Annotated in this window: 66 protein-coding genes, 5 pseudogenes and 1 riboswitch (1 of these 72 running past the window's edge); of the genes and pseudogenes, 28 read left to right on the forward strand and 43 right to left on the reverse strand. The window is 30.2% G+C overall.

All coding sequences use genetic code 11. From position 1 onward, the window contains the following. The 4 genes and pseudogenes from KPL54_RS21635 to KPL54_RS21650 all read left to right on the forward strand — a co-directional run. Positions 1–215 (forward strand): annotated as a pseudogene (locus tag KPL54_RS21635) (aldehyde dehydrogenase EutE); the annotation flags it as partial. Positions 216–286: 71 nt separating this feature from the next. Then, positions 287–940 carry a 3-oxoacid CoA-transferase subunit A gene (locus KPL54_RS21640; protein ID WP_216108587.1) on the forward strand — a complete coding sequence of 218 codons (654 nt, stop codon included), beginning with the start codon at positions 287–289 and terminating at the stop codon, positions 938–940. Then, positions 940–1605: a 3-oxoacid CoA-transferase subunit B gene (locus KPL54_RS21645; protein WP_216108588.1), complete on the forward strand. Its 666-nt coding sequence runs from the start codon at positions 940–942 to the stop codon at positions 1603–1605. The genes KPL54_RS21640 and KPL54_RS21645 overlap by 1 nt, the downstream gene beginning before the upstream one ends. A gap of 45 nt (positions 1606–1650) precedes the next feature. Then, the gene (locus tag KPL54_RS21650) at positions 1651–2397 is read left to right on the forward strand and encodes an acetoacetate decarboxylase (protein WP_216108589.1); all 747 of its coding nucleotides are present in this window, start codon (positions 1651–1653) and stop codon (positions 2395–2397) included. Positions 2398–2634: 237 nt separating this feature from the next. Here KPL54_RS21650 and KPL54_RS21655 read toward each other — a convergent pair whose 3' ends face one another. From KPL54_RS21655 to KPL54_RS21685, 7 genes are all read right to left on the reverse strand, one after another. Continuing rightward, a complete protein-coding gene (locus tag KPL54_RS21655) occupies positions 2635–3636 on the reverse strand; it encodes a right-handed parallel beta-helix repeat-containing protein (protein WP_216108590.1) in 1002 nt (333 codons plus the stop codon). A gap of 260 nt (positions 3637–3896) precedes the next feature. Continuing rightward, the gene (locus tag KPL54_RS21660) at positions 3897–4631 is read right to left on the reverse strand and encodes a hypothetical protein (protein ID WP_216108591.1); all 735 of its coding nucleotides are present in this window, start codon (positions 4629–4631) and stop codon (positions 3897–3899) included. 483 nt (positions 4632–5114) lie between these two features. Then, a complete protein-coding gene (locus tag KPL54_RS21665; RefSeq protein ID WP_216108592.1) occupies positions 5115–5513 on the reverse strand; it encodes a response regulator in 399 nt (132 codons plus the stop codon). Between the two features lie 96 nt (positions 5514–5609). Continuing rightward, a complete protein-coding gene (locus KPL54_RS21670; RefSeq protein ID WP_216108593.1) occupies positions 5610–6194 on the reverse strand; it encodes an accessory gene regulator B family protein in 585 nt (194 codons plus the stop codon). A 15-nt stretch (positions 6195–6209) separates the two neighbouring features. Then, positions 6210–7520, reverse strand: coding sequence for a sensor histidine kinase (locus KPL54_RS21675; RefSeq protein WP_253203674.1), 1311 nt, complete (start codon positions 7518–7520; stop codon positions 6210–6212). Positions 7521–7596: 76 nt separating this feature from the next. Further along, positions 7597–7731: a cyclic lactone autoinducer peptide gene (locus KPL54_RS21680; protein WP_216108594.1), complete on the reverse strand. Its 135-nt coding sequence runs from the start codon at positions 7729–7731 to the stop codon at positions 7597–7599. A gap of 863 nt (positions 7732–8594) precedes the next feature. Then, the gene (locus tag KPL54_RS21685) at positions 8595–9776 is read right to left on the reverse strand and encodes an endo-1,4-beta-xylanase (protein WP_253203676.1); all 1182 of its coding nucleotides are present in this window, start codon (positions 9774–9776) and stop codon (positions 8595–8597) included. A gap of 1494 nt (positions 9777–11270) precedes the next feature. Here KPL54_RS21685 and KPL54_RS21695 point away from each other — a divergent pair. From KPL54_RS21695 to KPL54_RS21705, 3 genes are all read left to right on the forward strand, one after another. Then, positions 11271–11726, forward strand: coding sequence for a LytTR family DNA-binding domain-containing protein (locus tag KPL54_RS21695; protein WP_216108595.1), 456 nt, complete (start codon positions 11271–11273; stop codon positions 11724–11726). Continuing rightward, positions 11716–12147, forward strand: a complete 432-nt coding sequence (locus tag KPL54_RS21700; RefSeq protein ID WP_216108596.1) for a hypothetical protein — start codon at positions 11716–11718, stop codon at positions 12145–12147. The genes KPL54_RS21695 and KPL54_RS21700 overlap by 11 nt, the downstream gene beginning before the upstream one ends. Positions 12148–12298: 151 nt before the next feature. Further along, positions 12299–13426 carry an alpha/beta fold hydrolase gene (locus KPL54_RS21705; protein ID WP_216108597.1) on the forward strand — a complete coding sequence of 376 codons (1128 nt, stop codon included), beginning with the start codon at positions 12299–12301 and terminating at the stop codon, positions 13424–13426. A 173-nt stretch (positions 13427–13599) separates the two neighbouring features. On the opposite strand, the gene KPL54_RS21710 is transcribed toward KPL54_RS21705, so the two are convergent. The 4 genes from KPL54_RS21710 to KPL54_RS21720 all read right to left on the reverse strand — a co-directional run bounded on the left by KPL54_RS21710 (position 13600) and on the right by KPL54_RS21720 (position 15047). Further along, a complete protein-coding gene (locus KPL54_RS21710) occupies positions 13600–13767 on the reverse strand; it encodes a hypothetical protein (RefSeq protein ID WP_216108598.1) in 168 nt (55 codons plus the stop codon). Between the two features lie 101 nt (positions 13768–13868). Continuing rightward, positions 13869–14018 (reverse strand): DUF6506 family protein, encoded by a 150-nt coding sequence (locus KPL54_RS26270; RefSeq protein ID WP_375373011.1) that lies wholly within the window; start codon positions 14016–14018, stop codon positions 13869–13871. Next, positions 14018–14701: a VanZ family protein gene (locus tag KPL54_RS21715; protein WP_216108599.1), complete on the reverse strand. Its 684-nt coding sequence runs from the start codon at positions 14699–14701 to the stop codon at positions 14018–14020. Before KPL54_RS21715 ends, KPL54_RS26270 begins: the two co-directional genes overlap by 1 nt. Before the next feature lie 19 nt (positions 14702–14720). Continuing rightward, positions 14721–15047, reverse strand: coding sequence for a PadR family transcriptional regulator (locus KPL54_RS21720; protein WP_216108600.1), 327 nt, complete (start codon positions 15045–15047; stop codon positions 14721–14723). A gap of 143 nt (positions 15048–15190) precedes the next feature. On the opposite strand from KPL54_RS21720, the gene KPL54_RS26885 reads away from it, so the two are divergent. Beyond that, positions 15191–15364, forward strand: coding sequence for a Tn3 family transposase (locus KPL54_RS26885; protein ID WP_216108601.1), 174 nt, complete (start codon positions 15191–15193; stop codon positions 15362–15364). Positions 15365–15585: 221 nt separating this feature from the next. Here the strand turns inward: KPL54_RS26885 and KPL54_RS21730 are convergent, their stop codons facing one another. Both KPL54_RS21730 and KPL54_RS21735 read right to left on the reverse strand, forming a co-directional pair. After that, the gene (locus KPL54_RS21730; protein WP_216108602.1) at positions 15586–16212 is read right to left on the reverse strand and encodes a type 1 glutamine amidotransferase family protein; all 627 of its coding nucleotides are present in this window, start codon (positions 16210–16212) and stop codon (positions 15586–15588) included. A 100-nt stretch (positions 16213–16312) separates the two neighbouring features. Further along, a complete protein-coding gene (locus KPL54_RS21735; protein WP_216108603.1) occupies positions 16313–17275 on the reverse strand; it encodes a helix-turn-helix transcriptional regulator in 963 nt (320 codons plus the stop codon). Positions 17276–17513: 238 nt separating this feature from the next. Here KPL54_RS21735 and KPL54_RS21740 point away from each other — a divergent pair, with 238 nt between their 5' ends. Continuing rightward, entirely contained in the window at positions 17514–17861 is a 348-nt protein-coding gene (locus tag KPL54_RS21740; RefSeq protein ID WP_216108604.1) for an ATP-binding cassette domain-containing protein, read from the forward strand. A gap of 149 nt (positions 17862–18010) precedes the next feature. On the opposite strand, the gene KPL54_RS21745 is transcribed toward KPL54_RS21740, so the two are convergent. The 5 genes and pseudogenes from KPL54_RS21745 to KPL54_RS21765 all read right to left on the reverse strand — a co-directional run. Next, positions 18011–18292 carry an NUDIX domain-containing protein gene (locus KPL54_RS21745; protein ID WP_216108650.1) on the reverse strand — a complete coding sequence of 94 codons (282 nt, stop codon included), beginning with the start codon at positions 18290–18292 and terminating at the stop codon, positions 18011–18013. Then, positions 18289–19032, reverse strand: a complete 744-nt coding sequence (locus KPL54_RS21750) for an ABC transporter permease (RefSeq protein WP_216108605.1) — start codon at positions 19030–19032, stop codon at positions 18289–18291. The genes KPL54_RS21745 and KPL54_RS21750 overlap by 4 nt, the downstream gene beginning before the upstream one ends. Positions 19033–19048: 16 nt before the next feature. After that, entirely contained in the window at positions 19049–19783 is a 735-nt protein-coding gene (locus KPL54_RS21755) for an ABC transporter permease (RefSeq protein ID WP_216108606.1), read from the reverse strand. Continuing rightward, positions 19784–20695: an ABC transporter ATP-binding protein gene (locus tag KPL54_RS21760; RefSeq protein ID WP_216108607.1), complete on the reverse strand. Its 912-nt coding sequence runs from the start codon at positions 20693–20695 to the stop codon at positions 19784–19786. A 1071-nt stretch (positions 20696–21766) separates the two neighbouring features. After that, positions 21767–21979 (reverse strand): annotated as a pseudogene (locus KPL54_RS21765) (Tn3 family transposase); the annotation flags it as partial. A gap of 114 nt (positions 21980–22093) precedes the next feature. On the opposite strand from KPL54_RS21765, the gene KPL54_RS21770 reads away from it, so the two are divergent. After that, positions 22094–22717, forward strand: coding sequence for a class I SAM-dependent methyltransferase (locus tag KPL54_RS21770; RefSeq protein WP_216108608.1), 624 nt, complete (start codon positions 22094–22096; stop codon positions 22715–22717). A 635-nt stretch (positions 22718–23352) separates the two neighbouring features. On the opposite strand, the gene KPL54_RS26615 is transcribed toward KPL54_RS21770, so the two are convergent. Continuing rightward, positions 23353–23478, reverse strand: a complete 126-nt coding sequence (locus KPL54_RS26615; RefSeq protein WP_268038944.1) for a hypothetical protein — start codon at positions 23476–23478, stop codon at positions 23353–23355. Between the two features lie 191 nt (positions 23479–23669). Beyond that, positions 23670–24071 (reverse strand): IS200/IS605 family transposase, encoded by a 402-nt coding sequence (gene tnpA / locus KPL54_RS21775; RefSeq protein WP_216108609.1) that lies wholly within the window; start codon positions 24069–24071, stop codon positions 23670–23672. Between the two features lie 293 nt (positions 24072–24364). Here tnpA and KPL54_RS21780 point away from each other — a divergent pair. Continuing rightward, positions 24365–24514: pseudogene (locus tag KPL54_RS21780) on the forward strand (Tn3 family transposase); the annotation flags it as partial. Between the two features lie 346 nt (positions 24515–24860). Here the strand turns inward: KPL54_RS21780 and KPL54_RS21785 are convergent. The 5 genes from KPL54_RS21785 to KPL54_RS21805 form a co-directional block, all read right to left on the reverse strand. Further along, a complete protein-coding gene (locus KPL54_RS21785) occupies positions 24861–25070 on the reverse strand; it encodes an HAAS signaling domain-containing protein (RefSeq protein ID WP_216108611.1) in 210 nt (69 codons plus the stop codon). A 125-nt stretch (positions 25071–25195) separates the two neighbouring features. Continuing rightward, positions 25196–26512: an alpha/beta fold hydrolase gene (locus KPL54_RS21790; RefSeq protein ID WP_253203679.1), complete on the reverse strand. Its 1317-nt coding sequence runs from the start codon at positions 26510–26512 to the stop codon at positions 25196–25198. Between the two features lie 148 nt (positions 26513–26660). Then, the gene (locus KPL54_RS21795) at positions 26661–27194 is read right to left on the reverse strand and encodes a hypothetical protein (RefSeq protein ID WP_216108613.1); all 534 of its coding nucleotides are present in this window, start codon (positions 27192–27194) and stop codon (positions 26661–26663) included. Between the two features lie 150 nt (positions 27195–27344). Then, a complete protein-coding gene (locus KPL54_RS21800) occupies positions 27345–27782 on the reverse strand; it encodes a DUF3021 family protein (protein WP_216108614.1) in 438 nt (145 codons plus the stop codon). A gap of 12 nt (positions 27783–27794) precedes the next feature. Then, positions 27795–28232: a LytTR family DNA-binding domain-containing protein gene (locus tag KPL54_RS21805; protein WP_216108615.1), complete on the reverse strand. Its 438-nt coding sequence runs from the start codon at positions 28230–28232 to the stop codon at positions 27795–27797. Between the two features lie 199 nt (positions 28233–28431). On the opposite strand from KPL54_RS21805, the gene KPL54_RS21810 reads away from it, so the two are divergent. The 3 genes from KPL54_RS21810 (at position 28432) to KPL54_RS21820 (ending at position 30685) form a co-directional block, all read left to right on the forward strand. Continuing rightward, positions 28432–28773: a PadR family transcriptional regulator gene (locus KPL54_RS21810; protein ID WP_216108616.1), complete on the forward strand. Its 342-nt coding sequence runs from the start codon at positions 28432–28434 to the stop codon at positions 28771–28773. Continuing rightward, the gene (locus tag KPL54_RS21815; protein WP_216108617.1) at positions 28766–29455 is read left to right on the forward strand and encodes a hypothetical protein; all 690 of its coding nucleotides are present in this window, start codon (positions 28766–28768) and stop codon (positions 29453–29455) included. Before KPL54_RS21810 ends, KPL54_RS21815 begins: the two co-directional genes overlap by 8 nt. Positions 29456–30082: 627 nt before the next feature. After that, positions 30083–30685 carry a polysaccharide deacetylase family protein gene (locus KPL54_RS21820; RefSeq protein ID WP_253203680.1) on the forward strand — a complete coding sequence of 201 codons (603 nt, stop codon included), beginning with the start codon at positions 30083–30085 and terminating at the stop codon, positions 30683–30685. A 53-nt stretch (positions 30686–30738) separates the two neighbouring features. Here KPL54_RS21820 and KPL54_RS21825 read toward each other — a convergent pair whose 3' ends face one another. The 9 genes from KPL54_RS21825 to ribB form a co-directional block, all read right to left on the reverse strand. Then, complete coding sequence (locus KPL54_RS21825) at positions 30739–31854, reverse strand: hypothetical protein (RefSeq protein ID WP_216108618.1); 1116 nt, start codon at positions 31852–31854, stop codon at positions 30739–30741. 4 nt (positions 31855–31858) lie between these two features. Continuing rightward, positions 31859–33076 (reverse strand): ABC transporter permease subunit, encoded by a 1218-nt coding sequence (locus tag KPL54_RS21830; protein ID WP_216108619.1) that lies wholly within the window; start codon positions 33074–33076, stop codon positions 31859–31861. Positions 33077–33078: 2 nt separating this feature from the next. Then, complete coding sequence (locus tag KPL54_RS21835; protein WP_216108620.1) at positions 33079–33942, reverse strand: ATP-binding cassette domain-containing protein; 864 nt, start codon at positions 33940–33942, stop codon at positions 33079–33081. 309 nt (positions 33943–34251) lie between these two features. Continuing rightward, positions 34252–35361, reverse strand: a complete 1110-nt coding sequence (locus tag KPL54_RS21840; RefSeq protein ID WP_216108621.1) for a sensor histidine kinase — start codon at positions 35359–35361, stop codon at positions 34252–34254. Continuing rightward, positions 35351–36040: a response regulator transcription factor gene (locus KPL54_RS21845; RefSeq protein ID WP_216108622.1), complete on the reverse strand. Its 690-nt coding sequence runs from the start codon at positions 36038–36040 to the stop codon at positions 35351–35353. The genes KPL54_RS21840 and KPL54_RS21845 overlap by 11 nt, the downstream gene beginning before the upstream one ends. Before the next feature lie 272 nt (positions 36041–36312). Continuing rightward, positions 36313–37641 (reverse strand): hypothetical protein, encoded by a 1329-nt coding sequence (locus KPL54_RS21850; RefSeq protein WP_216108623.1) that lies wholly within the window; start codon positions 37639–37641, stop codon positions 36313–36315. 272 nt (positions 37642–37913) lie between these two features. After that, on the reverse strand, positions 37914–38684 hold the full coding sequence (locus KPL54_RS21855) for a phosphotransferase enzyme family protein (protein WP_216108624.1): 771 nt from the start codon (positions 38682–38684) through the stop codon (positions 37914–37916). Between the two features lie 33 nt (positions 38685–38717). Further along, complete coding sequence (locus tag KPL54_RS21860) at positions 38718–39344, reverse strand: HAD family hydrolase (RefSeq protein WP_216108625.1); 627 nt, start codon at positions 39342–39344, stop codon at positions 38718–38720. A 165-nt stretch (positions 39345–39509) separates the two neighbouring features. After that, positions 39510–40148, reverse strand: a complete 639-nt coding sequence (gene ribB, locus KPL54_RS21865; RefSeq protein WP_216108626.1) for a 3,4-dihydroxy-2-butanone-4-phosphate synthase — start codon at positions 40146–40148, stop codon at positions 39510–39512. Positions 40149–40300: 152 nt separating this feature from the next. Beyond that, a riboswitch (FMN riboswitch) is annotated at positions 40301–40414 on the reverse strand. Between the two features lie 295 nt (positions 40415–40709). Between ribB and KPL54_RS21870 the strand changes: the two genes are divergently transcribed. Next, on the forward strand, positions 40710–43115 hold the full coding sequence (locus tag KPL54_RS21870) for a preprotein translocase subunit SecA (protein WP_216108627.1): 2406 nt from the start codon (positions 40710–40712) through the stop codon (positions 43113–43115). 124 nt (positions 43116–43239) lie between these two features. Here KPL54_RS21870 and KPL54_RS21875 read toward each other — a convergent pair whose 3' ends face one another. Both KPL54_RS21875 and KPL54_RS21880 read right to left on the reverse strand, forming a co-directional pair. Next, entirely contained in the window at positions 43240–43644 is a 405-nt protein-coding gene (locus KPL54_RS21875; RefSeq protein WP_253203682.1) for a hypothetical protein, read from the reverse strand. Further along, complete coding sequence (locus KPL54_RS21880; protein WP_216108628.1) at positions 43644–43844, reverse strand: helix-turn-helix transcriptional regulator; 201 nt, start codon at positions 43842–43844, stop codon at positions 43644–43646. Before KPL54_RS21880 ends, KPL54_RS21875 begins: the two co-directional genes overlap by 1 nt. Positions 43845–44568: 724 nt before the next feature. Here KPL54_RS21880 and KPL54_RS21885 point away from each other — a divergent pair. The 4 genes and pseudogenes from KPL54_RS21885 to KPL54_RS21900 form a co-directional block, all read left to right on the forward strand. After that, positions 44569–44991: a MarR family winged helix-turn-helix transcriptional regulator gene (locus tag KPL54_RS21885; RefSeq protein WP_216108629.1), complete on the forward strand. Its 423-nt coding sequence runs from the start codon at positions 44569–44571 to the stop codon at positions 44989–44991. A gap of 90 nt (positions 44992–45081) precedes the next feature. Next, positions 45082–45768 (forward strand): alpha/beta hydrolase, encoded by a 687-nt coding sequence (locus KPL54_RS21890; protein ID WP_216108630.1) that lies wholly within the window; start codon positions 45082–45084, stop codon positions 45766–45768. Then, positions 45758–46441 carry a YczE/YyaS/YitT family protein gene (locus tag KPL54_RS21895; RefSeq protein WP_253203684.1) on the forward strand — a complete coding sequence of 228 codons (684 nt, stop codon included), beginning with the start codon at positions 45758–45760 and terminating at the stop codon, positions 46439–46441. The genes KPL54_RS21890 and KPL54_RS21895 overlap by 11 nt, the downstream gene beginning before the upstream one ends. A 155-nt stretch (positions 46442–46596) precedes the next feature. Then, positions 46597–46983 (forward strand): annotated as a pseudogene (locus tag KPL54_RS21900) (recombinase family protein); the annotation flags it as partial. A gap of 129 nt (positions 46984–47112) precedes the next feature. Here KPL54_RS21900 and KPL54_RS21905 read toward each other — a convergent pair. The 6 genes from KPL54_RS21905 to KPL54_RS21930 all read right to left on the reverse strand — a co-directional run bounded on the left by KPL54_RS21905 (position 47113) and on the right by KPL54_RS21930 (position 49730). Beyond that, the gene (locus tag KPL54_RS21905; protein WP_216108632.1) at positions 47113–47307 is read right to left on the reverse strand and encodes a helix-turn-helix transcriptional regulator; all 195 of its coding nucleotides are present in this window, start codon (positions 47305–47307) and stop codon (positions 47113–47115) included. Further along, positions 47297–47512, reverse strand: a complete 216-nt coding sequence (locus tag KPL54_RS21910) for a hypothetical protein (protein WP_171298630.1) — start codon at positions 47510–47512, stop codon at positions 47297–47299. The genes KPL54_RS21905 and KPL54_RS21910 overlap by 11 nt, the downstream gene beginning before the upstream one ends. 498 nt (positions 47513–48010) lie before the next feature. Next, positions 48011–48682 carry a hypothetical protein gene (locus tag KPL54_RS21915; protein ID WP_216108633.1) on the reverse strand — a complete coding sequence of 224 codons (672 nt, stop codon included), beginning with the start codon at positions 48680–48682 and terminating at the stop codon, positions 48011–48013. Positions 48683–48701: 19 nt separating this feature from the next. Continuing rightward, complete coding sequence (locus KPL54_RS21920; protein WP_216108634.1) at positions 48702–49262, reverse strand: hypothetical protein; 561 nt, start codon at positions 49260–49262, stop codon at positions 48702–48704. A gap of 98 nt (positions 49263–49360) precedes the next feature. After that, positions 49361–49507: a hypothetical protein gene (locus KPL54_RS21925; RefSeq protein WP_216108635.1), complete on the reverse strand. Its 147-nt coding sequence runs from the start codon at positions 49505–49507 to the stop codon at positions 49361–49363. Beyond that, positions 49500–49730, reverse strand: coding sequence for a helix-turn-helix transcriptional regulator (locus KPL54_RS21930; protein ID WP_268038934.1), 231 nt, complete (start codon positions 49728–49730; stop codon positions 49500–49502). The genes KPL54_RS21925 and KPL54_RS21930 overlap by 8 nt, the downstream gene beginning before the upstream one ends. 223 nt (positions 49731–49953) lie before the next feature. Here KPL54_RS21930 and KPL54_RS21935 point away from each other — a divergent pair, with 223 nt between their 5' ends. The 3 genes from KPL54_RS21935 (at position 49954) to KPL54_RS21945 (ending at position 51511) form a co-directional block, all read left to right on the forward strand. Further along, positions 49954–50646 (forward strand): DUF6198 family protein, encoded by a 693-nt coding sequence (locus KPL54_RS21935; protein WP_216108636.1) that lies wholly within the window; start codon positions 49954–49956, stop codon positions 50644–50646. A gap of 128 nt (positions 50647–50774) precedes the next feature. Then, positions 50775–50933 (forward strand): hypothetical protein, encoded by a 159-nt coding sequence (locus tag KPL54_RS21940; RefSeq protein WP_216108637.1) that lies wholly within the window; start codon positions 50775–50777, stop codon positions 50931–50933. Positions 50934–50977: 44 nt separating this feature from the next. After that, positions 50978–51511: an HXXEE domain-containing protein gene (locus KPL54_RS21945; protein ID WP_216108638.1), complete on the forward strand. Its 534-nt coding sequence runs from the start codon at positions 50978–50980 to the stop codon at positions 51509–51511. A 189-nt stretch (positions 51512–51700) separates the two neighbouring features. Here the strand turns inward: KPL54_RS21945 and KPL54_RS21950 are convergent, their stop codons facing one another. Further along, positions 51701–52474 carry a hypothetical protein gene (locus KPL54_RS21950; protein WP_216108639.1) on the reverse strand — a complete coding sequence of 258 codons (774 nt, stop codon included), beginning with the start codon at positions 52472–52474 and terminating at the stop codon, positions 51701–51703. Positions 52475–52918: 444 nt separating this feature from the next. On the opposite strand from KPL54_RS21950, the pseudogene KPL54_RS26275 reads away from it, so the two are divergent. From KPL54_RS26275 to KPL54_RS21980, 6 genes and pseudogenes are all read left to right on the forward strand, one after another. Continuing rightward, positions 52919–53011 (forward strand): annotated as a pseudogene (locus tag KPL54_RS26275) (hypothetical protein); the annotation flags it as partial. Positions 53012–53138: 127 nt separating this feature from the next. After that, positions 53139–54104, forward strand: a complete 966-nt coding sequence (locus KPL54_RS21960; protein ID WP_216108640.1) for a ketopantoate reductase family protein — start codon at positions 53139–53141, stop codon at positions 54102–54104. A 115-nt stretch (positions 54105–54219) separates the two neighbouring features. Next, a complete protein-coding gene (locus KPL54_RS21965; RefSeq protein ID WP_216108641.1) occupies positions 54220–55839 on the forward strand; it encodes a putative polysaccharide biosynthesis protein in 1620 nt (539 codons plus the stop codon). 93 nt (positions 55840–55932) lie between these two features. After that, entirely contained in the window at positions 55933–56484 is a 552-nt protein-coding gene (locus tag KPL54_RS21970) for a GNAT family N-acetyltransferase (RefSeq protein WP_216108642.1), read from the forward strand. Between the two features lie 184 nt (positions 56485–56668). Then, complete coding sequence (locus tag KPL54_RS21975; protein WP_253203687.1) at positions 56669–57232, forward strand: GNAT family N-acetyltransferase; 564 nt, start codon at positions 56669–56671, stop codon at positions 57230–57232. 327 nt (positions 57233–57559) lie between these two features. After that, positions 57560–57671, forward strand: partial view of a hypothetical protein gene (locus tag KPL54_RS21980; RefSeq protein ID WP_216108643.1) — the 5' portion only. The gene runs 464 nt beyond the window's last position; 112 of the gene's 576 nt are visible here — the first part of the coding sequence; its start codon is at positions 57560–57562; its stop codon lies beyond the right edge, outside the window.

Genomic DNA, 57671 nt, shown 5'->3' on the forward strand with positions numbered 1-57671 from the left:
ATAGTGCATATATATATTCAAAAAATATCGATAATTTAGATAGATTTGAAACAGAAATAGATACAACTATTTTTGTAAAGAATGCTAAATCATTTGCTGGAGTAGGTTCTGGTGCAGAAGGATTTACAACTTTCACTATTGCTGGACCTACTGGTGAGGGTATAACCTCTGCAAGAGATTTTACAAGACAAAGGAGATGTGTACTTGTAAGCTAACTTTTAATAGAGTAAGTGGCCGCCTACATTTCCATCAAAAAAATTTATACTGCTAGAAAGGAGCTATTAAAATGAATAAAATATTTGAAATGGAAGAATTAAAATCTATTTTTAAAGATGGAATGACAATTATGATCGGTGGTTTTTTAGATTGTGGAACCCCTGACACAATAATTGATATGTTGGTTGATTTAAATATAAAAGATTTAACCATCATTGCAAATGATACGGGGTTCCCCGATAAAGGTATAGGAAAATTGGTTGTTAACGGCCAAGTAAAGAAAGTGATTGCTTCACATATTGGAACCAATCCTGAGACTGGAAGAAGGATGAATACTGGTGAAATGGAAGTAGAACTTTCTCCACAAGGAACATTAATTGAAAGAATCCGTGCAGCTGGATCTGGTCTAGGCGGTGTATTAACACCAACTGGACTAGGAACTATTGTAGAAAACGGGAAAAAAATAATTACAATTAGCAATACGGATTATTTATTAGAACTTCCATTAAAGGCAGATGTATCACTTGTAAAAGGCAGTATAGTAGATGAATTTGGGAATAGCTACTATAAAGCAACTACAAAAAATTTCAATCCTTATATTGCAATGGCTGCAAAAACGGTAATAATGGAAGCTGAAAGCTTAGTAAAATGTGAACAATTAAGAACAGAAGATATAATGACTCCTGGTGTACTTGTGAATTATATTGTAAAGGAGGCAGTTTAATGATTACAGATAGTAAGTTAGCAAAAGAAATTATTGCTAAAAGAGTTGCAAAAGAATTAAAAGATGGTCAACTTGTAAATCTTGGTATAGGGCTTCCAACTTTGGTGGGAAATTATGTGCCAAAGGGAATGCATATTACTTTTCAATCAGAAAATGGTATGGTTGGCATGGGTCCAAAAGCAAAAACAGGACAAGAAGATACAAATTTAATTAATGCAGGCGGACAGTGTGTAACTGTACTTCCAGAGGGTTCATTCTTTGATAGTTCTATGTCCTTTGCACTAATTAGAGGCGGACATGTCGATGTTACTGTGCTTGGAGCTTTAGAAGTAGATGAAAAAGGGAATTTAGCTAATTGGATTGTTCCAGGCAAAATGGTACCTGGAATGGGCGGTGCTATGGATTTAGTAATGGGTGCAAATGTAGTAATTATAGCCATGCGACATACTGGAAAAGGAAAACCTAAAATTCTTAAAAAATGTACACTGCCACTCACTGCAAAATCTCAAGTAAATTTAATTGTTACAGAACTTTGTGTAATTGAAGTAACAGATAAGGGGTTACTTTTAAAAGAAATTCACAAAGATACAACAATTGATGAAATTAAATCTGTAACGGAAGCAACTTTAATTATTCCAGATAATATAAAAATTATGGATGTATAAAAATTTACCTTTAATTAAAAAATAAGAAAAGAGAGTGAATATTTTATGTTAGAAAGTGAAATATCTAAACAAATTACAACCCCACTTACTGCTCCAGCATTCCCAAAAGGACCATATAAGTTCCATAATAGGGAATACTTAAATATACTATACCGTACTGACCTAGCGTCACTTCGAAAAATGGTGCCAGAACCATTAGAATTAGATGAGGATGAGCCCCTAGTTAGATTTGAAATGATGGCTATGCCAGATGTTACTGGATTGGGATCCTATACTGAATGTGGGCAGGTTATTCCAGTAAAGTATAATGGAATTAAAGGTGATTATCTACATATGATGTACTTAGACAATCACCCAGCCATTGCTGTTGGAAGAGAGATTAGTGCTTACCCTAAGAAACTGGGTACTCCAAAGCTATTTGTTGACTCAGATACATTAGTTGGTACACTAAACTATGGCTCATTACGAGTTGCCACTGCTACAATGGGTTATAAACATGAACCTCTAGATATTAAGGAAGCTTATAATCAAATCTCTCGACCTAGCTTTATGCTGAAAATTTTACAAGGCTATGATGGAAAACCAAGGATTTGTGAACTTATATGTACACAGAATAAGGATATTACCATACACGGCGCATGGACTGGCTGTGCACGTCTGCAATTATTTAGTCATGCTTTAGCTCCTTTAGCTGATTTACAAGTCTTAGAAGTTGTATCTGCATCACATATTCTTACAGATTTAACTCTTGCATCACCTCATGTTGTGTACGATTATCTTGCAAAGAATTAGAGATTAGATTATAGAATGGGTATTATTCTTTTGAAATTAAATTAATAAGGCATATAGGGGGTAGCGCCAACCTTCCCGAAAGATGCTGGCGACGCCCCCTATAAAGCATATATACTTCTACACATTTCTTTTTATATTAAGATACTTGGGAATCCATTCTTAACTATTTTTTTGCCGAAAGTGATTTACCCAAAATAAAAATTTGATTTATATTTTTAAATAAAATATTTGTAATATTTATAAACCTATGCAACCACTCAATGTAGCTCCTGTAATATTATTTGTACCATTTATAGATGTACAATTTTTCATTATAGCTACTCCAAATGGAACTGTTTTTCCTCCTAAAGCTGAGGGTGTACCTGTAAGTGGAAAATTAAAATTCTTTATACCATTATTTTTACCAATACAACCCGTCATTGTAACAACACCATTTTGATTGTTTCTATCAAATCCACTGTTTGTGTTTCCTGTTGCGGTGCAATCAATAAGCACATGATTTAATGGGTCCATATGTGCTGGTTTACCTGGAGTTTTGTTGTCTACGCCGCCAACTTTAAATCCATTACCGTCACCTTTTATTCCACCGCAGTTACCATTGTTTATAGCGTGGCATCTTGTAAATGTTACAGCCCCATGAGCAGCATATAAATCATATCCATCATCTGAATTTCCTTCAGCGGTACAATCTATTAATTTATTTCCAGCACCTGAATGTAATTTAATTGCAAATCCATCAGCATTTTCGCCCTTTGCATCTGCATTACTATAGGAGTAAACGTTGCTTAAAGTATTATTAGCCGCTCCATTTGATAATTGTACACCAGCGTCATGGTTACCATGAACCTTTAAGTTCGTTAAACGATTACTTGACCCTTCCATATATATTCCATTATCTGCAGCACCATAAAGTTCTAAATCTGTAATTGTGGATCCAGTAGTATTAATTGTTAATCCCCTGCTACTTCCAGTAGTTGAAGAAAAATTTATTTTTCCAGCTCCTGATTTTCCTGATATTATTACTCCTGCTGGTACGACTACTGAGCCTGAAGTTACTGTTCCTGAGATTGCAATCGTATCTCCGTATTTAGCTAAAGTTAAAGCACTTGATAATGTAGTTCCTCCAGCTTTAACATTGATAGTACTAGCAGCATAAGCTGATGTACTTTGTAATAAACTTCCTCCCATAACTATTGCTCCTAGTGCTGCTACCATACATAAATTTTTAAGTCTTTGCATAAAATAACCCCCTGTATATTTTTTTTTGTTAACGAAACCATCCTGTAGTATATTCTAAATCCTTAATGGTTGTCCATTTGTTAATATTAACTTATACAAAAATACAATAAAATACAATAGAAAAAGCATGAACAGTCATTTTTTGATCATAAAAGAAGGTGTTAACCCTCTCTTACATTTCATATTATTTTATGTGTCTATATAATGTGGCTCTGCTTATGTTCAATAGTTTTGCAAATTAGACACCTGTTACCACTTACTTAATTCCAAAAAACTACGATTTTATTCGTTGCTTCATTTACATATGTCATATACCTTATAGAACTTTCAAACTGACTTCTAGACATATTTATAAATTTAGAAGTATCCCATGGATTTATTACTACTACAGTGTCTTTAGTTACACTCTTTATTGAATATGAGTGACCTCCATCACCTATAATTCCTTTACTTGGATCAGCTATAGTAAAATCACAAGCAGCTGTAATACCCTCTCCAGACTTACATTTTAAAGCCATAGTATTCATCATATTCGTTTTAGCAGTATCTCCACTAACTACATTTTGGCCAAATCCTGTCATTTTCGCAAATACATCACAAGCAAAACAACCATTATAAACATTCATGGCTTTTTGCATTCCAGCTTCTATAACTCTAGCATCAAGGTCTCCGCTTATGTATGCATTGGCTACATCTGTTTCCGATACTGTCTGTTTTCCGGAACCGAAATTGAGTGTATAACTACCATCACTGTTAACTGAAATCACTTTATTTAAGAACTTTCTACCAAATCTACTATTAGCTAATGCCTGTATTCCAGAAACAGCACCGCAATCATTAGCAGCCCCCTGGTGGAATGTGCTTAGTCTCCCATCAAGTTGCGTTGTTGGATCACCCATTGTTCCTGCAAAAGCAGAAACCGGTGTAAATAGAGCACTTGCAACTAGTCCTAAAGATAGACATGAAGTAATGACTTTCATTTTAAATTTTTTCATTTTTAAATCCCCCTCGTTTTATTATATAAATCCTTAATGGTTGTACCTTTGTTAATATTAACTTATTTAAAAATACAATAAAATACAATAAAAAACAATAGAAAAAGCATTAACAGTCATTTTTTGATCATAAAAAGAAGTGGTGTATTAAGTGTTATTACTTTTATACTTCTCTCAAAGAAATATTGTAGTTCCTTTGGGGTATCCATCAAGTTGTAAATAGCAACTCAGATCAAGATCAAGCTCAAGATATTGCGAATGGTGTAGTTTTGCCTATTTCCGCTAAAAGGTATATTAGGCAGATGGAATACCCATAACTAAGGTATTTATTTTAACCTTTTTTAAATAAGTGAAAGTTACACAATGTGCTTGTGTAACTTTCACTTTCCTTATTTTCCAAAGATTTTTTGTATTTTTATATAGAATGTCAATTTAAATGTTACTTAATATTAATATTTGATTATATTATGTAATATATTACGTTTAAGTACAACTGGATGCAACGTTCATAATTTGTCTTATTTTCTTAACTAATGTTTCAATGCTAAAAGGTTTTAGGACATAATAATCGGCTCCTAGTGCTAGGGCCTTTTGAGTTGTTGTTTTTTTTGAAACTGCTGATAAAACTAGTATATGGGGCTTTATATCAAAATTCATTGTAGTTAACCTTTCTAGAACCCCCAACCCATCCATAATAGGCATATTCATATCAAGTATTACTACATCAGGCTTTTTTTCTTGAATCAAATCTAATGCTTCTACTCCATTCGCTGCGATACCCGTAACAACAATATCCTTTTGCATTGATATATAATCATTAAGAATATTACTAAAGTCTTTGTTGTCATCAGCAATGATTATGTTTATTTTCGACCCTTTCATATTTGCAATCTCCTTTATTTATAAATAATATATAATACTATTTATAAATTTCAAATGTTTTCTGTGGTTATGACTTTGTATAATAAATATTATAAATTAATTGTAATTTGAGCAATTCTTATCTTTATTATTGTTTATGCAACCCATCATCATCATCATTACAGCCATAAAAATAGCTAGAACTGCTGTAGTGAAAAATTTATTTGGTATAATATAACTTATTCCACTCAATAAAGAAGTTATAACAACAGATAAGTATTTCAGTTTATTTCTTCTCTCTTTACTTTTTATTCTTTTATTAATATTATCAACAGGAGAAAAGATATATACAAGCAAAATAGAACTAATTAATACTACTATTGAAGTGAGAATATTTATTGTTATATATTTACCGATAATAATCATTACACCAAAAGTTACAAAACTAATAAAAAAACATCCCCAATATGTTTTTGCATGAAAACCACCTGAAAATAATCTTATAGGACAAAAAAACACAAAAATAACTATGTAATATTGTTGAAGTGAAAACAAATAGAATATTATATAATACGGAATTATCTTAGTAATTTCATCAAATAAACAGACAAATCCATAGTTCATTTTTTTTAGTTCTAGTTCCGTAAATTGAGAATTGGTTTCAGAAATCTTTTTTACTAAATAACTTACTAATTTATTCATTCATTTAACCTTCTTCTACATTAAAAATCTAATTAAAAATTTAGTTTTTAATGAAGTCCTTTCTACAGATATAATTCCATTATTATGCTCGACTAGTTGTTTAGTAATATATAATCCATACCCATGATCACCTTTTCCCTTAGTTTTTGTAGAATATCCCTTTTCAAAAATTTTATTTATTATTTCTTTAGGAATACCACTTCCATTATTTGATATTTCAATGCAAAACTTGTTATCATCTAAGAAAGTAATAATAGATATTTCTTTATTTTCATCCAATGCTTTTAACATTAATGCCTCAAACGCATTATCTATAATATTGCTAATGATACTTATTAACTCATCTTCCCTAATTTTTAGCAAACTAAAAGATTCATTAATAAGTACTTTGAAATCTATATTATTTTGAGTCGCATAGTTGTTTTTTATTGATAATAACCCATCTAGATAATCATTTCCAGTGTCTAAATATCTAAATGATAAGTGAATTATGTCTGAAAGTTTTGATACATATTCTTTTATTCGCTCAACGGTATTTGGTTTGTTTAAACAACACAATGCTTGTATAACATTTATATGATTAGCATAATCATGTTTTTCTTGCCTAATGATATTAATTATTTCCTCCATATTAGAAATTTGATATTGTTGAACTCTATATTTATTGTTTATATTTATTAATTCCACATTTTTTTTCAAATGTATAAATGCGATTAATAAAAACATAAAAAATGAACTGAAAACTAAGATATCATATATTTTGTTATTTTCAATATCTAAAACACTGAATAATAAAACTAATAAAAATAAACTAAAGACCCCTAGTTCTATAAAAAACTTAGAAAAAAGAGATTTTTCGCTATTAAATAGTTCTCTCTTATTCAAAAAAATATTACATTTTGAAATCATGATTAAAACAAGTATCAGTAGCAATTTACTACTAACTCTAAAAATAAGTGCGTACTTATAAATAGTCAAAATCTGATTTAGTTCAACTTTAAGTATAAACATTTCAATAAATTGAATCAAAGTTTCTGTAGCAAATATCATTGTAAAAAATAACGAAAATATGATAATCGAGGAATACAGATTTGTTTTTGTAATAAATGTTAATAACACTAAAGACACTATTATTGTAAATAGCGTATGGTATAAATCATTATTAAAATAATTTGTACTTAAATAAGCTGTAATAGTGTATGATATACAAAATAATCCGGATCTGATTTTATTTTCAACAATATACTTCTTTTGGTTCGTTAAAGAGCTAAAAGTTCCCAATAATATTAATGCCTCAAAAATATCAAGCAGTATTTCTATAATCATTTTTATCTTCCCCTTAATAAAATAATGACTCTTTTGTAATAGAAATTAAAAGTTCCATACAAAAGAGTCGCTATTTTTATCTTAAAAATTCATCAGGACAATTAGGTTCATGAGAATGAATAAGTGATGCAGGCATAATAGCTATATTTCCCAAAAGTAATCCTAGACATCCTATAGTAGTAATGGTCTTACAAATTAGTTTTTTAAACATTAGTTCCACCCCTTTTTTTAATTATATATCAAGATTTTTGTATAACATACTATTACTTGATATAATTATATATTCTACATAACTTTCCATATTCCTTTATAATAACTATATATTTACAAGACAAATATATAATCCCACATTTTGTTAGCATATTTAGAAATTAATCGTATAATATTTGAATGTATAAAAACTATTAGTTCGTATTAAGCATGCAACATAAAAATGTTATATTGCATACTTAATACGAACTAATAAGTATTTCAAATAAATGAGTGAGATTCACATGTTATTTACATAAATATCGGAGCAATAAAATAGCACTTATAGAAATCATACATAATACTGAAAAAACTTTTATTATGTATGATTTTTATAGTACAATATTTGTTTAACGTTGTTATAGGTTACTTTGGTCCGGCGTTAGTCTGGACATCATTGGGCACGCTCCCGGTTAACTTCGCCGAATATGTGTAGGGGAAAGGCAATGAACTTGGATAAGACGCTAATGTTACAGATGTGCCTGTTGTTAAAACATAGCTATTATTCTTTTCATAATATGAGTAGGCTACACTACAAGTAAGTATTTTCTTGACTACCCCTACTAAAAAAGTGGAATAAGAAAATCATTTATTTACATATAGTATGTAACTTGTTATTTTAGATGCTGTTAAAAAAGTGTACTTTTTTAACAGCATCTTCAATGGTTAATACATTTATTTTTTGTGCTTTTGAACGTTCAAATTAAATAATTGGTATTTTCAAACGATTGTTGAGTACACATTAGGCTTAATCGTAATCACATATTTACATGCTTATAACCGATTGCTGTTACATTATTACCTATGCCACGGAATATATCAATTTTAATTAAAAACATTTGTATAAGCATCTAGGGTTCTATAATAAGAAGCTTTCGGAACATATAATGTTGAGAAAAGCAGTGGATTATCATTATTTTTTTTCCTCCAGGATACATTATCAGAAAGTCCCCACCATGTAATGCCTGTGATATTTGCACCTGATTTTTTAACATCACAGATTGCTTTCATAATGTTATATGAATATGCTGCCTGTTCTGTTTCCGTAGGTGCACCCGCATCTAGTTCTGTAATCTGAATCTCTAATCCTGCATTCATAAATGCCTGTAAAGCTGACTTGTAATAGTCAACACTTGGGAATGAAGTACTGAGGTGAGATTGGCAACCGATACCATTACAATAACGAGTACCTGAGTTAATATAATTAATCATTTTTATGATATTAGAGGATTCCATGTATTCGTTATAGTCATTGTAGAATAGACTTACTTTGTTTGTCAAACCAAAATGACTTGTTGTTTCGTAAGCATAACGGAACGCATTCTTTACATATTGAGGAGAAGTTGTAATATTTCCATAAATCTTAAACCATCCTGATGCGGGTAATGCTGGTGTGGGTAGAGAATGTAAGTACTCATTTACAACATCCCATGCATAAACAACACTGCCGTAATTGCTTGAATGAACATGACTCATAACTGTCTTTATATAAAATTCCATACGTGCATCCATAACAGTTGAACTTACGTAGCTTCCGCTTGAGCTGTATCTTGTATTAAATAACCAAGGTGGAGTCTGCGAGTGCCATATTAGAGTATGTCCACGGACACCTAAACCGTTCTTGTAGCAAATTTGTAACACCTTGTCAACATTAGTAAAATCAATCTTTGGTACTGTAGTCTCTGTATAATTACTTGGTATATAGTATCCTAATGCTTTTGCTTGTGAAACCGTAATTAAAGTCGGAGATAAACCAAGCAATGCATCCGGCTTCATTTCGTTTTCAAGGGTAATGCTGTTGTATCTTTGTTTAATCACACTTAAAGTAGCCGGATCCTGTAACTGTGCTAATGTTACACAGGAACCAACTCTTCCAAAGTTACCTCCATACGTATTTAACAAAGTCTGGTTAGTGGTTGCTGCTTTAGCCTGCGAAACTCCAAACGATGAAATAGCAATTGCGATTACTAAGATTACCATTCTTAAATGTTTCAATAATTTTTTCATAAAATAATACCCCCCTATTAATTTTAATATTTATATATTTAACAAAAGGTTTATTTTTTGAAATAAGTTGTCATAAGCTGCATGTGCTCATCAAACCACAACAAGTCTTGTAACCCCCTTTCTTTGCTCCTCACTCGTCAACAAATTTGTCCTATTTCATAAATATTTTCATTTTGTTAAAATTCAATTATAGATTGTGGCTTTGCCTATTATTGTTATCACTAATTTATAAACGTTTACAATTATTTAATGTTATTAAATAATAGATCACGTAGTGCTGATCTTGTTAATATACTTGTTGATTTCTCATAAATTATTCTTTTTTGTTCGGGATCTGTTTCAAGTTTTTTTCTCCAGCTAGTTTTAGTTCGTGCTATTTTTATTGAATTTCTAATATTAGCGTGGGTTCCCTTATTAATTATATAATTTATTAATATCTGAACCACCTCACTAATATTTTTTTATAATTTTTCATAAATAGTCTCCTTTTAATTATATGGTTTATATTATCTTATAAAAAAATACAATAAAATACAATAGAAAAAACATTAACAGTCATTTTTTGATCATAAAAAGAACCTTTAAACCGTTGATATGGTAAAATGTTAATTATTTGTTTTTGGGCGGTTCTCGTTGAGTACGTATTTAACCAAAAAAAACATCCTCTTATCAATTTTAAAGAAACTACTTTGTTAAAATTTATGAATGTAACATAACGTTCCTATTTCATTCCATAAAAAAAGAAGGTGTTAACCCTCGCTTACATTTCATATTCTTTTATGTGTCTATATAATGTGGCTTTAATTATATTCAATAGTTTTGCAGATTCAACTCCTGTTACCCCTTTATTTTTGCAACTTCATCATAGGAAATAACACCAGTTAAATTGCTTTCTATATAATCAACTACTTCGCTTAATTGTTTCAACCATTTCACTTTTACTCCCCATCCCTTCTTATATAAAAGTTTAGCACAATGTAAATTATAAAGCCTCTCTTTTGATGTCCAGATTTGTAAACTAATTTTTTAAAACCTGTAAGTTGAGGTCAAATGGTGGGATTACATTTAGGAAAACAAATATACAAACATTAATGTTTATATATATGTACACATAAGCACTTATAATGGTTTCTTCTTGTTTTTATAGTGATTTTAGCAAATACAACTTGTTGTAAAACCCTTAGAAACATGCATAATAAGGCTGCTGCAATAATCTACATATTTATAGAGCCACTACTCTTTGATTACGACTCTAATTTACGGTAATTATGGTATGATTAAACAAATGTTTTGTGTAGTATCAGCATTTCATAGGTTACGCACTTTTAACGGTTTTTCTTGTTTTTATTTTGACGCTTGGCGTTTTGGTACAAATAATTTAATAGTAAATGGATCTAGTAGCATTCGAAGTTATTTCATAATCGTGAAATTATGAGAAATAGATATTATTTGTGAGCAACTTGGAGACTGAATTAAAGAGAAAGGAGTAACAGAGTGGATATTATAATTATAGAAGATAAGGAGAGCAATATTGAAGTACAAATCAGGTACCCGATTATGAATGTACAAGTACAGCAGCTTATACAAAGAATTAAGGGTATAGATATGAAAATAGTTGGAAGTAATAATGGTAAAAATATAGTCCTCAATATTTGTGATATTTTCTACATTGAAAGTATTGAAAGGAAAACTTTTATTTATACAAAAAATCAGGTACTCAAAAGTAGTAAAAAACTATATCAGTTAATTGATGAATTAACTGGGTTCGGTTTTATTCAAATAAACAAAGCATGCATTATGAATATTGATGTACTAGATAGTGTAAATACACTTTTTAATAGCCGATTGAAAGCAACATTGATTAATGGTGAAAATGTTATTATTACAAGAACCTATATTCCGGCAATTAAAAAATGGTTAGAGGGGGAGGCTCAACATTATGAAAAGTAAAAAGAAAATTTTTAGAGATTATATTATTACAAGTCTTGCATTTAGCATGCTTGTTATATTTTGGGTGTTTTGTATCGATGCTCTTTTTTATGGTTTATGGTCAAACTTTAAAATCATTGGATCTATTGTGGTTTATTCTTTTATAATGTGTCTGGCACCGATTGTGATTAGATTAGTATTAGATAATAGGCCTGTGATTTCTATGTTTGCGGAATACGTTGTTGTGGTATTTCTGTTTTTTGCCTTCGGGATAAAATTCAATTGGTACCCAAAAGGAGAAGAATGGTTCGTATTTATATATACAATCCCAGTATATGCAGTTGGATATTTACTACGATTGGTAGGGATAAGAAAGGATGCTGATTATATCAACAAAAAATTAACAGAGCGAAAAAAGAGGGGAAAACAGATGAATAATTAGGTGTTAGAAAGTAGTAAAAAGCTGCTGGCAGGTGACTTTTTTGTAAGTAATGACAGTGTATTTGTAACATAGGACAATCGCTATTGCATGTTGTATAAGAGATTGCTAGGATTATGTAGCTGAGCAATTATAAATGAAAGGAACTGTCAAAATGGAAAAGCACAAAATAATTACTTCTTTTAAACGAGGTTTAGCAGGAAAGGTTGGTAAAATAATGTTGATTTCATTTTCTCTCATTACTCTATGCATCATTGTACTTGCAATTATTTTATTAGTACAAAGTCCTGGGAAAGTGAACCCGTTGCGAGACAAAAATGGAAATGTTATGAAGGGCAGTATTTCCGAAAAGATTAATGTTAAAATTAACGGAGTGAATATGGGAATGATTATTAAAAGTGAGAATATATCAAATCCAGTACTGCTTTTTGTTCACGGAGGCCCTGGTATGCCGGAATATTTTCTTACTGAAACATATCCTACGGGACTTGAAAAATATTTTACGGTGGTATGGTGGAATCAGCGGGGCGCAGGGTTATCCTATAGCAGCGATATCTCCGCAAAAACAATGACAAGAAAGCAGTTTGTGTCTGACACAATAAGCGTAACAAACTATTTACGTAAACGTTTCGGGCAGGACAAATTATACCTTATGGGACACTCGTGGGGTTCATATATAGCGTTGCAGGCAGCAGCAAAATCACCTGAGTTATATCATGCCTATATTGGTGTAGGACAAATATCAAATCAAATGGAATCAGAGAAAATTGCATATGAATATATGATTAAGTACTACAATGCAAAAGGCGATAAAAAAACTGTAAAGAAACTTGAAGCAACACCTATTGAAACAATGGATGGTCTATCAGATGCATACAAAAAAATAAGAGACGATGTGATGCATAGAGCAGGAATTGGTACAACTCATAAAATGGAATCAGTAGTCTCTGGAATTTTTATGCCAGTTATGCAGAATAGTGAATATACCTTGAGAGAGAAAATAAATATATGGCGTGGAAAAGCATTTTCAAATTCTACTGTTTTAAACAAAGAACTTTACAGTACGGATTTAAGTAAAACTATAACAAAACTTGATATTCCGGTATATTTCTTTTCGGGAATATATGATTATACAGTAAATTATTCTCTGTCAGAGGCTTATCTTAAAAAACTTAGTGCACCTGTAAAGGAATTTTATCTTTTTAAGGAATCTGCCCACAGTCCAATATTTGAAGAGCCTAAAAAAGTGATTCATATTATGCGAGAAGATGTACTAAAATAACAAAAATTGAAGAACTAAAAGTCAGGTTATAGTATTTGTAGTTACTTCGGGAATTTATCATTTTAAGCTATATATGGGGTGTTAAGCATTTAGTTAAATTTAACTAATCCTTTATAGGCTTGAATATATATAATTATATGATATATATTGGATCATGAATGTAATATACTTTATTATTTTTCCTTTTTTTTCTGGATAGACCCCTGTGCAATAAATGTGAAACTTAAACATATAAATATAATTCCTTGTACTTTATTATTGGAACTAAAATATATTATTGATGCAATTGCAAATAAGATTCCTGAAAAAAAGTTTAAATTACTGGCATTAAATTTTGTCATATAATATTCTCCTCCCTAAAGCTTTTAGAATGTATAATATAAGAAAAATATGTATTGGCTTTTATTTTTTTATTATTTATTTAGCACATAGTTTATTTAAATCATTTAAAAAGTTCATCACCACTTTTAAAGTCAAATCCAGGATGGTGATCAAATTTAACAGCGCCAACAGATGCCTTTCCTCTTACGGCCTTGCTTATAAGTGCTATACCCTCATTTCCGAATGCGGCACAAAGTTCTATAGTTATTATTAATAGGTTACCACACTTTTAACTTTCTTTAATATCTTGGATTTCATAAGGATTTTAAAGATTCCATACCCAATTAAGCATCCTAACAAATGAATTATTGCAAAATCTATATTTCCTACTTTACCAACTACAAAATTTACAACTTGTATCAATAAAACGATAATTATAAAAGTCCTAATTGCATATTTAAATGAATTAGCTTTACAATTTATTAAAGGGATAAATACTCCCATTGGGATAAACCACAAACACCCAGAAGGTACCATATATGTATTTATATTTAGTCCATCAGCTAATATAGCTTTTATTATTGAAATTATTGTTCTAAATGGTATTATAGACATAATATTAAGCCTTAAGCTTGCTGGTCCCAAAGTTGATACGCGAATTAAATATACAAATAACAAAAATAAGTATATGCCAAAAATTACAAAAATTACTTTTTTGTAAGCGCTAAAAAACATTGTTTTATTATTATCAAACATTTCAGAAATATTATGTTCATTACCGAAGTCCTCCAATGCTAGGTCAATTGCTTTATCATCAGAATAACTTTTTTCTAGATATTCAGCCTTTAATGAAAAAATATGGTCTTTAAATTGAGTTTTTAGCTCATCAATTTCTTTCTTATCTAAATCCAATCCATTTATTACTTTTTTTATATACTTATCAATCTTATCCATATTAAACCTCCATATAATTTTATTGATTCGTCAAAATAAGTTCTTTAATTAAGTCATTAATAATATCTAAGCTCTCTAACTTTCTTTTTAATTCCAATATTCCATCCTTTGTAGTTTTATAATATTTTCTATTATTTCTGCCTCCAATTGAAACCCAATAAGACTCTAAATATTTTTTTTCTTCAAGTCTTTTGAGTGCGGGATACAAAGTACCCTCTCCTATTTCCAGAGAATTTTTGGCCAGTTTTTTTATTTGTTTTGCAATTTCATATCCGTACATTTCACTTTTCAATAACATTTGTAATAATATAACATCCAATGAACCTTTTAACATTTCTTTATCCATAGATTAACCTGCCTTTTTTGTATTAATATTACTTACAGTATATCACAACTACCTTGATATACAATGTAGTTTTAAAAAAATCATAATTGGTAGTTTTGCCTATCCCGCCAAAAATGTATATAGGGGCAAAATATATTATTAATATGGATTTGGGAGGTTTTGAAAGTTACACAACAGCTGTAAGTGACCAATCTTCTAGATTTGGAGGTGGAGTTATAAATACAAATTCAAGGGATGCAATTCATGTAGTTGATATACTTCTTAGTCATAATACAGAGCTTGATATTTACCTAAAGCTATTGAGCAGAAAAAGTTAATGAATTGTATATGAAGCATATTTCTCCTTTAGGATGGGAACATATAAATTTTATTGGACAGTATAATTTTGATGATAATTGTGATTATGATTTAGTAAATAATATGAGACCATTATGAGCCAACTTATGAAAAAAAACAGTTACCTATTTCAATTAAATTGAATTTATGGTAACCGTTTTTCATTAACGGGACTTTTGCACAAATTGCGAGCACTACCCCACTATTGAATCGAGCTCATCAACTCAAAGAAATATTTTGCATCTTGAGTTTTATAAAGATTGTACCAAGAATCTAAGGTTTGTGGTGAAAACACCTCTAGAATTTTCAATATGTGCAAAGTAAATTCAAGAGGAGCTATTCCAGAGGCAGTAATCAAACTTCTATCAGTTACTGCGTATTCTTGCTTATAATATTTTTCTCCTGCATAGCTTGGACAGACCATTTTAAGATATCCCAGGTCATTGCTTGTATGAGCTCGCTTATTTAATACTCCTTCCATAGCAAGTCCTATTGTAGCACCACAAATTGCCCCTACAACAATACCTTTCTCTAAACATTCTTCAGCCATTCTTATAATGGGAGCATGAATTGCTTCTGTCCATGTATTCCCACCAGGTAGAATCAAAGCAACTGTCTCTTCAATACTAAACTCCTTAAGTTCAATTTCTGGCAATATTTCGAGACCTCCCATTGTAGTAATAGGGTTCTTGTTAATTCCTACAGTTACTATTTTAAGAGGCATTAATCCCTTTTTGTAGTACCTTCCCGAATTGATTTCAGTACTTAAATAACCTATTTCCCAGTCTGCCATTGTATCAAATACATAAAGATATACTTTGTTTTTCATTCTCTATTCCTCCACTTTCATTTTATTAGTACTATTTATCACAGGATAGTTTCAAGCTCCATCTTAATCAATTATATATTATCTTTACTGACAAATTCAGTCAGTGAAGATAATAGTCCAGCAAATCTTTAAGAATTGATGCCATAGCAGCTTTAAAACTATTTGGTTCAAGCACCTTTATTGCTTTACCATATGGAAGTAGAATATGAGGAACATAGGTATGGATTGAGTATTCATCCATTAAAAAAACCGTTCTGCATTCAGTTCGTTTTATCAGATGATACCCTAAAAACCAATGTGCACTTAGGTCATTCAATGCTTCTGACTTGCCCTCAATTACTAAAGTGCAAAGTCCTACTTTACTTTCTATATTCGGTAATAAGCTTTCTGTAAAAAACTCACGTGCCGAAAAAGCTTCAGGACGCTTAAACGTATTTTTAGTGCTTATAATATTTATTATTCTATCTACCCTAAAGTTACGAATTTCATTCCTAAGATGGCAAAATGCAATAACGTACCATTTATTGTTCCAGTAAAGAATCCCATAGGGGTCAACAACCCTATGATTGGGATGCCCTTCATAACCTGTACAGTATTCAATTTCCATAGAGCATTCATTTGCAACAGCTTGCTCGAGTTCCATTAATATGGGTTTGACAGCTGGATCGCAAATACGGCTTACTACTTCAAATCCAACTAAATGACGAGTGAGAACTTTTTCTTGTTCTTGATTCGAAAACATCTTTAACTTTGATGTTGCATTATTTAGTGATTCCATAAAAGGATATCCTGATTCCATTGCAAAAACAGCAGCATGCAAAAGTGATTTTTTCTCTTCAAGATTAAAAAACAGGGGCGCTCGGATAAAATTGTTAAGCAAACTATATCCGCCGTTATGACCAGACTCCGATATTATTGGCACTCCACTAACACACAGTGCATCCATATAACGATAAACTGATCGTATGTTTATTTCTAACCTTTCGGATATTTGCTTTGCAGTTATTTTTGCACCTGAATTCAGCATCCATAAAATTGCTAGCATATTATCATTTTTTGGCATAATGCACCCCCTAATCTGGTTAACAATTAAATTTTATTGTTTAGGAATATAATATCATTAAATATTGTTTTTAAAAACTTATAACATTTCTTATTATTAAATCAACTGTGACGCATTTTTTTACCAATCCAATGGAACAAAAGGAAAAGAAATTCCTAAAATAAAAAGCAGCCAATCTACAATGCTAAGGAGCAATACAATTAATTACTTATTTTAATCATTTGCGTTAATCAATGATATGACAATCTATCATAACCTTTTTCTGGCAATGAAATTCTCTAATATCACTACAAAGGAAAAGGATACAAGAATAGAGGAAATATTAAAAAAGGTTCATTTAGAAAAAGTTAATACACTCTCAGGTGATGAACAGCAAAGAGTAGCCCTGGCAAGAACAATACTCAAGCCAGGTGATATCATTCTTGCAGATGAGCCAACTGGATCTTTAGATTCTGCGGCTGCCGAAATAGCATTTAATCTAATTAAGGATTTAAGCAAACAGTATAGAAAAACTGTAATGATGGTTACGCATAGTAAACATTTAGCAAATCAAACGGATAGAATAATTAACATTGTGGAGTGTTAATATGGATTTTGAGTGTTTTGAAAGTTATACAATGTATTTATGTAACTTTCATTTTCCTTATTTAGCAACGTTTTCGAATGTTTTGTATAAAAAGCATAAATTGAATGTTACATAATACTAACAATTGATAGTGATATGTAAACTAAGTTCTACTTTGATTTTAAATCATCAATTTTAAGAAAAGAAAAAAAGGCATTGCTGCCTTTTGGGTTGTTGAACAATATTAGAAAACCATGTAATAATTTTTCTTCTACTAATTCGCATGAATTCCTAAGCTGGTTATTTATGGGATTGTATAAATTTATTTTCAAACCTGATTCTTCTTGTGTTTCACGAATACATGCCTCTTCTGGCAATTCATTTAATTCGATATGCCCACCTAAAGGAAGAATTTTTTTAGCCTTCTTATGTAAATGTAATAATACTTTTATTTGATTTCCATGTTTTCAAACTTTTTACTTCCAATTGTTACTATTACTCCTGCAAAAATTAAGCAGTAAAGAATGTAAATAGCTTTAGGAATTACCCCTTCTATGCCTCCACTTGAAAGATCCATTGGAATTTTTTGAAGAGCCCATGGCCATAAATATCTTATGCCGCTTATAGCTCCTATAAAGAATCCACCTAGTGAGCATATTGATGCTATCATTATAGGCTTTGTAAAATCTTCATATTTTAATGAAAGATGAATCTGTATTGCAATAAGTGGAAGGATTCCAACCCATCCAAGGATTAATAATTCAAGCATTTTACTTATTGGGAATGAACCTGTTATTCCAAAGAGTTTTCCAAAAATAAAATATGATATTCCAAACACAGCTTGAAGGAACAATACCATTAGTGCCGATATTATAACCTTTGACTTATATATTGACTTTCTTGATACAGGTGTTGATAAAATTATCTTTAAATTGCCATTTGCATATTCAACCCTGAATATTATGGCGCAGTATACACTTGCTATTATTGGAAGCATAATAGGTGCATAAAACGTTCCAACCTGAGACCATGCCTTAAGCCAGTCACCTGTATTTACATCTTTAAATACGGCATAATTAGTCTTAAAACTAAACAATCCTAATAGAATTGGTATAAATGTTATTATTATTGAAATTGGTATAACCTTTTGTCTTTTGAGCTTAAGTAGCTCACACTTAACTAAACCATACACAATATCCCACTTCCTTTTAAAAATTTTCTTTGTTATTATAAAGATGTAGTGATATAAAAAACATAACAGCTGCAACAGCTATGCTCACAAAACTAAATAACATGCTGTCCTGATTCATAATAGTAATTGCTTTACGTCCCTCTTGAAATATTGTCATAGGCGCTGTTAAGAATGGATATGTCCATATAAGAACTTTGTGAAAAGGCATATATATACCAAATACTCCAAGAAAACATCCAACAACACCGCCTGCTATGGAAATACTCTGATTCTTTATCATTGAAGAAAGGCCAAACTGCAGTACTATTACTGGAAGATACCCGATTAAAGGCAGTGCACATTGCTTAAATATAAGAGGATAATCAACACCTTCTGCTCCAACATGTGTCCCAAGAACTATAATCCCAAAGAATTCCACAACCGCTGAAAAAGCAATAAGCACCATCACACATATAAACTTGCCTGCAAAAAGCTTGTTTTTATCACTAACTGCTGTAAACATAAGCTTCCACATATCAGATTTATACTCAACATCTACAAGTTTGGAGATTACGATTGTGAAAATTATAATCATAATCATAAAATTATAGCCACTGAAGTTATATAAAACATCCATCCATATCTGTTTTCCTGTATTTCTTCCTTGAATAATGTAACCGATAAAAAATGATGCAAGTTCGCCCATCAATATAAGAAGAAAAAGTTTTTTCCTTTTAATTTTCATAAATTCAGCTTTAATAATATCTTTCATTTATAAACTGTGCTCCTTTCCTGTAAGATTAAGGAAAATGTCCTCAAGAGAAGTTTTCTCCTCCACAATTCTGTAAATCTTAATTCCCTTAAACACAATATTGTCAATTATCTTGCCTAGTGTGCTGTCATTAAAGTAATTCATTTCAACACATCCTTCATTTATCTTTCCGGCAACTCCGTTTTCATTTAATATATTGATCGTACTTTGAATATTATCTGTACGAAGGACAATCTTTTGCTCACCTTTGCTTCTTAAATCCTCAATAGTTCCCTGATATACAAGGCTTCCTTTTGTGATTATTCCAACATTAGTTGCCATCTGGTCAATCTCTGAGAGAAGGTGGCTTGAAATTAATACTGTACTTCCATAAGTCTTTGGAATGTCCTTTATAAGCTCTCTTATTTCATGAATACCTGAAGGGTCAAGACCATTAGTAGGTTCATCTAGGATAAGAAGTTTTGGATTTCTAAGAAGAGCCATAGCTATTCCAAGTCTCTGTCTCATTCCAAGAGAAAATTCCTTAACAAGCTTATTCTTAACATCATCTAATCTTACAGTCTTCAAAACTTTATCAATATTGTCATAAGGTGAATCAGTAAGAGTCCTCATGATTTTTAAGTTTTCATAAGCTGTAAGATGAGGATAGCTTGCAGCATTCTCAATAAGTGCACCCACATTCTTTAATATCTTGGATCTGTTTTCAATGTTCTGCTTCATGCCAAATACATTTACGTTTCCATTAGTAGGCCTTATAAGTCCAAGAATCATCCTTATAGTTGTTGTCTTTCCTGCACCATTTGGTCCCAGGAATCCGTAAACTTGTCCTTCTCCTATTGATATACTTAAATTGTTAACTACAGAACTTTCATTATATTTTTTGGTTAGATTATTTGTTTCTATTACAGCCATATATAATACCTCCTATTTCTATAATTATTTTCTCAATATTCATTTGCATTTTTTATAATAATATTAAAAATATATCTACTATACTAGTGAACTAGATTAATAGTACACTAATATTGTACTTGTGTCAACAAAGAAATTGCAGTCATAAAAAATGTTACCTTAAATGTTATTAAATTATTGACATGAACAGTCATTTTTTTGACATTAAAAGTAATTTAAATCCTAAATAGGGTAAAACATATGTTTAATCAAAAAATTAACATTTTAAAAGCTAATGTAACACATTACATAATTGAGTTACCTTAACTTTGAGTCTATTAGCCGGTTAAAAGATTTATAAATAGATTTTATTTATAGAGACAAATGTATGAGTTTTAATTATTATAAAGATATTACCAAGTTTAATTGTTTTAATGACGCTGATATGTCTGATGAGGCATTATTGTTTTATAAAAAAATTTCATTAATTAGAAAAATATATTCCAAAAATCATGAAAGGTGATAATATATGTTCACTTGCTTGGACCTTTGGAAAAGAGAATAAAGATAGTTATAGATTTGTAAAATGTAGAAGTTAAACTAGTTAAATATTACTCCTAAAAAAATTGAAATAGTTAACGAGTTTAAGAAACGTTACCATTCACTTGCGAATTTTTGGGTATTCCCGAAATCTTTAAATAAATGCTGTTAAAGATTTGTTTTCGAAACCAGAAGAATTCAAATCTGATAATGCTCCAGTTGTTGGAACTTATCATGGTTATGGTTGGAGTTTACCTGGATACACTATTTATCCAAAGAAAAATACAATAAATTATGCAAAGAATTCATTGCATTTATGGGTGCACCTCTTTAAATCCCTCTGGGAAAGGAACTACACGATCCTTATTGCCGTTGCCTTGATTAATTCTTATCTGACAGCTATATCACTAATCTTTATGTTGACTAACTCACTGACTCTAACGCCAGTGTAAATCAAAACCTTGATAATCATCATATCCTGAAAGTTTTTAGAATTCCATACTATTTTGTAATAACTTTTTATCTCGTCCTCCGTTGGAACATATGGCAGTTTTGTATTAAATGGAGAGCCAAAGCTGATATTTCCTGGTCTTCAATATTATTAGTTGAAAATTCACGACCTCTTGCGCAGAAAATAAAATTATTTGCACTATTCCAATTTTCAATAACATTTAATCTTTGGTTAATTTCTATTCGCATTTCTTCTGATATAATATATCTGCAAATAAATATAGTTTTTATTGCTCTTCCAAGTTCACTTAATGCCTACCTTTTGTGACAACTTGCATAAATGAATGGTATAATATTCCTAAGAGTTACGTCAAATTGTCAAAATATTATATTTCAAAAAAATCATACAAATAAGGGAAAGGTGTAGAAATGGACAATCCATGGAAAGAAATTGATTTGAAAATATATGAGGAGCATATGTCTTCTGGTCAAGTATGTCAGCTACAAACATTAAATAAAATTACTAAAGAACAGTTGCAAGACAATTGTCATACCTATGTTGGATTTGTTGGAGTATGTGGTGGTAATGGTCTTGAAAATATAGATATTGAGGAAACAAAAAAAGTTTACGCTATAGATATAAACCAAAAGTATCTTAATAATTGTAAAGAACGATACATGAATATGGGAGATACCTTGGACCTTATTTGCGAAGATTTAACTGATAAAAATTTTCAATTTCCTTATACTAATCTACTAATATGTAATTTGATTATTGAATTCATAGGTGAGACGGAATTTGTAGCTATCATTGATAAAAACAAGATAAACATTGATGTAATATCATGCATTATACAGAAAAATAATAACAATTCATTTGTAAGTAATTCAAAGAACAATTCACAACTAGAACCTATTTTATCCATTCATCATGACATTAATGAGTACAGACTTAAAGAAGCATTCTCTATCATTAAATTTAATTGTATTAAACACAAAAGATATATGCTGCCAGATGGCAAAGAATTTATTAGGATGGACTTCAAACAATGATTATATATTAGTTCTCAATTCTTTTTTTTACGTTATAATAGCCACAAAATAGTAGTTACGATTTTGATTTATAATTCATCAAAATGGGAAATACTGTCTTGTGGCTGTTTTTTGCACGAATCGTTGCCTTACCCCTTGATAGTTTGAGACCTTTAAGAATGTTTTGAACCATACACTTCTACAAGTAGTTGACCGAATGAGTGTGGATCACCTGCCCATAAAACGCATAATAAAATAATGGGTATACACATACTAAATAAAATTTTTTGTATCAAATTATATTTATATTGCTTCAAAATAATTCCCTCCCGTTTTAAGAAATATTCGACAACACATTTAGTTTATCTAAGGTTTTTATTATATATAAATTTTTAGCTTACATCTAACTTTTGATTATAAAAATTATTGTTTTTAAATATTTTTAATAAAGATATAGTCCCTATAAAACATAAAACAATAAGTTCATCCATAAGGGTCCATGGATTTCCATGGCATATTGCAAATAAAAAAGCAGAAATTATAATCGCCTTCTCAGGTGGAAAATGCTTTAAAAATCCTCTTAATATTATCTCTTTCTATAATAGGAATTAATACTATGACGTGCCTCCTATTGTTAATTTATAACTATTATACTCTTATTTAGGATAACATAATGCGATTTTTATTTTACTAATAGCAAATGTCATGAAACTATCAAAATGTGATGCATCATTTAGTATTTTCAAAGCATTTTGTTGATAATTGTCTACTTGTCTCTCCATCTTAAAGGTCTCTATTTATAGGAAAACTGTTTCAAAGAGTGGTAAATTATGCCTCCATAAGACTATGGAGGCTAACCTTGGTCATAAGCTGTTGCTTTAATCTTTTTATTTTTTGATAGAAGAAGATTATCTTTGCTACTCTCAGTCATTTCTTTTTTTATTTAATTCATTAAATTGTTTATTACGTTCTTTTAATATCTTGTTTTTTGATTTTCCACATATTTTTTTACCGTTTCACTCTTCACATTTCCCTCAGTTGATATAAAATAACTTCTAGTCCATAAGCTAGGCATTTTCTTTAATTCGTTAAACTCCTCTCTCAAAACCCTACTTGTTACACCCTTTATTTTTTGCATAATATCAGAAGGACTTAATGTTGGAATACAATTCAAAAACATATGAGTATGGTCTTTATCACATTCTATAGCAATGATTTCAATTTCCAACTCTTCACATATAAATTTGACCATTTGCTTAAATCTTTCTTCTACATTAGGTATTAAAAATATTTTTCTTCTATATCTTGGGCAAAATATAAAATGATAATTAATTAATGACACGGTTGTTTTAGTTGTTCTATATTTATTTTCCATAATTAAAGTATATTTCAAAACGTGTACGTTGTCAATAATTTTATACACAAATGAAAATTTAATTTCTTATACTATCCATCCCACATCTCAAGAAGTGGGCTTTCCTCACAAATTCATTGTAAAAATATTAAAAATCATAGAAAAGAAATATGTATGTTATATGGATATCATGACTTTATAGATTTCAAAAGAAGATTTAAATAGAGCAGTACAGACAGTAAATATGCATATGCTCCGCTAGATGGTATTTAAAAATTATGGAGATACAAGAGCAAAACTATTTCCGTGCAGAAATATTAACAAAAGCCAGTTCTAAATATTTTGGAAGAGGACGTGGTGTGAACTACTCTAACTTTGTAAGTGACCAATTTACAGGTTTTCATGAAATAGTTATTCCGGGAACATTAAGATATTCTATGTATCTCATAGAAGAAATACTTGAAATTTAATACTTCTAATAATATATCTAAAAAGCCAACTAAATAATTTTGCACTCCATTTTTTTAGAATCTTGTAAAGTAAAGATCCAATGACACCAAATACTAAAACAATTAAAATCTTTACCATCAATATATTAACTCCAAAATTAATAGGCAAATTAGGAGAAATTAAATTTAATATTAAAAGAACAGGAGTCAGAAGCAATAATAAATCAAGAATATATAAAGATATAACAAAAAGTACAATAGATATAACAACTGGTGTACCTATTAAAAGATTTAATGTTCCAACTCCAACTCTTTCAACTGCATATAATGCTTTTAATACATTTTTTACACTATTTACCTTTTATGAATGTTCAATATAATATTCCGCAACAATATTTTTCGCAATAAGATCTACCTCTCCAAGTTCGCATGCAATATTATTTTCAGTTTTTCCTACTAATAAACCTTTTTGAAAATGATTTTCATAATCTTTTAATATTTCTTTTTTGTATCCTTCAGGCAAATTTCCCATTTTATTATTTAGTAAATCTAAATAATTATTCATTTCCATTATTCTCAACTCCCTTTAAAAAATTAAATGTCGTGAAATGAAACAAAATTTCACGACATTGTATTGACCTCTATAACTAGCCTATATACTCATTCATACTCTTTTTTTATAGTATTATCTCCAAATTACTTTATCTTTGTTTCCTTCAGTATCAAATTTACCATCCAATCAACAAACTTGTCTCGTTCGTTAATCCACGGACTGTGTCCAGAATGTTCAAACCAGATAAACTCTTTATGAGGAGCTTTTAGTGCATTGAAATACTCCTCAGTCAATGCTGGTGGTGCGTCGATATCGTGGCGGCCTTCAATAAAGTAAACTGGAACATCTAACTTTATAGCTTGCTTACGTAGATCTACATTATATAACTGTGGATAGACATGATTAAAAGTAGTAACCAAGCCAAGTAGAAAATTTACTTTATCGTATAAACCATATTCAGGACCTGCTAGATCGCTAAATGTATTATGACCCGGCCTTTCAATTTTAGGGTTTTTTGTCATGTAATCACCTAAGTACTGATTGTAAGAAGATACTTTCCAAACTACATCTTTACCATAGTATGGTGGCAACCCTTGTTTCTTAAGTGTTTCAACCAGTTTTGTATCCCCCTGCTCTTTTGCCATCTTTAATGCAAGTTCATAGTCCCGAACTTCGGTTTCAGCAAATGCAACCATTTGACCTGTACCAATAAAAGCAGAAAATAGTTCTGGGTAACGTTGTACAAGCAATATACCTAATGCACTCCCCCATGATTCACCAAGTACATATATTTTTTTCTGTTTAAATCTTTGGCATAGATACTGTGTTAGTTCATGACCATCGGAAATGTATCGCTCAGGGGTAATTGATTTAAGAGGTATAGCGTTCATTGATTTACCCGCCCCTGGTTGCTCCCAGTTAACAACCACATAGTTATCTTCAAGCTTTTTTAATTGTTCTCTAGTTGCAGCTAGTTGCGTTCCACCTGGCCCACCAGCTAGAAAAAGTAGTACCGGATTATTCTTATTTTTTCCACGGATAGTTATCCATTGATCACTGCCACCTAGAGTTACTTTTTCTAAGACAGCAATACTACCCACTAATGGTTTGCCATTCTCCCCAAGTATAGGTGGAGTGTATGCCATCCACTGGCTGCATATTATAGAAATAATATTTACAAATAGTAATGCTACTATTACAATAAGCTGTTTGCGCAGTTTCAAAAGCCAGGTCATTATTTTTGCTCTTGTACGGGTACAAATAGCAATAATTACTGTAATCAAAATTGAGATAACCAGAGTTACTATTGTTACAGACAGCGAAAGAATCAATATGAACGCAAACCCTAACTCTATAGGAACAGTTTTCATCGTAATCATAAGATATGGACGTATAACAATAGCATACAAAGCTATTATAAGTGCTGTGAGTAAGGGTAAAAGAAAACGTAGTTGAAGCAACCAATAGGTTTTACGCCCGTGAAGAACTGTTTCTTTTTTTAATATAGACTTCATCTTATCCTCCTTAACGAAACTTAATAATCTTTACTGCGTATTTTTTACGAATCAGAATTAAATTTCAAATAAATTGCACCATTTTTTGTTCCAGTTATTTTCTCTTGCTTTTTCTTCTTAATTTCCTCTCATCTCTTTGTGAATGAATAACATTCCAAAAATCAGGTACTCTCATGTATATAACTATAGTTCTTCCTATAAATAAAAAAGTTAGCCTTAGAAGATAAGCTGTTGCATAATCTAATCCTATTTCTTGAGGTAAACTTGTAATTAAATGGCTCAAAATCGTTCTTATAGGAAGTGATATAATGAGAAAAAGAAGCATTTGCCAGCCACCTTTTATATAAAGATTTCCGTCTTCTTTTCGGTATATTTTTGTAATGAAGCCAGCAATAACACCACATATTAATCCAATTACTATAAGCATTATTATTCCTGGAGCTGCTTGTTCAATACCACCTTTGATTTTTTTAATCACTGAAATTGTAAGCCATATAAAAACTATTGGTAAAACAACATATTTTTTTGCTTTAAATCTCCTTTCAGCAACTTGAATATATATAATATATACAATTAATGAAATTACAATTACAATATTTGTTAATGGTGTTGCTTGAAAATTACCCATGCCGAAATCTCCTTTTTAAATCATAAAAAAAATATACAGCATAGAAAAACTAATGTAAATATCAAAATAGGTATGTCGTCATAGGGTATCAGTAAGTGGTTAAAAAAGGGCAGCAAGCTGTAGCTTACACCACAAATATTTATTCATTTACTACTTATCGGAATGACTAGTTAACTTTTTCATATTTTTCAATTTCCCGTTAATTTCTTTTGCATCCTTTTTATATACCTGCCAACTTAAAAAACGGATTACCAAATAGATAACTGCAATTTCAAGCGCAAATTTGGCTAATTGGATGTACCCCCCGGCAATCCCCAAAATATGAGCTAATAATAAAAGAATCACTTCAAGTGTAATGAAGTGAATGCAAATTCTGACACGTGTCTCTTTCCCACTCATTTCATTTGGAGAATAAAGAATAAAACTCGTCAGGTCACCTGCCAACGCTCCAATCATAACTGTATATAAGTCTTTTATGTTTAATGAAAATCCCGATTCACTGTTTAATGCTGTGACTACAAAAACAACTACCCCAAATATGACAAAATAATCCTTTATAAGCTTTTTTATAAATTCTGATACCTTCATGTTTTCTTCCTCCTACAATCCTAATCTTTTTTTTAGAACCGACACATATTGCCTAGATATGATAACTTTTTCACCATTATCCAGAGTTGCCTCAAACCTGCCGCTTAGTGAGGGTTGTACAGAAGAAATTTTTGCAATGTTTACAATTGTTGACTTAGAGGCACGAAAGAAATTTCTGAATTCAAATATTTCCTCCAGTTCATACAATTTCTGCTTTGATTCAAATACCTTTTCTTTGCAGTATACAAATACCCTATTGTCTACTGCCTCAAAATAAAATATATTTTCCCGCTTAATTCTATGTATAGTCTCTCCATCATAACCAATTAATACATCATTATTTGTCTGTAGTTGCTTTAGAATTTGCAAAACTTCGTCATCCAGTTCATGACATTTAATGATAATTTCCTCTTGCTTATTTTTATCAATTTCTTCAATAGATATTTTCATGGTTACCTCTTTCTTTATAGTTATTCAATCATACCATAATTACCATAAATTAAGTATATTTACAATTCTTTAGAACTTGCAGCGACCCAGGAGAAGATTTAATCAAGACTTTTGTTATTACTTTACATTTTTGCTATCATGTAGTACAATATAGTTGAACTAACATGCACTACATGATAGAAGAAAGAGGTGTTAAGATTTGGGGGATAAATCACAATTTCTTAGAGGAACTTTAGAAGGATGTATTCTAAAAATTATCAGTGATGAAGAAGTTTATGGTTACGAAATAGCAGAAAAGTTAAATAAATATGGTATTTATGAGGTTAGTGAAGGCACGATATATCCGTTACTACTGCGACTTGAAAAAAATGGATTTTTAGATTCTATAAAAAAAGAGTCAGCTTTTGGACCTAAAAGAAAATATTATAGTTTGTCTAGTTTAGGGAAAAAAGAACTAAAAAATTTTTATGATAACTGGGAAGAACTTAGAGATAGCATAGATAGTATATTTAAAGATTATGAGGAGGAAAAATATGAGTAACGTAGCTAGGGAAATAAAAGAAAATTTAAAATTAAGTAAGAATCTAACAGAAGAAAATGATGGAATATTTACAAATATAGCTTGTTATTTGAGAGTAAGTAATTTAAGTGACGAAGAACAAGAAGAAATTATTAATGATATATTGAGGATGTTCCTAGATTGGCAAGAAGAAGGTAAAACTGTAGAAAGTATGTTGGGTGATGATTATAAAAAGTTTGCTGATAATATAATAGCAGCCGTGAATCCTAAAAAACATATCTTAAAAAGGATTAAAAAATATTTTGTTGCTTTAGTAGACTTTTCATTTATTATGTTAACTATAGATTTTATTTTTGAATATTTTCCTAAGTTGTTAAAAGGGACTCATGATTTAAATTTAATTTATAACTATACATTAGTTATGTTAGTAAGCAATTTATTTATTATTATAGGGGTAAGTATTTTGGTAACCTATATAGGTAAAACTAGTTTTTCATTCCTAAATAACCGTTTTTATAAGCTCGAAAATTTTGCATTTGTTTGCGGCATAGTTGCGTTGCTTGTACTTCCATACGTACTTTCGTTGAAAATAAGCCCTATAGTTATTTTTTCTACAAATATTCGCTATGTTATTGGTATAATAGTGATTTATTGGGTTTATAAAGGAGTAAAAAAAATAAGACCAATTGCAATAACAAGTTGAACCAATTTGTATTTATACTTAAATCTAATAGCAAATTCATGTTTGATATAAAACTATTAAACATGAATTTATATTATTTTTTTCTCTAATTAACAATTTACACATATTACCAAGTCTGTTGTCTTTATCTATTTATCACAATTCAATAATTCCGATAATTTGACCTGAAAACAACCCAAAAAATGTTTTATAAATATACCCAAATGCGTTTTATGTTCAAATAATGACGTTTAAGGCTTTAAATATTGAATTATACCTATTTATAAAATATTATAAAATAAGTAATAAGTATTATTTTATGCTATTTAACAAATACATTATAAAAAGGAGTGGATTGCTATTAAAAAGAAATTATATTTCATATTTATATTTATTTTTGTACTCTCTATCGTTGGGTGTTCAAGGGCTACATCCACTACAATAAAAAAAACAAACCTTGTTAAACCAACGGTTGTAGCTACACCTGTAATTAAAGCTAAACCAATTGAAAGTTCTACAATACCAGGGTTTGACAATACTACTGATATTAAACCTTACGGAAAGAGTATCCCAGTTCTACAGTACCACTCAATTAGCTATGATAAAGGCAATCCTATTTGTATTCCAATAAAAAAGTTTGAGGAACAAATGAAATATTTAAAGGATAACAATTATTATACTATAACACTTACAAACTTGTATGAGTACCTTATGAATAATACTCCAATACCTAGAAAATCGGTAGTCATTACTTTTGATGATGGATATGATAATAATTATACGACTATGTTTCCTGTTCTAAAAAAATATAAATTTAAAGCAACAATTTTTGTTATTAGTTCCCTTATTGATGTACATAGCAATATGCTAACATCTAAACAACTTATAGAAATGGACAAATATGGTGTAGATATAGAAAGTCATACTGCACATCATGATAATTTAAAATTGATTTCTAAGGATAACCAACTAAAAACGTTAATTCAATCTAAAAAATATCTTGAAAAAACATTAAATAAAAAAATAAATTTCTTTGCATATCCTTATGGTGGGTACAACAAAAATGCAATTGAGGCATTGAAAGAAGCTGGTTACAAAATGGCTTTCACCACTAAAAATGGCTGGTCCTCTAAAAAGAATGGTATATTTTCATTACATAGGGTATGGATAAGTGCTTCTGATAGTACGAAGGTATTTGAACGTAAAGTTTCTAAACCTAAAAAAAATATATTTGAATCTTTTTCATTTTAATGACATTTCAGAAGGAAAGTCTCCCACTTCTATAAGTGGGAGTTATATATTAATTATATTTCCTCTCTGCAAACTGCATGACTAAGCAACATACCAAATACAATAAACACCAAAACCATACTTACTATAACTGCATATGGTCTCCAAATCCCCATGTCGAACTGAAATCCAGACACTTCATTTATAATTTGTGATGATGCCATTGGCAATGCATTTAAAATAAATTGGGAAAATTTCCACGGAAGCTTAATAAATAAAGCCATTATAATATATAAAACATTTATTCCTATTCCTATTGATGTAGTAAGGCTTGTACTTGCTGTTTTGTAGGATATCCATCCCATAATAGTTGTTAACGATAGCACCCCTAAAAGTTCACTTACAAACATTAAGAGTATTCCACTTCCTAATGTAAAGTTACCTATAGAAAATAATGCAAATACCTTTAAACTACTCTTTAAAGTCAAAAGTCTAGTCGCTGAACTTAAAATTAATACGGTGCAAAGTGTTGCTGCCAAAACTAAAATCAAACCATATATCATAACAGGAAGAAGGCGAATACCCATCATCTTTTTGCCAAAAACTGTTGCATCCATAATTTCCATACTACCGTCTTCCATACTATCAGAATAAGTGGATGATGCAAAAAATGTTACCATAAATATAATTATTAGATAAAGAACCTTAAGAATATTAAAGCCTTCAGTCCAAAGGTAATAGCCTTCATATTGATAAAAAGGTGTTTTCACCTTATCTAGTTCTTCCAATGCTTTTGCTTGATTACTTTTAGGTATTTTTTCTATAAGTGCAGTAGATTTTTTTTCCCAACACTTATAAAAATTCTTGGCATAATAATCAGGAAATTCGTTTAGTTTATTTTCATTGTATAGTATTCCAGGATAAGAATAAACTAACCGACTTATAAAAGCTATGAGTGGTTTATATTTTATTTCATCGGACTTCTCGTTCTGCACTTTTTCTAGACCTAGCCATAATTTATCTTCAGTCATTTGACCAGAATAGACGGCCTCTTCTTTTAATACATTAGGTAAAATTTTATCTCCGCCCATAAGTATTGCACTTAATCCAGCAGTCAAGAGAAGTATACCTATTATTGAAAATGCAACATATCTTGTAAAAAGGCGACGCTTTAATTCTTGATATATCATCTCCTTACCTCCTTTTGTAGTTAAGCGTTGTAAAAATGGTACTAAGTAAAAATATAATTGCGCTTACTATGAGCAAAATAGATGGCATCCATAGAGTCTTCCCTAAGATTGTAATAAATGGAAATTCTATAGATTGGAAATATGAAAATCCTATTCCTCCTGGTATAAACATCTTAATTATATCCATATTCCTAGAGTGACTAGTGATAAATGTGCTTAAAATAAAAGAACCTAATATTGTAAGTATCGAGAATTGAATGGCTTTTGAGGATTTTTTAGATATAGATGAAATCCAAGTAGAAAAGCTTGACACTATTAAAATTCCTATCCAACCTATGATAAATACATTTCTAAGTAAGTCACCTTGAGTATATGGAAGGAAACTTCTACTTAAAACCTGTATTGAAGTATTTAAAGCATCAGCAGGTAATAAATACTTTAATAACAAAACATAAAGACCAACTCCACAAAGATATATAATAGATGCCATAATTAAAGGTATACTAATTTTTGCTATAGTGAGGCTTTTCCTGCCTTTTACTGTAGTAGTTATAATTTCATCCATTCCGTTTTCTTTATCATTGGTTATTATGGAACTTGAAAAAACCCCTAACATAACCATAAGTACAAATGAGAAAAATACAATATGACTAATTCCATCATTCCATTGTTTAAATCCAGTGTAATAAGTATAAGGTTTTTTCACTTTATCCAATAAAGAGAGAGCTAAGGTCTTTTCATTTTCATTAAATGCATTTTTATCAATATAATTACCATAGAATAAATCTTCATTTTTATAAAAATTCATTCCTGCATCCCTCGGAATATGCAAAAGGTCACTTGTTGATGTTCCTATCATAGTTCTCAAGCGAAACTCCTGGTTAAGTAACTTGTCAATATAGACAGTATATTTCAACAATTCTTTAGTAATTACTACATCACTGTCATTATCACCTTTTAATGACTTTAGAAAAATATCACAGCCACTTTGAAATTTATCTAAAGTCATTTTCCCTTCAGCGCCTACTCTATCCTTACCTGCTGCGTCTATTGCTGATCTACCTTTATATTCTTTATAAACTCCTTGCTGCAAAAAGTCTTCAGTAGCTCTCCCTACAATAAACCATGTCCATAACCCTGCCAAAGCAATTGCAATTAAAACATATGTTAGAAGCCTTTTAAAATTTAGCTGTCTTTTTAACTCTTGAAAAAATACATCCATTTTTATACCTCCGTAACTTTTGAAAGATAAAAATCATTAAGAGAAGGTGAAACTAATTTACTATTTTTTAATGGAACATCTGCAACATAACGAATTGAAACCTTCCCACTAGATTCATTACGAAAATTCATAATTCTATATTCCTTTTCTAGCCGCGAAAGTTCATTTTCATCAATAACAGTCTCAAACACATTACCATCAAGTGTTTGAATTAAAGAACGAGCTTCTCCTGCTATAATTACTTTGCCTTTTTCCATAAGCACAAGGAAATTAGCAATAAACTCAATGTCTGAAACAATATGTGTAGATACAATAATGATCTTTTCTTTGCTTATTGCAGTTAAATACTTACGAAATTTGTTTCTTTCCTCAATATCTAAACCAGCGGTAGGCTCGTCTACAATTAAAATATCAGGATTATTTAACATAGCTTGGCATATTCCAACTCTACGCTTCATACCTCCTGAAAGCTTATCAATCTTTTTCTTTCTAACTTCTGATAAATTAAATTCATTTAATAATTCACTGATTCTTTTATTTCTAATTTCTTTATTAAGCCCCTTTAAAGTTCCAATATAATGGAGAAAATCTTCAACAGATTGATTTTTATCATATCCAAAGAGCTGAGGCAGATATCCTATTTTATCTAGATACGAATCCTTAAGGCTTGCGATATTTACATCGTCTAACATTATTTTACCTTTACTTGGCGTTGTATTCCCAGCTAGCATTCTCATTAATGTGGTTTTCCCCGCGCCATTTGGTCCTAAAAGCCCCCAAATCCCCGGAGTAAATTCAAGATTTATATTGTAAGCAGCCTTTAAATCTTTAAACTCCTTATAAATATTATAAGCAACTAATTTCATGTTTTTTCCTCCTTATTAATCATCTCTTGCAGAGCTGTAATTATCTCCTGCGGAGCTGTAATTAACGACTTCAGAAGGAGATTTAGACTCTCACTGAAGTTTTCTTTTCGATAGGGTAGTATCCTCTGGGTAGATTTCTGGGGTAGATAACAATTCTCAATTGTTATCCTCCCATTTCTATAAGCGGGAGATTTTCCTTCTGAAATGTCATTAAAACAAAAGCAATAAAAAACCTTTCCTTTATATTCAGTATAACTGAGATAAAAGAAAGGTTTATTCATAAATTATTTAGTATTTATAAAGAATTTATTAAGAATTGGGTAGAGTAATAATAAATACAGTATGTCCATCCTGACTTTCCGCGTCTAAGGAGCCTTGATGTTTTTGTACAATTTCCCTTGCAATAGCCAAACCAAGTCCTGCCCCGTTTGATTGACTTCTTGACTGATCTCTTCGATAAAACTTTTCAAATATAAGTTTTAGTTCCTGCTGACTTATTACGTCACCATCATTTTCTACAAACAATTTCATACTACATTTTCCCATTTCGCCCTTTATTTTTATGACAGAATCCTTGTGGCTATATGCTATAGCATTCTTTAATAAATTATTTAACGCCCTGGCAAATAGTGATCCATCGGCATAAATCTTAATACTCGGAGTAAGGTTTATATCAAATTTTAAGTTTTTCTCTTTAAGTAAAGGATATAGTTCCTCAGTCAACTGTTCTAGGAAAAACGCAGCATCTAGTAAACTTTTATTCAAAGGGATTTCCTGAAGACTAAAGCGAGTAATATCAAAAAACTGATTTGTTAAATCTTCCATTCTATATGATTTTTCCAAAAGTTTCTTTATATAGTCTCGACGAACCTTCTCTGGTACCTCAGATTCATCTAAAATTGTAAGATAGCCAACGATGCTTGTTAATGGAGTTCTTAAATCGTGTGCTAAATAGGTTACAAGGTCATTTTTCTTGTTCATCTCTATTAAGATCTCCTGCTTAACGAGTTCATTCTCATGTCTAATTTCATTTATCTCAGAATCAATTAGTTTTAGTTCTTGAACTTTTTCAGGTACTTCTCCCTTTCTTAGCAAAGATATTCTTTGCTCTAACTGAGTTATTATCTTTTTTCGCTGCTTATTTTGTGAGTATCTTGATGTAAAGTAAACAACAATCTCTAAAAGAACAAAACCGCAAATAACCATATCCTTCAATATATATCTAAGCCGTGGCCAATAAAATGTTCCCCTGGTACGATCTATGCCAACAAATAACACCTTTTCTCTATCAAATAACATTTGCCTTTCAAAAAATTCTGCCACAGTTCCTTCTAATTTTAAATCAATAAATAACATTAATCCTATAAATATAAAAAAAGCTAAAATATAATAATTCCATTTCCATTTTTTAATCTTCAATGATATAGCCTACCCCCCAAACAGTTTTGATATATTCCGGATGTTCAAAAGATTCCTTCATTTTTTCTCTTAAGTTTCTAATATGAACTGTTACTGTATTTGTAGATTTTGAATAATACTCATCATCCCTCAACAAATGAAACAACTTTTCTCCATTTAAAACATGTCCTTTATTTAGTAGTAATATTTCAATAATGTTAAATTCTGTAGGTGTTAGTTTTAGTTCCTTGCCATTTAAATTAACATGTCTACTATTTTTATCTAAGATTAACCCTTTATAATATATAGTATCATTTTCATTTGTACCTTCACCATATTCCTTGTACCGCCTAAGCTGAGCTTTGACCCTTGCCATAACTTCCAAGGGATTAAAAGGCTTAGTGATATAATCATCTGCACCATAAGTAAGACCTATTATTTTATCTTGATCCGCTGTTTTTGCAGTGAGCATTATTATAGGAAATTTGTATTTGGTGCGTATATTTTTACAAATGTTTAGTCCACTTATATCTGGCAGCATTAAATCCAAAATAACTAAATCTAGCTCTGTATCTTGAAGAACTTCAAAAGCTTTCTTGCCATTTTCAGCTTCCAATATTTCGAAAGATTCAGCCTTTAAATAGATTTTTAATATATCTCGAATATCCTTATCATCTTCAACAATCAAAATTCTCTCCATTTAATTCCTCCATATGTTTATATAAAAAATTTATAATATTCCCAATTACATTTAAACATATTATACCAAATAAAATTAGTGTATTCATGTTTATCTAATAAAAGCTGAATATAACAGCTATAAAAAGATTGTAGATGAGATAAATTATGTTAAATTTAACTCTTTAAATAAAACAAGCTCTAATCCTTATATATCAAGGATTAGAGCTTGTTTTATGAGTTTAACTTAATTATTAAGAGTTGAGGTTTTAGTTATGCTACTTGTCGGATCTATTAATTTACCCCAGTTGGTCTAAGTGCAGTTGAATCAGCGGTTATTGCAGTATTATCAGATTTTATGAGTGTAGCGCCATCAGTGCTATCACCCACAGCAACATATCCACCATCCGAAGTCTGCTGCACAGAATTAAACTTATCACCACACTGTGCGCCGCCGAAGCTCTTGAACCACTCGCTGGTTCCGCCTTTGTTGAATTTAACAAGAAGCATCTTCTCATATCCCGCTACAAGGTAGCCGCCTTTTAAGAAAGAGGTGCCTGCCGCTACATATCCACCATCCGAAGTCTGCTGTACACTAGAGAACTCCGAGCCAGCAAAACCTGAGTCGCTAAAGTTCTTTATCCATTCAGTGGTGCCACTTTTGTTGAATTTGATGATAATCGCGCCACCTGTGCCTTTATTGCTAACTCCAGTAAAATCGCCGTCGGTTGACGCAGAATAAGCTGCAGCGATATACCCGCCGTCTGAAGTCTTCTGCACACTATTTAATCTATCACTATTCGAGCCGCCGACATCCTTGATCCATTCAGTAGCGCCGCTTTTATTGAATTTGATAAGAATAGCATCCTCTGTACCCTTATTGCCAAATTTAGTATAACCCGCCGCGATATACCCACCGTCCGAAGTCTGCTGCACACTATCAAAGACATCACTTTTCGTGCCTCCGTTCTTTATCCATTCAGTGGTGCCATTTTTATCGAATTTTACAAGAATTGCGCCAGCGGAGCCCTTATTGCTAACTCCAGTAAAATCGCCGTTGCTGGACTCAGAATAACCCGCAGCTATATATCCGCCATCTAAAGTCCGCTGTACGGAATAAAATCTATCAATGTTTTTGCCTCCGATGTCCTTAATCCATTCGGTAGTACCGTTTTTGTTAAATTTTATGAGAGTCGCGTCGAGAGATCCCTTATTGACAACTCCAGCGAAATCACCGTCAGTTGACTCGGAACAACCCGCAGCGATATATCCGCCGTCCGAAGTCTGCTGCACACTATTAAACATATCACCTTTCGTGCCTCCGATAGATTTGATCCACCCAGTTGAACCATTGCTGTTGAACTTAACGAGGGTCGCGTCATCTAAGCCTTTATGGCTAACTCCGGCAAAATCGCCGTCTGCTGATTGAAAGGAGCCCGCAGCGATGTATCCCCCATCAGAAGTTTGTTGCACCGAGTCGAACGTATCAAAACCCGTGTTACTGCCGAGAGCCTTCATAAAGTTCGATGTGTTGGAAGACGTCGCAGCACCCGCCGTGTTTGTCATCCCCGCCATGAGTGTAAAACACATGGTCAACGAAGCCAGTATCTTTTTGTTTTTCATATTAGTATGTCACTCCTTACTATTTAAATTTTAGCGATATAATCAAAATTTCGTTTTGTTATTTTATTATACCATTAAATACTATTTTTACAATCTTATAGGAGCTGTTGACAGTCCCCGAGAAAACTATATCGATGGTATTTGGAATAAAGAAAACGAAGATGAATGGCTTACTGAGTTACAAATACCTTTGATAAAAAATAATCTGAATTTGCATTTATGTCGCAACATTATTGTATTGTTTTATCAACAATGGTAGAAATGATTTTGTTTTATTTTTCAGGGCACAGTTTAGAAAAATCCAAATCTATAAGTGGTTTTTTATTTTCTATACATTCTTTTCTGTAAATCATGTATTTCTTTACCCATGTGCTACAACTATCAAAAGTCTTCCAATTATATAGCATTGAATACAGTATAATTTCTCTTAATTTTAAAAACAATGGTAATTTTGTAATCCAATAATTATCTAAATGATTTTCCTTGTTATAACCTTCTAAAAAATCTTTTATAAAGCATATTGCATCTTTTTCTTTTTCATTAGAATCATAGTTTTCCACATAAAAATAAAATAATTGAACAGAAATATCATTTACAAACCAACCATATTCACAATCATCAAAATCAAAATATGTTATTACATTATCAGAAACGTTAAAATTGTTAAAGTGAATATCAGAATGAATAATTCCGTATGAAGAATAATTCTTAGGTAATTGATTTAATTCATTTAATGTGTTATAAAACTCTTTATATATAAGCGTCTCACTTTTGTCAACAGTCCTGTTTATGTAATTTAATAAATTTGAATTATACCATTGAGGTCTATAAAAATATTTTTTATTTAAATTGCATTGTTTTGATAAGTTATGCATTTCACCTGTGAGTCTTCCCATATTTTTAAATAATTCTTTATTTCTATATTGTTTTTTTACATATATTCCATATGCTTTTTTAAAAGCTATTATAAAAAAATCATTGTCATCTACAGTTACAACTTCAATTAGGTTACCATTAAGAGATTCTATTGCACTATTATTCATCTGAACAATATAGTGCTATATTTACTATAAGTACTAGCCAATTTTTTTAATAGCATCTATTAATTGAATTGGCTCATTTATTACAAATTTATTATTAGGATATTTACTTCTGTCATATCCCCAACCATATTCAACTAAAATTATATGTTCAATCTTTGCTTCTATTGCAGAACTATAGTCAGATAATCTATCACCAATTACTATTACTTCGTTAGTTTTAAGCTTATATTTTTCAAGGATAAGTATAAATTTTTTTGATTTGTCGGTTGTACAATTACCATCTATAAAAGAAAAATATTTGTATACATTATACTTTTTAAGCTTTTGTATGACTTCTTTTGTATAATTTGAAGATATTAAGATTAAATTGTAATAATTATTTGCCCAACTTAAAACATCTTTAATTCCATAAAAAATTTCTGGATTTTGATTTCCTACCTCTTCTCCAAAGATTTTCATAGCTTTTTTTTGTTCATCTATGTCCATGCCAAGATTTTTGTAACATTCACTAAAATTAGCTCCATATGACTTTCTAAATTTGTCAATTGAATCAGGAATTTTTACACTAAGTTTATTTCCTATAGTTTTATATATATCATAAACAGTAGGAAATGAATCTACGATTACACCATCGTAATCAAAAATTATTAATTTAATCATTTTTTATCTCCTCTACTAATAATTTAGTATATTTTTAAAATCACTTATTTATTTGAGCATTGCATAACATACAAAATCCCATAGATTTGAGTTCTAATGGACATTAAAATAAATAGTAAAAACCACCATAGGAATACACCTATGGTGGTTTTTAATTTCATAAGCTTACATATTTTGTTTATATTCAAAAATATCTTCTATAGAAACAACCGTCATATCATGTTTTTTAGCAAACTCAATTATCTGTGGCAATTTCATCATTGTTCCATCAACGTTTGTAAGTTCACACAAAATTCCTGTTGGTTTATGTCCTGCTAAGCGCATAAGGTCAACAGTACCTTCCGTATGTCCACGTCTAACTAAAATCCCTCCTGTACGTGCACAAAGTGGAAAAACGTGACCAGGATGACATAGATCTTCAGGTTTACAGTCATCTTTTACAGCAGTAAGTATTGTGGTAACTCTATCAGCAGCGGAAACCCCTGTAGTTACGCCTTCTTTAGCTTCAATTGAAATAGTAAATGCAGTTTCATATTTGCATGTATTATTAGGAACCATCTGAGGTAAATTTAACTCTTTGATTTTATCTTCTGTTAAGCAGAGACAAACAATACCGCTGCATTCTCTAATTAACATAGCCATTTGAGGCACAGTAAGTGTTTCAGCAGGAAAAATAAGATCTCCTTCATTTTCACGACTTTCATCATCAACAAGAATTATACCTTTACCTTGTCTAAGAACACCCAATGCTTTTTCTACACGTTGTAGATTATTACCAAACCGATTTAATAGTGATTCATTCATTAAAAACCCCTCCAAATTATAATAATTTTACATAAAGCACCTAAGGTTTTTAACACATTTTTCTAAATTACACCACAAAAAATCCCCTTAAGCAACCTTAAGGGGGTTCGAGAACACAACCAATATACATAATAAAAATTACGTATAATTGTATTCACCTTCTTTCATCCAGACTATACTGTCGGCTCCGGAATTTAACCGAATCTGCCTTACGGCTTGCGGGCTATACCGCCGATAGGGAATTTCACCCAACCCTGAAGGATACTTTATATAACTTTATTATTAATATACCATTTACATTATCCATTGTCAAACCAAAAAGATAAATTTTAACCATATAAAGAAATTTAAGTTAAAAAGGTTTCGTTTCAATTGGATATTTTCTTTCTTCCAAATTTGATTCCTTTTTCATAGCAATAATAATACCTTCTCCTGTCTTTCTTTTATTCTTGTACGTTCATCCAACTCTACGTATATCCACTTTACGGTAATTATAGTATAATAAAGCATATAGCTTACATAGTAGCTATAAAATATGATGTAGTTAGTGAGGTAGTATATATGGCAAAGAGTATGTTAAAAAAGATTGAAAGTATATCTAATAAAGCCGAATACGATGACTATAAAAAGATTGTAGATGAGATAAATCATGTTAAATTTGAATCTTTAAATAAGGAAAAACTTTTATATAAATCAATAGAACTGAAAATGAAGGTTTCACAAGGAGTTTGTATTGATGAAATAATGATACAAGCCTTCGCACTTGTAAAAGAAGCAATTAGAATAGCCTTAGGCTTTGAGGCTTATGATGAGCAAATAATAGCTGGTATAGCAATGCATAGAGGAAGGCTTATTGAAATGCAGACAGGGGAAGGTAAAACGGTAGCTGCAGTATTTCCTGCATATCTAAATGCACTTTCTGGCCTTGGTTGCCATATTCTTACTTTTAATGATTATCTTGCGGCTCGTGATGCAGTGTGGATGGGTCCAATATATGAAATGCTTGGGCTTACAGTAGGGTATGTGCAGGATAATATGAAAATGCAGGATAAACAAAAGGCTTATTTATGTGATGTTACCTATATAACAGCAAAAGTAGCTGGATTTGATTATCTAAGGGACTCAATTTGTTATGAAAAAAACGAACGTATCCAGCGTTCCTTTAATTTTGTTATTGTGGATGAAGCGGACTCTATAATAATTGATGAAGCAAAAATACCATTGGTGATTGCAGCAGGAGGATATCAAAATGATAATACTCTTTCGTCTACTATGGATATTATAAAAGGACTGAAACCTAAAATTCATTATGATAAGGATGAGTATGAAAGAAATGCATTTCTAACAGAAATAGGATTAAACCTTGTGGAAGCGCAACTATGTTGTGATAATCTATACTCTGACGAAAATATTAAATTGCTTAATGAAGTACATAATACACTTTATGCTGAAGTTATATTAAAAAAGGACATAGATTATATTGTACGAGATAATAAAATCGAAATGGTAGATGAATTTACTGGGCGTATAGCAGAAAATAGGCATTGGCCAGATGAGATTCAGGAAGCTCTTGAGGCTAAGGAAAAACTTGAGTTTAAATCCAAGGGGAGAATTATGAATCAGATAACTCTTCAAAGTTTTATTATGCTTTATAAAAAGGTTGCTGGAATGACAGCCACAGCTATGGATTCTGCTGAGGAGATTAGCGAGTTTTATGGGCTTGAAGTATTTGTTATCCCTTCGCATGTACCTTGCAACCGAATAGATTATCCAGATGTAATATTCACTCATAAGGAAGCAAAGTATAAGGCTTTAATAAATGAGATTACAAGAGTACATGCAACTGGTCAACCTATTTTAATTGGAAATTCAAGTGTATTGGAATCAGATTACTTGGCATTAAAATTAAAAAAGATTGGTATTGAGTGCCAGGTCTTAAATGCTAAAAATGATGAGCTAGAAGCAGAAATCATTGAACAGGCAGGCGTAATAGGTGCAGTTACTGTTTCAACTAATATGGCTGGAAGAGGTGCTGACATAAAGTTAGGTGGAACAAAATGCGAAAGTAGAGATAAGGTTATTGCCTTAGGTGGATTGTACGTTATTGGGACAACTAGATACGAGAGTAAGCGTATTGATAAGCAACTTAGAGGTAGGGCTGGTCGTCAAGGTGATGTTGGCATGTTCAGGTTCTTTATAAGCCTAGAAGATGATTTGATTAAAAAGTATGGGATTGATAAAATAATTCCTGCATATATTAGACCCAAAAATCAAGAAGAACCAATTGATGACCCTAGAATAGCACGTAAGATAGACCAGGTACAGAGAATCATTCAAGGTCAGAATTCTGATTTGCGTAGAGCTCTATGGAAATACTCTTCATTATTAGAAAGCCATCGGCTCCAGGTATATCATAGACGATTGGAGATACTAGAGGATATTGATCCCCTTAATGTTCTAGAAAATGAAAATCAAAAACTTTATGAAAAATTAAATACACTATTTGGTGAAAAATGTATAAATAAACTTGAAAAACAAGTGGCTTTATATAATATAGATGAAAGCTTTGCTAATTACCTGGCTGAGGTAGTCATTATTCAAGAGGGTATAAATTTAAACATCATTGGCGGTAAAAACCCTCTTAGGGTACTTCAAAGAGAAACAAATTTATGCTTTAATTCTTTGCAGCAGGACATATTAGAAAATATTTTAATGGATTTTACCAGTATGGAATTATCAGAAAGTGGAATCTTAAGTTTACGTGAGCGAATAGAACCGCCTACCTCAACTTGGACTTATCTTGTTAAAGACAATGCTATTATGGACTCGCTTAGTTCGATACTAACTGGAAGTTTAGGGGGTGGAAGTGTTCGTATTGCAACATTTGCAGGAGCCCCTATTGTATCTATAATAGGATTTATTAAAAAAAATTCAATATCTATAAGAAATAAATTTAAATTTAAATAATAAATACACATTATTCTTTTAACATGTGTATTCTCGTAGGTCTATTATTTGAAATTATTACTTGGAGGAATAGCTACACTTGCATTGGGTCTATTAAGCATTCTATAATCTTAGTAAATATTTTCTACATTTCTTTATGATATTTAGAAAAAGACGCCATGTTAACTGCCAAAATAATTAAATATGCTACAACCGCTAATGCAATTGTGAGTAAATTGGCCTTTAATAAAACATATATAATTATAAGAATACCAAATGTTATTTCCATAACATCAAAAGCCTTTGCTTTAGCCTTGTTTTCAAGGCTAATGTCTCGTTCATCGTTATCTTTTTCCTTTTGGTTACTGAAAAAATTATGATGTATACCATTCGTTACTGAGGCTACAGCCATTGCTGCAATAATTATAGGTAAAGTTTTTGATGTATATCCACCTATAAAAAACATAGCAACTGCGGAACTAATAACTATTAAAACTATTACCACAAGAAATATAATATTAGATAACCTTAACCCTTTTTTAATTTTCATTATTCATCCCCCTCATATATAAAAATTTCTTCAACGTTCATTTTAAAATATCTTGCAATTTTGAAAGCAAGAATAATAGATGGATTATATCTTCCATTTTCAAGAGAACCTATTGTTTGTCTTGATACTTGTAAAATTTCTGCTAATTCCTCTTGCTTAATCCCTCTCTGTTTTCTTAACTCTTCAAGTCTATTTTTCATTTCTTGGTACTCCCCTCTGAATGTATGGAAAGCTATCTTTCCATAACCAATATATCATTGAATTTTTTTAATGTCAAGTCTGCTTTCCATAGAATTTAAAAAACTAGGTGTTAACTACTTTCATAAACTGATATTCATTTCAGACTTTTAAATAATATCTTAATGGGGTAGGGCTGGTTAAGCATAAAAATGGCCTGGAGGATATTTAAGAACATACAGGATAATGTAAAGCTGAGTACTCATATAGGGACCCATAGTATGAAAAAACTAAATTATCTTGTCTACGTGAAATACCAGGGAAATCCTCATCAAAAACTTTCAATGAAATTGCTGATAGAATTGAGTATATACATAGTTTGGAGCTTCAAAATATTGATTTAGGCAACATACATAACAATAGAATTGAAGAATTATATAAATCATGATCAAAGTATGAATTCTATGATTTTAAAAGGTTCAATACTGAAAAAAGATATTCTGTTCTTTCAATATGTTTAATTAATTTTTGCAAGAAACTTATAGATTAGGCTATTCAAATACATGACATTCAGATAGAGAGTGTGCAGTCTTTCGGTAAAAAAGAGCAAGAAAATCTTATGAAGAAGAAGGTGAAAAAGGCAAATATGAGTCGCGCCAACATTTCCGACAAAACCCACGCTAAGACATAAAACAGATAAATATCATTTTATTTGACAATACTTTGATATCAAAGTATAATGAAATTATGAATACAGATAATACAATAAATTTAATAGGAAGAATAAGAGAAAAGGCTAACAAGTTTTTATTGAACGAGTTGGGGAAGTTAGGACTACAAAATATAGCTCCCTCTCATGGAGATATTTTAGCAGCGTTGTTCAGATGTGAAGAAGCAACTATGACGGAAATTGCAGATATTATTCATAGAGACAGGTCTACTGTCACAGCTTTAGTAAATAAATTAATTGGATTGGGATATATTTCAAGCAAGAAAGATCCTAATGATAACAGATCAAATATCATATATCTAACAGAAAAAGGAGAGAGTTTAAAATCAGGTTTTAAAAAAATTTCACAGAAACTTTATATGCTTGAATACAATGGAATTTCAGATGAGGAAAAAATCATATTTAAGAGTCTTCTACAAAAAATTTATAACAACTTTTAAGACTCTTTTTTATAAATAAATACTTTGACATCAAAGTATAATTGCAATTCAAATTAAATTTTCTATTATAAGGTATAAAGAGAGGTCAATATGGATATTAGACGAAAAATAATTAAAAGTAATGGTTTTAATGTACCAAGTATAATTTTTACACCATCAGATATACATGGAGCAGCTGTAATAATTCATGGCTACGGCGGTTCTAAAGAAGAAATGTTGGGATTAGCGTATAGAGTAGCTGAAATAGGTCTAAAAACATGTGTTATTGACTTACGTGGACACGGTGAACATACATTGAATTTGGATGAAGGGGTTTTACAGGATATGGAGGCTGCAATTAAATACTGTAGAAGTTTTGGAAAAGTAGTTGTAATTGGACATTCTTTAGGTGGAAGACTTGCACTAATAAGCAGTTCAGATTTTGCTATAGGAATATCGCCGGCACTTAATACCGCCTTTGGTGAAGAAACTCAAGGAATTTTAAAAAATGTAAGAGGCTACAGAGTTAGAGAGGCTTTTTCAGGAGAACTTTGGGAAGTTATGAAAAAACTTGAGAAAGTTAAATTTGATGATAATACAAAAAAGTCAATTATTTATGGTTCACGAGATGTTCCAGAGATAATAAGTTTATGTAATAGTCTTAAAACAAAGAACTCATCAGTTATAGAGATAGAAAATGCAATGCATAGTGATATTTTCACACTTGAACGTACATTCCAAAGTGTAATTAGTAAATTGAACGACTATTTATCAGATAGCAAAAAATATGATAAATGATAAATATATCATCAATCATAGTAGCATTGTAAATAAAGTTAAACTTTTTATAAAATTGTTTTTAGGTCTCTTTCTCTATGCAGTTGGTGAGGTAATGACAATAAATGCTAATTTGGGATTGGCACCTTGGGATGTATTTCACCAAGGATTAGCAAAGACGTTTTGTATTACCATAGGACAAGCTACTATAATAATTAGTATAGTTATAGTGATACTAAACAGTATTTTAGGAGAAAGAATAGGTTGGGGAACTCTTTCTAATATGCTGTTAATTGGTTTTTTTATGGATTTCCTAATGAAAAATCACTTAATACCTGTTTTTAACAATATACTTATACGAATAATAATGATGATGTTTGGTATGCTTGTATTGGGAATTGCATCTTTAATATATTTGGGCGTAGGTTTAGGTTCGGGTCCCAGAGATGGATTAATGATTGTTCTTACAAAAAAAACAAAGAAATCAGTCCGCATTGTTAGAACCTTTATTGAAGTATCTGTACTTATAATAGGAGTCATGATAGGAGGTTCTATTGGTATTGGAACTGTCATAATGGCTTGTTTAATAGGATTTTTTGTACAACTCATATTTAAAATATTTAAATTTGATATTGAAAAAATCCATCATAAATTTGTTGGTAAAGATATAAATTTTATTCATCAACAAGAGTAAAAATGCTCTTGTTTTATTTTTTATAGCAGCACCATAAACGGTCTTTATTAGTTCTTATTTTTATATTTTTCAGCACCAAAACTATTACCAAAAACAAAGTTTCAAAATTGACTATCATCTAACGTTTTTGGTACTATTTAAATGAGGGTGATAGCATGAAAATAGGTTATGCTGGTTATGTGACTTGCTTACATAACGCTAGAGTAAGTACAATGGAACAAAGTTTGGATAGGCAGCTTGATGCTTTAAAATTAGCAGGAGCTGAAGAAATAATCCAGGATAAGATTACAGGAACTAAAGCAGATAGACCTGAATTAAATATACTATTGGGTAAATTAAGAAAAGGTGATGTTATATTAATATCAGATCTTACAAGATTAAGCAGAAGTACAAAGGATTTATTTAGCCTGGTAGAACAGATTGAAAAGAAATGTACCAATATTAAGAGCTTAAAAGAGAGTTGGTTAGATACTACTACACCTCAGGGAAAATTGATGTTTACTTTTATGGCAGGAATTAGTCAATTTGAAAGAGACCTTATAGGGGTGGCGTACGCAAAACTCATATTTCGTACGCTAAGAAAAACACAGCCCTATAAAAGTAATTATTTTACTTTATAGGGCTGTAATCACGTAGTTTTTTTGTCTAATAAATTAAATTTGTTTTTCTTTTTAATTTTCAAGTATGAATAATTTTTCTACCGTAGTGTTTAATAGTTTAGCAAGGTTCATAGCTAATTCCAGAGTTGGATTATACTTTTCATTTTCAATCGCATTTATGGTTTGTCTTGTAACACCAAGCGTAGTTGCCATATCCTCCTGCCTAAATCCAAGTTGTTTTCTTAATTCTCTTATATTATTTTTCATCTTTTCCAAGTTTCCATTTCAAAAAAGAATGAATTGCCATAAGTACAAGATTTTGCGTTATTAAAAGGAAATTTACTAATCCAAATGTTCCTGTCTGTTTATAATCATAGATATCCCAAATTACTAAAAATAGTACTGTATAAGCCCAGGCCCATTTTATAGCTTTTAAACTAATACTCAGTTCCATTTCATCCATTTTTTTCATAAAAATCACTCCCTTGTTTAAATTATAATAAGTAACTTACCCACTACTAGAATAACTATAGAAAATAACAACACACCAAGAAATTTTCTCATAATAATATCCATAATGTAAAAAGTTTTTTACATTTTTATTTTAACATTAACTTTAACAAAATGTAAATAGTTTTTTACTTTTATTAATTGTGGTATAAGAATAATTTATAGATCAAGTGACAAGATTCTTAAATTTTATCATAAATGAATGTATGATTTTATAATAGTAATAACCACTCAGTTCATGGAAAAATATTAATTCTTTATGACATTATGGATTTAATTGAAATGTGTATTTAGAAGATTGGTTTTGTTAAGCTCACTATAAAAACAAGGCTAAACCGTTATAAATGCTTATGTGTACATATATGTAAACATTAATGTTTGAATATTTGTTTCTCTAATTGTAAGTAACTTTGTAAATAAAGTTGTAAATACATATTATTACCGTTGATTTTGAGATTTGCTATTTATTTTCACTTAAATTTTCTATTTGCTTTACCGATAAGTATGCAGACAATATTCCTAACGCTGCAAGTGACAGAGGAATTGTTATTATAGAATTTAGTGAAAATCCATTGTTATAAGAGCAAACAATAGAAACTAAAACAATAGATGATAATATTGTTACAAAAGTTGATTTCTTAATTATTCCCAAAAACAAAGAGATTAAATTCATAAGAGAAGATGTAATTGCATACATAAATATTGTTAATATATTTCTTGTTATTATATTTAGATTTAACTTGTTAGGGACTAGATTAAAACCTTTATCTAAAAAATAAAAACTAATTTCTATAAAAATATTTGATAACATTATTGTTAAGAATGTAAACATAATAATGATAATAATTTTAGCTGAAATTGTTTTTTTTATGTTCACTTTCTTATTTTTTAATTTATTAATAACAATATCTGAAATAAGTACACTAGAGAAAATCATAAACGTTGCTCGAACCAAACTGTCTATCATAGTAAAGACGGTTGTATAATTTGATAATGGATCTATTTTTAAATCTTTTATTGGATATGTGATAAGAGTTAAAATCCCTAAAATAATAATATTTGCTATAATTGCATTTTTTATATATTTCTTAAAATTAAATTTCTCTAGTTCAATTTTAATTAATTTAATCATTTCATAGCCACCTCATTAATTATTTGATTTTATTAATAATTTTAGTAGTTAAATTAAAAGTTTGTTCCATTTTCTTATAATTATCTACTATTCCATTGATCTCTATATATAAAACTTTTTCATTGATTTTTTTCCCTTTTCTTATTTCCATACAGAATAAATCTAGCGAACTTATCAAACTAATAATCTCATCATCTTTAAATAATTCACCTAAAGCCTTTTCGTTATTAGTTCTTATTATAAATTTATTGAAAATTTTATTATCGATTTTTACATTTTCAAGTTTATTGAAATTTACAAATGGCGTATATATGCTTCCCCTTATTCTAGATTTAAAAATAAAATTGCCTTTTGTAATATAAGAAGCCGTTATTTGCGTATTCATACCTCTTTTATCATTGGCTCGCCTATATGCTTTATAACAAATGTAACCTTCCACATTTTTCATTTTTATACTTTGCTCTTTTACTATATTTCCTTTTTCAAATATACCATTGTTATCCAAAGCAAATTTTCTCCATATATCAGAACAAGTCCATCCGAATACATCTGATATACTTGACTTATTAATATCCAACATAAAATCACTCCTTGTCAAATTTAGTGTACTTGCTTGCATACTAATTAATTTTGCTCATTTTATAATCATAAATAGCAAATTATTCATTCTTAAACATTTCATTTCTCCACCTTTAAATATGATATTTTACTCCCAAAGCAACATGATAAAAAGAAAAAAACATAAACACCTATAAGTACTGATATCAACGGATAACAAACCAGTATAAATACAATTGCAGCAACATCGGTAAATACATTAATCATCTTCTAACCCCTCCTCAGTTATCTCAAATACTTCGTCCACACTCTTACCAAAATAGTTTGAAATTTTACAAGCCAATTTTAAAGATGGGTTAAATGTCCCTCTCTCTATTTCAAGTATTGTACCTCTTGAAACACCTATCTTTTCTGCTAATTTCTCTTGTGTAATATCCCGCTCCGCCCTTAAAACCTTTATTTTAGTTTTGAATATTTTTATTTTATCCACTTATATACACTGTTTCCTTTTTAATGTAAACTTCATATGTTTACAGTATTATATATAATATATTTTGTTTTGTATATACTTCATTACACAATATAACCTCTTATTATGTTGTATGTTAATTATGTGATATAATGGTAAGTAAATCATTTGGATATTCCAGTATATTTTTATATTTTGAATGCATTGGGGTACGAAAAAATATTATTAAATCGAGGTTTTTTACATGAATTATAAAAAAAATTTTTCTTCTGAATTAGCATTGTTATTAGGTATATTATTAAATAGTTTTTGTGTCAGTTTGATGGTAAAAAGTAATTTTGGCATATCCACAATTTCCTCAGTGCCTTTTGTACTCAGCGATATTTTCAGTAAATTTTCCTTTGGATTTTGGAATTTTCTGATTCAAAGCGCATCCATTCTAATTCTGATTATCGTAACAAAAAAATTTAAAATTGGTTATCTGATTTCCTTTGTTATTGCAGTGATCTTTAGTGAATTGCTGGATTTAGATAAAGTAATTTTGGCATCCTGGCCAAATACTCTTAATTGGCGTGTTGCTTATTTTGTTGTGGCTTTTTTTGTTCTTACTTATGGAGCAAGTTTGTTTATTAAATGCAAATTACCGATATTGCCATTTGATACTTTTGTTCGTGACATGACACAATACCTAAAGGTGCCTGTTAAAAGGGTAAAAACCTCTTTCGACTTAGTCTGTCTGGCTATTACGTTGGCCTTTTCTCTTTCTATGCTAGGTTATATTGACGGTGTTGGCTTAGGTACTATTTTATGTGCCATTTTCACTGGTATTATTACTAATCATGTTTGCGACTATCTAGAGCATCATTATAGCTTCCAGCCAACCATTTATGTAGTAAAAAAAATTTTATATCATGGCAAACCTATACAAACAAAGTAAATTAATGCATTAAGATAAAAAACATTCAACATAATATATACTCAAAGTTATATAGTTATATAGGCAAAGTTCGTTATTTATACGAAAAACAAACTTTGGTTATTTGATTGCTGATAGGAGGATCTGGATTGGATTATATCCATTATGCTTTAAATATCTTAATTAGTATATTTATAATTATAGTAATTACGAAACTTTATATGATGGTGGCAAATTATGTAGGTGAACAATTAAGAATTGGGAAATTTATCATATACTTATGGCAAAAAATACGAATGAAAAAATAAATTAATGTTGAAATGAGTTATCTTTTATTATGGAGGGATGATAAATGAATAATATCCAAGTAATTATATGGCTTTTCCCTATACTGTTTATTTTCCATGATTTTGAAGAAATAATTTTTATACAACCATGGATAAATAAAAATAGACTCTATTTGTGTGAAAAATTTCCGATATTATCAAAAAAGTTATTACCTCATTTTGATAATATTACAACATCATCTTTTGCCTTTGGAGTAGCGGAAGAATTTATTTTGATTACTATAATTACGGTTATTTCATATGTAATGAATTGGTATAGCCTATGGATAGGTTTGTTTATTGCATTTACTTTTCATTTAGTAGTACATTGCTTTCAAACATTGATAGTAAGAAAATATGTACCTGCTATTGTTACAAGCATTTTTTGTTTGCCTATCTGTATGTATATTATTAAGCATATAGTACAATTATTCACGTTGGGTACAGTTGTCTTGTACTCCATTTTTGGTTTTATAATTATGGTAATCAATTTAGGTGTCATTCATAAGTTTATGGATGTATTTAGTAAATGGTTAGCTCAATATGAACATCAAAGTTGATGAATAATATTCAGAAGGTAACACACCCAATTGAGTTACTTTCACTTTAAGGATATAAGCTATATATGCATATACAACAAAAAATCGTGAAATAAAATTTCACGACATAGCCATTTTAAAGAAATATTATATTAAATAGCTTCTAACCATTTAATAATTAGTGTGTTGTATATCTAATTAAAAATCATTCTATTTCTTTCGTGTTATGTTTTCCATAACACAGGCAGTCCCCTCTGGAACATTAAGATGCCCACTATCGTCTAATTTAAAATCTTTACCGTCAATTGTAAAGACAGAATCCTTTGTATAGCCTTCTTTAAAATAATTTGTTAAATTTAAAGCTCCCCTTATGCCATCTACTTGATATTGTGGATATATAGTACCATCATCTAACATATAAAATTTGTTTGATGTGGTATCACTCTTAATTTCAAAGAACCCTGGCTTAATACCTACACTACCTAACATATCTTTGATTTCTGTATTGCTATAGTTTGAATAAGCACAATAACCGCTTTTGTCTCTTCCAAGATATGTGAAAAGTTTTTCTGTTTTATCTAAGTCCTTCCAATCTGATGGGGCTAGAGAAAAATTTTCACCAAGGTTAAATTCAGTAGTTGGCATATGAACACCACCGCCATTACCTGCTGTAAGTATAGCTGTTAAACCAGAACTTGTTTGTACCTTATAATAAGAACCTTGCTTAAAATCAAGAACATTGTTACTTGCTGTTAGTTTTGTAACATCTTGACCGTTTACCTTTGTAATGGATGAAAGAAGTTCTCGATTTAGAGCAAATTGTTTTCCAGCACCAAAAGATATTCTGTCTACTATGTTTTGAGAAATTGATTTATTCAAATTCATACTAGTTGTATTTCTATTAGATTTTATTAGATTTTGATTTTTAAATTTATTACTTACATTTAAATTTGTTAATGAATAAATATAATTATTTAACTTCACTATTAATCATCCCATTTCTTTTATTAATATTAGATATTATAGGTGTGTAGTTATAACTTCACTTACAAATATATTAACTTGAGCCTCACTAGATGAGTTATTTGGTTCTACTTCATTAGATGTAGTAGAACCAAAAACTACACACCATTCACTTTATATTATCGAAAATATTTGGGATAACTTAACATATAATATAATATATTTCCATATTAATTTTGAAGTCATAATTAAAGTTAAAGTAACACAAGAGTATTTGAGTTACTTTCACTTTGATTCTATTGGCTAGATTTTTTTACTATCACTACTATATTAAATAGTTTTTATCTAAATGCAGTGGATGGAAAAGAATCTTAAATATACTTATATTATGGTAATTATGGTATTATTAGTCGAAAGTATTAGATAAGCCACACAAAAAATCTATAAGTTAAAGAAGGGTATGGTTCGGCACTTTTAAATGAAGTAGAAAAAACTGCAAAAGAAAAAGGGTGCAAATTAATTCACTTAAACTCCTTTAACATTATCAACATTTTATGAGAACGCATATTATCATACATAATTTATTGCATGAAGAACCTCTCGCGTGTCATCCTAAGGAATGGTTAGATAACGGTAATCATTGCGTATTATAAAAGCTAACAATTTATTATGGGGAGGAAGCTTTATGAAAATATTAATATATGGGGCAGGTGTTTTAGGCTCTTATGCTGCTCATGAATTAAAAAGAGTAGGCCATGAGGTCACAATTCTTGTCAGGGGTAAAAGATATGAAGCTCTAAAAGAAAAAGGATTAGTAATTAGACATTGGTTGCAAAGAAAAACAACAGTAGATAAAATAAATGTAGTAAAAGAATTACTTCCAGAGGATCGATACGATGTGACTTTTATAGTTATGCAGAGTTCACAAGTTAATGCAATATTACCCGCTATTAGTGCGAATGTTAAATGTCCTCTATTTATATTTGTTGGCAATGAAGATAAAGCAAATGAAATAAGCGAAAAAATTAAAAATATATCTACAAGTAATCCTAGGATACTTTTTGGATTTTTCAGTATTGGCGGAAGACGTGAAGATGGTAAAGTAATTAGCATACATACAAAGCATCCAGATCTTGATATTGGAGATTTAGACGGTAAGAATGATTATAAAACTATTATAGAAACAATATTTAAGGCAACAATGTTTAAAATAAAGTTTCACACAAATATGGATGATTTTCTTAAGACACATATTGCATTTGTTATGCCGTTGGCATATTTAGCTTACATGTCTAATTGCGATTTGAGAAAAATAGCAGGGAATAAAAAGGCATTAAATGCTACTATTGATTCTATAATAGAAGGATGTGATGTACTAGTTAAGCTAGGATATAAAATTGATCCAGAGAGTAGCTTGAATTTTTTGAAAAATTATAGAAGAGTAGTCTATTTTGGATTAAAGATATGTGCAGCAACACCTGTTGGCAGGCTGGCAATAAGTGATCATTGCAAATCAGCATTTAATGAAATGGAATATTTAGATAAGGCGTTATTAGAATGGACTAAAAAATCAAAGTTACCGACACCAAATATAAATAAGCTTAGAGAATACTTAATTAAGTATGTAATTACTATGAAGTATCAAACATAAGTTGTCCATTCCAATTCCTTGTTGCTATATGAAAGTATAGTTTTTAAATTGGTTGGTAAAACGATGTTAGAATAAAGAAATGTTTTGATTTCAAAGTACATGAGAGGTTAATTTTATGAAAAAACAATCTACTAGCAAAGGATTTGCAATTTTATCATCCGCTGCTATTGCTGGGAAATTTTTGTCTATAATTTATGTACCATTCCTATTAAAAATAATTGGCGGAAATAGACCCTATGCAATTTATAGTGTTGCATATCAAATTTATGCTTATATATATATACTTACCAATGCAGGTATACCAAGTGCTATATCAAAAATTATATCTGAATTTGTAGCAGTCGAAAATTACAGAAGTGCAAAAAACACATTTAAAATATCACGATTTTTACTTTTTATTTTGGGTATAGTTATGGCATTTACAATGTATTGTATATCAGGTCCGCTTACAATACATATGAATTATGGAGAGGCTAAATATTCTGTAATTGCTCTTTGCCCTGCTATACTGTTTACTTCGGTATCCTCTGCTTACAGAGGTTATTTTCAAGGTATAAGAAATATGAAACCTACAGCAATATCACAAGTATTGGAGCAAATACTAAATACAGTATTCACACTTTTATTTGCAGCTATATTTATAAGATATGGTGTAGAAGTAGGTTGTGTAGGTGCAACTATGGGTACTACTATAGGTTCATTAGCTTCTGCACTTTATTTAATAGTAATCTATAAAAAAAATAAAGAATCTAAAGTTGTTAATTTAGATAATGATAAAAACAACGTAAGACATACCAACAAGCAGATTGTAAGAAAAATTTTAAAGTACAGCATACCTATAACTTTAAGTGTTGCTATACTCAGCGCGGGCACACTTATTGATAGTTATAATATAACAAGTAGGCTAATTGCTGGAGGAAATTTAAAAAATCATGCTCAAAATCTTTATGGAATGTATACCAAATACATTATGCTTATCAATATGCCTATTACTATAATATCTGCATTGGCGGTGGCAGTATTACCAGCAATATCAACTGCTGTGGCTCTTAAAGATAAACAACTTGTAACCAATAAAATAAATTTTGCATTTAGAATAAGTCTTCTTATAGTAATACCAGCCGCAGTAGGGTTTTCATTATTAGGTAAGCCTATATATGAATTGCTACATTTTGGTGATGGATATAAAATTATGATATTTGGTTCTGTAATAGTAGTATTTTCAGCATTAGTTCAAATTCAAACGAGTATTTTGCAGGGAATAGGGAAATTGTACGCCGTAATTTGTTTCTCAATTTTAGGTTTAATTATAAAATATATTGTAAATTATATTTTAGTAGCTATTCCAAGTGTAAGTATTTATGGTGCAATAATAGGTAGTGTGATAGGCTTTGGTGTGCCAATAGTTTTGAACACTGTATACATACTTAAAACCTTAAGAATAAAAATTAATCTTAAGGCATATATATTTAAGCCGTTAGTTTCTTCTATATTCATGGCAGCAGTGGTTTATGTTGGCTATAATATTCTAAGTTATATATTAGGTTTTATTTTCAAGGGATATTTTAATAATGCAATTTCTGTACTTATAGCTATTGCACTAGGCATGTTGGCATATTTTTATGCTATGGTACTAAACAAGGGTATTACTAATGATGAACTTGATACTATTCTAAGTAAAATAAAGAGATTTATGCCTAATAAAAAAAATAATACATTTAAGTACCACAATTAAATAAATTTATATATAGTTAAAAGGTAATGAGAATCAAGGCAATACTTGACTTTTTTATGAAAATTGCATGAAGTATAGGTGGGGGAGAATAGAATGATTAATAAAGTGATCTGTGAAACAAAAAGATTATTAATACGTGAGTATACGACAGTGGATGGAAAAGAGTTGGGAGCTTTCGCAGGAAAAGAATTCATTACAAGATGGCTTCCAGACTGGATTGGAGCAGAGGAATGGGCTACTCCTTGGATTAAAGGAAAAGTTATGAATGGGTATAAGTTGAATAATCCAATGGAAGGAATTCTTTTCTATGTAGTCATAGAAAAAGAATCTGGTAAAATTGTAGGGAATGTAGGTGTTCACAGTTTTAATGTAAACGAGGTAGGTGTTGCATATTTTATAAATGAAGATTATAAATGTAGAGGGTATATCACAGAGGCCATGCAATCATTTGTGGAATATATATTCAGCAAATTTGGATATGAATATTTAATTACGACTATACAACCAGATAATTTGGGGTCAATAGCAGTGGCCAAAAAAATCGGATTTGATTATATAGAGACTATAAATATAGTAGATGATGGACAAATTGAGGAATTACCTTTCAATTATTATCATTTAGAAAATCTGAGTAGGCAAAATTAAGAGCTACATAACACGAGATGAAAGTGATTTGCAACAAAATCAATTGAGTTACTTTCACATTGATGCTATTAACCATTTTAAACCCTTTGTAAATATATTCAATTTATAGTAATTATGTTATAGTTAAATATATATAATTAGTCGTAATTGTAAAATATTAGGGTGCAAACATTATTTATAGACGATGGGGGAAAAGAACAATATGAGAATAGAAACAAGCCATATAATAATTCGAGATTTTGAGCGAAAAGACGCAGAAAACCTTTATCAGATTGTCAGAGAGAAAAACATTTTTAGATTTATGCCTGATTGGGCAGAAGATAATGATTCGCCAAAAGCCTTTTCGGGGTATATTGATTGGCACCAAACTCAAAAAGATTCAACAGATGTTTATGAGAATAAAAGATATGCAATTGCATTACCTGATACAGATGAATTGATTGGAATGGTAGGTATGGGGCTTGAAGATACAGTAAATGAAGTTGAAGTAGCCTATTTTATGTCGGAAAAATATCAGAGAAATGGCTACGCAAAAGAAGCTGTAAATGCTTTAGTGGGTTGGTGTTTCAATGTATCAGATATAAAGTATCTTATATTGACGATTGATTGTGCAAACATTCCTTCTTGTCACCTTGCAGAGAAATGCGGTTTTGAATTATTTGAAAAACGAACACCAATTAAACACAAACAACCCAACATGGAAAGCAATAGCTATTTCTATTACAGAAGATACAGAAATTTAGCGTAACTATTAGCATATTTAATGCACAATATCTTTGTCACAATAATTTTAAAAATTTTGTCTTGCGTTTGAGTAACCTATAGCAATCATAAACTTACCTCCACGCATATATCGTACAATATTCTGTACAATATATTCAAATAATAATAATAAGTGGAAATATAATAATTATTATTATTTGAATTACTCACAGAAATCATTTTTTTAATCCCTTTGAGAAGTGGCCCAGATATGTATGTATCCTTTTACAAGTAATAATTGTTTATTTCTGTATATTACAAATGTATTCATGATATAATTACAAGTATATTACAATTATATGAGGTGGATAAAATGAAAGGTGAAGATTATAAAAAGTTAAACATATTGGATCAATTAACTTTTATTAATAATAAATTAAAAGAAGGATCAACTTTAACTGAAATTAGTTTAAATATTAATATTA

The sequence above is a fragment of the Clostridium estertheticum genome (assembly GCF_018861295.1).
Taxonomy (GTDB): domain Bacteria; phylum Bacillota; class Clostridia; order Clostridiales; family Clostridiaceae; genus Clostridium_AD; species Clostridium_AD estertheticum_D.

What these genes read in the sequence shown, in the direction of transcription:
- KPL54_RS21770 (WP_216108608.1), top strand. Translation starts at nt 22,094, where the DNA reads ATGGACAATCCATGGAAAGAAATTGATTTGAAAATATATGAGGAGCAT.
- KPL54_RS21735 (WP_216108603.1), bottom strand. Translation starts at nt 17,275, where the DNA reads ATGCCAAAAAATGATAATATGCTAGCAATTTTATGGATGCTGAATTCA.
- KPL54_RS21965 (WP_216108641.1), top strand. Translation starts at nt 54,220, where the DNA reads ATGAAAAAACAATCTACTAGCAAAGGATTTGCAATTTTATCATCCGCT.
- KPL54_RS21670 (WP_216108593.1), bottom strand. Translation starts at nt 6,194, where the DNA reads ATGAATAAATTAGTAAGTTATTTAGTAAAAAAGATTTCTGAAACCAAT.
- KPL54_RS21740 (WP_216108604.1), top strand. Translation starts at nt 17,514, where the DNA reads ATGACAATCTATCATAACCTTTTTCTGGCAATGAAATTCTCTAATATC.
- KPL54_RS21825 (WP_216108618.1), bottom strand. Translation starts at nt 31,854, where the DNA reads ATGATATATCAAGAATTAAAGCGTCGCCTTTTTACAAGATATGTTGCA.
- KPL54_RS21815 (WP_216108617.1), top strand. Translation starts at nt 28,766, where the DNA reads ATGAGTAACGTAGCTAGGGAAATAAAAGAAAATTTAAAATTAAGTAAG.
- KPL54_RS21895 (WP_253203684.1), top strand. Translation starts at nt 45,758, where the DNA reads ATGATAAATGATAAATATATCATCAATCATAGTAGCATTGTAAATAAA.
- KPL54_RS21665 (WP_216108592.1), bottom strand. Translation starts at nt 5,513, where the DNA reads ATGAAAGGGTCGAAAATAAACATAATCATTGCTGATGACAACAAAGAC.
- KPL54_RS21945 (WP_216108638.1), top strand. Translation starts at nt 50,978, where the DNA reads ATGAATAATATCCAAGTAATTATATGGCTTTTCCCTATACTGTTTATT.
- KPL54_RS21650 (WP_216108589.1), top strand. Translation starts at nt 1,651, where the DNA reads ATGTTAGAAAGTGAAATATCTAAACAAATTACAACCCCACTTACTGCT.
- KPL54_RS26885 (WP_216108601.1), top strand. Translation starts at nt 15,191, where the DNA reads ATGGATTTGGGAGGTTTTGAAAGTTACACAACAGCTGTAAGTGACCAA.
- KPL54_RS21645 (WP_216108588.1), top strand. Translation starts at nt 940, where the DNA reads ATGATTACAGATAGTAAGTTAGCAAAAGAAATTATTGCTAAAAGAGTT.
- KPL54_RS21915 (WP_216108633.1), bottom strand. Translation starts at nt 48,682, where the DNA reads ATGATTAAATTAATTAAAATTGAACTAGAGAAATTTAATTTTAAGAAA.
- KPL54_RS21935 (WP_216108636.1), top strand. Translation starts at nt 49,954, where the DNA reads ATGAATTATAAAAAAAATTTTTCTTCTGAATTAGCATTGTTATTAGGT.
- KPL54_RS21975 (WP_253203687.1), top strand. Translation starts at nt 56,669, where the DNA reads ATGGGGGAAAAGAACAATATGAGAATAGAAACAAGCCATATAATAATT.
- KPL54_RS21835 (WP_216108620.1), bottom strand. Translation starts at nt 33,942, where the DNA reads ATGAAATTAGTTGCTTATAATATTTATAAGGAGTTTAAAGATTTAAAG.
- KPL54_RS21885 (WP_216108629.1), top strand. Translation starts at nt 44,569, where the DNA reads ATGAATACAGATAATACAATAAATTTAATAGGAAGAATAAGAGAAAAG.
- KPL54_RS26615 (WP_268038944.1), bottom strand. Translation starts at nt 23,478, where the DNA reads ATGGAGAGACAAGTAGACAATTATCAACAAAATGCTTTGAAAATACTA.
- KPL54_RS21960 (WP_216108640.1), top strand. Translation starts at nt 53,139, where the DNA reads ATGAAAATATTAATATATGGGGCAGGTGTTTTAGGCTCTTATGCTGCT.
- KPL54_RS21705 (WP_216108597.1), top strand. Translation starts at nt 12,299, where the DNA reads ATGGAAAAGCACAAAATAATTACTTCTTTTAAACGAGGTTTAGCAGGA.
- ribB (WP_216108626.1), bottom strand. Translation starts at nt 40,148, where the DNA reads ATGAATGAATCACTATTAAATCGGTTTGGTAATAATCTACAACGTGTA.
- KPL54_RS21715 (WP_216108599.1), bottom strand. Translation starts at nt 14,701, where the DNA reads ATGGATAAGATTGATAAGTATATAAAAAAAGTAATAAATGGATTGGAT.
- KPL54_RS21830 (WP_216108619.1), bottom strand. Translation starts at nt 33,076, where the DNA reads ATGGATGTATTTTTTCAAGAGTTAAAAAGACAGCTAAATTTTAAAAGG.
- KPL54_RS21820 (WP_253203680.1), top strand. Translation starts at nt 30,083, where the DNA reads ATGAAATATTTAAAGGATAACAATTATTATACTATAACACTTACAAAC.
- KPL54_RS21880 (WP_216108628.1), bottom strand. Translation starts at nt 43,844, where the DNA reads ATGAAAAATAGACTTGAAGAGTTAAGAAAACAGAGAGGGATTAAGCAA.
- KPL54_RS21905 (WP_216108632.1), bottom strand. Translation starts at nt 47,307, where the DNA reads ATGAAAAATAATATAAGAGAATTAAGAAAACAACTTGGATTTAGGCAG.
- KPL54_RS21755 (WP_216108606.1), bottom strand. Translation starts at nt 19,783, where the DNA reads ATGAAAGATATTATTAAAGCTGAATTTATGAAAATTAAAAGGAAAAAA.
- KPL54_RS21730 (WP_216108602.1), bottom strand. Translation starts at nt 16,212, where the DNA reads ATGAAAAACAAAGTATATCTTTATGTATTTGATACAATGGCAGACTGG.
- KPL54_RS21785 (WP_216108611.1), bottom strand. Translation starts at nt 25,070, where the DNA reads ATGGAAATGAATAATTATTTAGATTTACTAAATAATAAAATGGGAAAT.
- KPL54_RS21640 (WP_216108587.1), top strand. Translation starts at nt 287, where the DNA reads ATGAATAAAATATTTGAAATGGAAGAATTAAAATCTATTTTTAAAGAT.
- KPL54_RS21710 (WP_216108598.1), bottom strand. Translation starts at nt 13,767, where the DNA reads ATGACAAAATTTAATGCCAGTAATTTAAACTTTTTTTCAGGAATCTTA.
- KPL54_RS21760 (WP_216108607.1), bottom strand. Translation starts at nt 20,695, where the DNA reads ATGGCTGTAATAGAAACAAATAATCTAACCAAAAAATATAATGAAAGT.
- tnpA (WP_216108609.1), bottom strand. Translation starts at nt 24,071, where the DNA reads ATGGAAAATAAATATAGAACAACTAAAACAACCGTGTCATTAATTAAT.
- KPL54_RS21675 (WP_253203674.1), bottom strand. Translation starts at nt 7,520, where the DNA reads ATGATTATAGAAATACTGCTTGATATTTTTGAGGCATTAATATTATTG.
- KPL54_RS21860 (WP_216108625.1), bottom strand. Translation starts at nt 39,344, where the DNA reads ATGATTAAATTAATAATTTTTGATTACGATGGTGTAATCGTAGATTCA.
- KPL54_RS21870 (WP_216108627.1), top strand. Translation starts at nt 40,710, where the DNA reads ATGGCAAAGAGTATGTTAAAAAAGATTGAAAGTATATCTAATAAAGCC.
- KPL54_RS21850 (WP_216108623.1), bottom strand. Translation starts at nt 37,641, where the DNA reads ATGAAAAACAAAAAGATACTGGCTTCGTTGACCATGTGTTTTACACTC.
- KPL54_RS21970 (WP_216108642.1), top strand. Translation starts at nt 55,933, where the DNA reads ATGATTAATAAAGTGATCTGTGAAACAAAAAGATTATTAATACGTGAG.
- KPL54_RS21660 (WP_216108591.1), bottom strand. Translation starts at nt 4,631, where the DNA reads ATGAAAAAATTTAAAATGAAAGTCATTACTTCATGTCTATCTTTAGGA.
- KPL54_RS21685 (WP_253203676.1), bottom strand. Translation starts at nt 9,776, where the DNA reads ATGAAAAAATTATTGAAACATTTAAGAATGGTAATCTTAGTAATCGCA.
- KPL54_RS21655 (WP_216108590.1), bottom strand. Translation starts at nt 3,636, where the DNA reads ATGCAAAGACTTAAAAATTTATGTATGGTAGCAGCACTAGGAGCAATA.
- KPL54_RS21855 (WP_216108624.1), bottom strand. Translation starts at nt 38,684, where the DNA reads ATGAATAATAGTGCAATAGAATCTCTTAATGGTAACCTAATTGAAGTT.
- KPL54_RS21700 (WP_216108596.1), top strand. Translation starts at nt 11,716, where the DNA reads ATGAAAAGTAAAAAGAAAATTTTTAGAGATTATATTATTACAAGTCTT.
- KPL54_RS21720 (WP_216108600.1), bottom strand. Translation starts at nt 15,047, where the DNA reads ATGGATAAAGAAATGTTAAAAGGTTCATTGGATGTTATATTATTACAA.
- KPL54_RS21680 (WP_216108594.1), bottom strand. Translation starts at nt 7,731, where the DNA reads ATGTTTAAAAAACTAATTTGTAAGACCATTACTACTATAGGATGTCTA.
- KPL54_RS21795 (WP_216108613.1), bottom strand. Translation starts at nt 27,194, where the DNA reads ATGGGTAATTTTCAAGCAACACCATTAACAAATATTGTAATTGTAATT.
- KPL54_RS21925 (WP_216108635.1), bottom strand. Translation starts at nt 49,507, where the DNA reads ATGATTAATGTATTTACCGATGTTGCTGCAATTGTATTTATACTGGTT.
- KPL54_RS21910 (WP_171298630.1), bottom strand. Translation starts at nt 47,512, where the DNA reads ATGAAAAAAATGGATGAAATGGAACTGAGTATTAGTTTAAAAGCTATA.
- KPL54_RS21845 (WP_216108622.1), bottom strand. Translation starts at nt 36,040, where the DNA reads ATGGAGAGAATTTTGATTGTTGAAGATGATAAGGATATTCGAGATATA.
- KPL54_RS21800 (WP_216108614.1), bottom strand. Translation starts at nt 27,782, where the DNA reads ATGAAGGTATCAGAATTTATAAAAAAGCTTATAAAGGATTATTTTGTC.
- KPL54_RS21805 (WP_216108615.1), bottom strand. Translation starts at nt 28,232, where the DNA reads ATGAAAATATCTATTGAAGAAATTGATAAAAATAAGCAAGAGGAAATT.
- KPL54_RS21920 (WP_216108634.1), bottom strand. Translation starts at nt 49,262, where the DNA reads ATGTTGGATATTAATAAGTCAAGTATATCAGATGTATTCGGATGGACT.
- KPL54_RS21875 (WP_253203682.1), bottom strand. Translation starts at nt 43,644, where the DNA reads ATGAAAATTAAAAAAGGGTTAAGGTTATCTAATATTATATTTCTTGTG.
- KPL54_RS21890 (WP_216108630.1), top strand. Translation starts at nt 45,082, where the DNA reads ATGGATATTAGACGAAAAATAATTAAAAGTAATGGTTTTAATGTACCA.